This window comes from Clostridium sp., assembly GCF_018372875.1.
Lineage (GTDB): Bacteria > Bacillota > Clostridia > Clostridiales > Clostridiaceae > Clostridium.
On record NZ_JAHAIF010000026.1, the window covers coordinates 1 to 57,671 of the forward strand.

A 57,671-nucleotide genomic window follows, 5' to 3' on the forward strand; every position below is an offset into this window, starting at 1 on the left:
AGTGTACCATTTTTTAAGAAAAATTTAAATAACTCAAATAAAAATAATTAGATATAAGTATATTTTTACCTGTCTTAATTTACTAAGTTGACGACATTGACCGAACGGTACGTACTGGTGGTGTGAGAGGTCGGTAGATAAAATAATTATCTACCTCCTACTCGATCCTTTGCTCTGCCTATCCCACTAATCATGGGACATATGGATTTCTTTGGACAATCTTTAAAAAATAGATTGTAGTAGTTAGGATAGTTCAATTTTAAAATAATCACATATCTTTTTTATAGATTTAGCACTAGGTATAACTAAATCATGCTCCCAATTATATAAATCATTAAGCTCCATTTTTAATTCTCTACAAAATATATTTCTATCCATATTATGTAGCTTTCTAACTTTAGTACTCTTTTCCTCTATGGTATTTTCAGGAAGAAATTTTAAAGTTTCAATATCAATATTTTTAGATGTATTGGAGAATACTTCCTTAAAAGTCGCATGTGACTTTATATTGCTTGTCCGGTTGAAAGATCTATTTCTAGTCCTTCCTCTTCAAAGAAACCTTCGCTTATAGCAACATACATTGGAGCATAGAATACAGAACGAACTACTTCGTTAAGACGAACTTTTTGTAGCTCTGATTTTTCTTCTTTCTTGCCACAACCAATCAAAGAACAACTAATAGTAAAAACAAGTGCCAAGAAAAGTGCTAGTTTTGATTTTTTTCTCATGTTCGTATGTCCTCTCCTTAATGATTACTAAAGATGCTTTATGATGTATATTATGACGGATAATGTCAGAGTGTTAAAGAAAGATGGAAAATAAAAATAGTAATAGAAAATTTATAATAGATAAATGCGATATAATTTTAATATAACAATTGTAATTTAAATTATTTATGAGAGGAGTTATTATGAAAATACGAGATATGGTTTTAGAGGATTTTAAGGAAGTAAGTAAATTGATGTATCAGGTACATAATCTCCATTTAGAAAATAGGAAGGATATTTATAAAGAGTCTAATCCTATGTCGAAGAATGAGTTCATAAATATCTTAGAAGATAACCATTGTATATCAATATTATCAGAAGAAAACAATGAGGTTTTAGGTTTATGCATGGCAAGTATAAAGGAAGTTTCAAATCATTCGTTACTAAAAGATAGAAAAGTTGGATACTTAGATGTGTTATGTGTAGAGGAAAGTTGTAGGAAAAGAGGTATAGGAAAAAAGCTGTGTGATGAAATTATGTTTAGATTAAGAGAAAAGGGAGCTGTAAGTTTAGAACTTATGGTATGGTCCTTTAATAAAGAAGCAATAAATTTTTATGAAAGCATAGGGATGGCTGAAAAAAATAAAGTTATGGAATATAAGTTATAAATATATATTTTTATATGTGCCTAATTAACATTTATTTCATATAAATATTAATATGAGAGTTTATAGAAGTATATTAATTAGGAGGATATAAAATAATGAGATATATAAATACAAGAGAATTTGATTCAGAAGTTTTAAACCAAAGTGGAGTGGTAATTGTTGATTTTTATGCAACTTGGTGCGGTCCTTGTAAGATGCTTTCGCCAGTACTTGAAAGAATAGATAATGAAATGGGGAATATAAAAGTAGTTAAAGTAGATATAGATGAAAGTAGGAGATTGGCTATGAATTATGGGGTTCAAAGTGTTCCTACAATAAAGATATTCAAGGATGGAAGAGAGGTAGCTACAAAAGTAGGCTTCCAACCTAAAGAAACATTAGAAAATATTATTCAAATGATTATGTAGAGGAAGTGTAAAAATTGCAGGAACGTTATGATATAGCTATAATTGGAACAGGCCCTGCAGGATTGTCAGCTGCATTAAATGCTAAAATAAGAAATAAATCATTTGTGTTATTTGGAAGTAATAATTTAAGTTCTAAAATAGCAAAAGCTCCTAAGATAAATAATTTTTTAGGATTTCCTAATATGAGTGGTAAAGAAATGGGAATGGCTTTTAAAGAGCATATAAAATCAATGGGAATAGAGATTACAGAAGAGAGAATAAATAATATTTATTCAATGGGTGATTATTTTGCATTAATGGTAAATGATAAGATGTATGAAGCAAGAACCATAATACTTGCTACAGGAGTGGAATTCTCAAAGCCTATAAAAGGAGAGTTAGAGTTTTTAGGTAGGGGGGTAGGATACTGCGCAACCTGTGATGCTCCTCTTTATAGTGGCAAGGATGTAGTAATAGTATCTTCTAACGAAGAAGGAGAAAGAGATGCAAATTATGTATCTGAATTAGCTAAGAGAGTGTATTATATTCCATTATATAATGGAGAATATAGAATTAATAGTAATATAGAAGTGGTAAAGGATAAACCTATGGAAATTGTAGGTGATGATAAAGTTAAAAAAATATTATTAAAAAATAATAAAATAGATACTGATGGAGTATTTTTTTTGAGGGATGCAATTTCTCCATCTCAACTTGTACCTGGACTTCTAGAAATAGATGGACATATAATGGTTGATAATCATATGAGAACAAATTTAAAAGGATGCTTTGCAGCAGGAGATTGCGTTGGAAAACCATATCAATATATAAAAGCTGCTGGTGAAGGGAATATAGCATCACTATCAGCAGTTGCATATTTAGATGGAAGATAATAATTTGAGAAAATTGAAAAAATATCATAATTAGAATTTATATATATAAAGGACTAAATTAAAATTATAAGTATTTTAATTTAGTCCTTTTATATTAACCTTGAGACATTTCTTGTTTTACAGTTGCTATTTCTTCAGGAGTAGCAGGTTGTGCAGGAATATAATATCCTTTTTCTTTAGCTATTTTAAATAAATTATATTGGCGAGTTTCATCTAGATTTCTCATAGTTATTATTTGTTGACGAAGTTGTTCGTTCTCAGTTTGAGAAATTATTCCACCATATCCTGCTAAACTAGCATTTAATCCAGCAAGGTAATCGCTAATCATTTCTTTTTCTTGCATTTTTACATTCCTCCTATCCTAAGAAAGTCATTAATTTATCTTTGTTTGTTTTTGCATCTTGTGCATCTTTTGTAAGGATTTGTTTTAATTGAGGGTCAGTACATTGTTGAGCATAGAAGTTTAACTTCTTCTCAATAGTGCAGTGAGCTCCAATTAAATGACGTAAGTTTTGTAGCTCTAATTGATTTAAGTTAGCCATAGTTATATCTCCCTTCAAAAAAACTTCAATATTAACTTTTACAATTCACTATCGATTTATACATAAAAAACTTGGAGCATTATCCTTAAACTTTTTTTTATATCTCTTAAGTTTTTCTTTAGTTTTTTCACAAGATATATATAAGAAATAAGTTTTAGAATAAAGACATAACAAAAGAGAAGGAGATAAGATCATGAATATTGAAATGTTAACAAATTATTTTTCACAATATGGGATAATAGTTTTCTTTATAATAATTTTTCTTGAATATCTAAATGTACCAGGTTTAGCAGCTGGTATAGTAATGCCTCTGGCAGGTGTGTGGGCAGCTAATGAAAGAGTAGGTTTTTTTACAGCTATTTTTATATCAGTAATAGCTGGACTTTTGGGCAGTTTAGTTCTTTATTTCATAGGAAGAATAGGGGGAGAAATATTTTTAAATAAGTTAATACAGACGTTTCCTAATCAAGAAAAGATGATAAATAGCAAACTAGACTATTTAAGACAAAAGGGAAGTATAGGAGTTTTTATAAGTAAGCTAATACCTATGGCAAGGACATTAATAGAGATTCCAGCTGGAGTACTAAAAATTGATTTTATGAAGTATTTTTGGAGTGCTAGCTTAGGAATATTGGTGTGGAATTCAATATTTATAGGTTCGGGATATATATTTGGTGAAGCTGTATTTCAAAAACTAACCTTTTTATAGGGAGGAGATAAAATGAGAATTGCAATGTTGACAAATAACTATAAACCTTTTGTTGGAGGAGTTCCAATATCAATAGAAAGATTGTCTAAGTCTTTAAGAAGTCTTGGACATGAAGTTTATATATTTGCTCCAACTTATGATAATCAGTGTGATGAGGAATTTGTAATAAGATATAAATCCTTAAAAGGAAAAATATCAGGAGGAGTTGTACTTCCAAATATATTTGATATAGAAATAGAGAAAAAGTTTAAAGCTTTAAAGTTCGATATTATACATGTGCATCATCCAATGTTATTAGGCAATATAGCTCGGTATTTAGGGAAAAAATATAATATTCCAGTTGTATATACTTATCATACAAGGTATGAAGAATATTTACATTTTTTAAAACCTTTCAAATTATTAGAAAGTAGTGGAGATAAAGTAGGGGATAAAATTTTAAATTATAGTAAAGAAAAATTTGTGCCTAATAGAATAAGAAACTTTGTTAATAGGTGTGACTTGGTATTTGCACCTACTGAAACAATGAAGGAATATTTGTTACAAAGGGGTGCAGAAAGTAAGGTGAAAGTATTACCAACTGGACTAGAAGATGAATACTTTAATGAAAATAAAGAGGGAAGCAGGGAAGTAAGAAATAAGTATATTAGAGATAATAAGTATTTGTTTTGTACTGTTTCAAGGCTTAGTAAAGAGAAAAACTTACACTTTTTTATAGATGGATTACTAGAACTAAAAAATAAAATAGGTGATTGCTTTAATACTATGGTTATTGGTGATGGTCCATTAAAGAAAGAGCTAGAAGAAAGAGTTCAGAGATTAGGTCTTCATAATAATATTACCTTTATAGGAAAAGTTGATAATAAAAAGATAAAAGAGTATTACGGTGCATGTGATTTGTTTCTTTTTTCGTCAAAGTCAGAAACTCAGGGAATAGTTATTCTTGAAGCTATGGCATCAAAGATCCCTGTAGTAGCAGTTAAAGCTTCAGGTGTAATGGATGTAGTAGAGAATGGTGTTAATGGATACATGACAACTGGGAACGAAGAGGATTGGGCTAATAGGATATGGGATATTATAATGAACAATAATCTAAGGGTGAAACTTAAAGATGGAGCTTTTAGAACATCAAAAGAATACTCTGACTCTAAAGTTGCTAAATTGGCCCTACATTATTACGAAGAGGTAATATTAGAATGTTATAGAAGGGGACAAGAGTATGCACTTAAAATGGGATAGGGATAGGTTACTTAGTAATGTTTATATAAGCTATTTAAGATTAATATGGAAAACAAGTGATATTGAATATGAAGGAGAGATAAAAGATTTTACAAACAGTATAATTGGATTTTGGCATGGTGACAGTTATGTTATGAATTTAGCAATTAATAAATTAATATCAAAGGATATAGATTTAAAGGTTGTAGTTACTGCTGATAAAAGAGGAGATTATATTGAGAATATCCTGAATTATTATGGAGGGAAAGCACTAAGAATGCCAGATGGTATAAAGATGAAGGGGTTTTTAAAAGAACTTAAGACAGAAAGTAAGAAGGAAAATGGAACTTTAGCCATTGCTCTTGATGGACCATTAGGACCCTTCCATGAACCAAAGAAAATAGCACCTTTGTTATCAAATGAATCTGGTAAAGAATTAATAGGATTTAAAATAGATTATTCTAATAAGATATCCTTAAATAAAAGATGGGATAAATATTCAATACCACTACCATTTACAAGGATAAGAATAAATACTGTAAATTTTGGAGTGGTAACAAAGGATGATTTAAGAGGATATAGAGAATATTCTAAAGAGTTAAAGAAGTTTCTTTAGAAATTCTTTAGATTTGTCTAGAGATTATCTTTAGTAATATTACTTACACTTTAATTAATAGGTGATAAATGATATCTTTATTATGTATTTAATAAGAAAAGAGGTATTGCTATGAATACATATAATGTTTTAGTTGTAGAGGATGAAAAGGAAATTGCAGATGCAATAGAGATATATCTAAAGAATCAAGGATATAGGGTATTTAAAGGATCAAATGGAATAGAAGGTTTAGAGATAATAGATAGAGAAGAGATACATTTAGCTATTGTAGATATAATGATGCCTAAGATGGATGGTATCCAAATGACAATGAAGCTTAGAGAAAATCATGATTTTCCTGTAATTATGTTATCAGCTAAATCTGAGGATTTTGATAAAATAACAGGTCTTAATATTGGTGCAGATGATTACGTAACAAAGCCATTTACGCCATTAGAGTTACTTGCAAGGGTAAATTCTCAGCTTAGAAGATACTCTAAATATTTGAAGTTGGTTGGCAATAAAGAAATTGAGGAAAATGTGTTTTCAATAGGAGGTCTTGAACTTAGTGTTGATAGAGTAGAAGTTACTGTAGATGGAAATCAAGTAAAAATGACCCCTATAGAATTTAAGATATTGCATCTACTTATGAAAAATGCAGGAAGAGTATTTTCGTCAGAAGAGATATATGAAAGAGTGTGGAATGAACAAGCAATAAATACTGATACCATAATGGTTCATATAAGAAACATACGAGAGAAGATAGAAATTAATCCTAAGAATCCAAAGTATTTAAAGGTGGTGTGGGGAGTTGGATACAAAATTGAAAAACAATAAGAAAAGTTTATTATTAAGTGTAATAGTAGGAATTATTATTTTAGCAATATCAATAGGTATGGTAAGTCTTTACCCTAAAATGGTTAGTGTGGCTAAAGAGAAATCTTTATCTGTAAATTCATATATAGATTATTCTCTTCAAAAATATATGTACGATAGTAGTATGGTTTTATATAAAAATTTACTTGAAAAAGAAAATGATAAAAACATAGTACCTTCTGATATTTTTATTAAAGATAGAGAAAATGAAAACTATGATAGAAATGAGTATAAAGAATATATAGATCAAAAAGTATATAATGCTGAAGATCGACTTAAAAAAGGAATAAAAAATCTTGATTATATAATTATAAATAATAAAAGTGGTTTTGAAATTTCTAAAGGTGAAGATAATATTAAAAAGATAGCAAAAGGTGAAGTAATAAGTGAAGATGAGTATTATGGATATTACATAGTTGTTAAATATGATGAAGATGGTAACTATAAGATAGTAGATATTAAAGGTGCAGATAAAGGTTTTATTACAAATTTATTTTATGATCTAGAATGGAACTATTATAGTGATAGTGGAAGTTTAATTGTAAGTGGTCCTAAGGATGTCACTATTGCTTATGGAATACCTAAGGTCTTAGAATATGATGATCCTATTAGTTACCGTATAGAAAATAGTGACATAAGTACATATGGTGATATTTCTTTATTATATGGTGGAGCATTAGCTGTAATAATAATTATTTTAGCATTATTTACTCCTTCAAAAATATGGAGTAGATGTATTGGCATAAAAAAAATATTAAGAATACCATTTGAAATTTTAGTGGTTTTATTGACTTGTATGATTTCACTAATAGCTTTATTACCAATGTTAGTATATGAATATGGAAATAATATTAGAAACTTTATAGAGATAATGAATAGTATAGGGGCATCCCAAAGAACATCAGAAATAATATTTATGTTGGGTAATATACTATGTTTGTCAATTGTTATATATGGAATTTACTTAGCTATAATATCTGTAAAAAATATTTTTTATGTTGGAGTTAAAGAGTATTTTAAAACTAAATCATTAATAGGAATACTATTATTAAAATCTAAAGGCTGGATTAAGGAAGGTTATAACAGACTTATAGAAATAGATTTAAACGATAAATCAAATAAGACTCTTATAAAAATATTAGGTGTAAATTTTATTGTATTAAGTATAATGTGCAGTATTTGGTTTTTTGGTATAGGAATATCAATAGCTTATACAATAGTGTTGTTCTTTGTCCTAAAGAAGTATTTTGATGAAGTAAAACAAAAGTATAGTATTTTGCTTGAAGCAACTAATAAAATTGCGGAAGGAAATCTAGATGTAGAAATAAAGGAAGATTTAGGGTTATTTAATCCACTAAAAGGGGAACTAGAAAAGATTCAATCAGGATTTAAAAAGGCTGTAGAGGAAGAAGTAAAAAGTCAAAGATTAAAAACTGAACTTATATCAAACGTTTCTCATGATTTAAAGACACCATTGACTTCAATAATAACTTATGTTGATTTATTAAAGAATGAAAAAATTACAGAAGAAGAGAGAAAATCATATATAGAAACAATAGAGAGAAAATCTCAAAGGCTTAAGAACTTAATTGAAGACCTATTTGAGATGAGCAAAGCTACTAGTAAAAATATTCAGCTTAATATAGTAGATGTGGATATAGTAGAGTTAATGAAGCAAACACAGTTTGAATTAAGTGATAAAATTGAAGAATCATCACTGAAATTCAAATGGAATTTACCTAATGAAAAGGTAATTATAAAATTAGATAGTCAAAAGACATTTAGAGTATTTGAAAATCTATTGATTAATATAGTTAAATATGCAATGCCAAATTCTAGAGTCTTTATTGATATTATAAACGAAGAGGATAATGTATCTATTATATTAAAGAATATGTCTGCTAATGAGATGGATTTTACGGCAGAAGAGATAGTTGAAAGATTTGCAAGAGGAGATAGATCTAGAAATACTGAGGGGTCAGGTCTTGGACTTGCAATATCAAAGAGTTTTGTTGAACTACAAGGTGGAAGTTTTAACATTGAAATAGATGGAGATTTATTTAAAGTGAAAATTGATTTTAATAAATAGTAAAAAGGAAGTTGTAACCCAACTTCCTTTTTACTATTTATTAATTATAGTTTGTGAATATTTACTGCCATAGGACCTTTTTCGCCTTCCTGTATATCAAAGGATACACTTTCACCTTCATGTAAATCTTTTTCTGAACCCTTTTCTTTTATTTGAGAATGATGAACAAAAACATCTTTTCCATCATTACAAGAAATAAATCCATATCCTTTTTCTTGATTATACCATTTTACTATTCCTGTTATACTTGCCATTTTTAATTATCTCTCCTTATTTTATGGTGTCTTAGTTAGTATTCCTTTAGAAGAAAATAATTATGTTACAAAATCAATAATGTTGAGAATAAAATTAAGGGATATACATGACTAATAGTAATGTATATCCCTTAAAGTTATATTTTTTTAACTGTATCTCTTTCTACTAAGGTATTGTTCAAAATAATTCTTTTGCTATATTCATTGTTACAATCAATTTTATCTTTAATTAAGCTTGCAGCGTTAGTTCCAAGTAGGTGCATGTTTTGATCCATAGTAGTAAGTTTTGGTTCCATAAGGCTACTTAATTGAATATTATCATATCCAATAATAGATAAATCCTTAGGTATCTCTATATTTAACTTTTTACAAGCATTTATTGCTCCAACCCCCATAAGGTCGTTACAAGCAAATATAGATGTTACATTTAACTTAGGTAAAAGTTCTACCAGCATAGATGTTGTACTATCTACGGTTGTTAAGCTGTTACCTTCACCTATATTTATAATATTTTCAGGATGGAAGTTATCAATATCCATCATGACTGTTTTATAAACCTCTTCCTTAACATCATAAGAATAACTATCTTTACCACGAATAAATAAAATGTTTCTGTGATTGTTATCAAGTAGATATCTTAAGGCTAATTTGCATCCCATAGATTCATCATTTGAAACTGATGATATATTGGGAACAGTTGTATAACCATTTATAAAAACAAATGGTATCTTTTTAGATAATTCGTTATAAAACTTATTTTTAATATTTGATGTAGTAGGGTCAACCACTATAATACCTGCAACGTTTCGAGCAAGCAGATTATTAATACATTTTTTTTCTTCATCTTTATCATTAGATGTGGTCATTAATATAATGGATAAAGAATGTTTTTTTAATTCTGATTCTATCCCGTATACAACGCTTGGGAAGAATAAGTTAGTTAAACTAGGAACTATTACACCTATTGTAGTTGATTTTCTTCGAGTAAGTTCCCTTGCTTGTATGTTGGGTATATAGTTTAGTTCTTCAATTGCCTTAAGAACTCTTTTCTTAGTTTCTTCTTTAACAGGATAATTTCCATTCATTACCCTTGATACAGTAGCCACAGAGGTATTTGCCTTTTTTGCTACTTCAGTGATAGTTATGTTCATAGAGTTATTCCACCTTACAATGTTTTTATAAATTTATCAAAGGCTTCTAATCCTTTTTCATCCCTTTTAAATACACCTGCATGAGTTAATACTTCTTGGAATTTTAGTCCAACTTCTTCTTTTAAAATTTCCATTATAGTATCTTCTGTGAATGATGAGTATTTATTAATGATGTAATTATACCACTTAGCGTGTTTAGAAACAATTTCATTAGTAGAGATATCTTTTTCACCATCTAAAAGAGCATTCTTAATTATATTAAGCTCATTTTTTAATCTAGCAGGTAAAACGGCAAGTCCCATAACTTCAATTAAACCAATGTTTTCTTTCTTAATATGATGAACTTCTTCATGAGGGTGGAAAAGACCAAGTGGATATTTTTCACTAGTTCTATTGTTTCTTAAAACTAAGTCTAGCTCATACTTATTATTTTTATATCTAGCTATTGGAGTTATAGTATTATGTGGTTCGTTATTAGTGTTACTTAGAATATCTACAGTAGCATCTGAGTATTTTCTCCAAGTAGATAGAATATGGTCAGCTAAGTTTAATAAATCATCCTTATTGTCACTTACTAATCTAACTACAGACATTGGCCATTTTAAACGTCCAACAGTTACTTTTTCATAACCTGGAATGACATAAGATTTTTCTAATAATGCATTCTCCATTGCAAAAGTATATCTTCCACCTTGGTAGTGGTCATGTGATAAAATTGACCCTCCAACTATTGGTAAATCTGCATTTGATCCTACAAAGTAATGTGGAAATTGTTCTACAAATCCTAAAAGATTTTCAAAAGTAGTTCTATTTATTTTCATAGGAATATGCTCACTGTTTAGTACGATACAATGCTCATTATAATAAGTATAAGGTGAGTATTGTAAGAACCATTTAGTATCATTAAGATTTAATGGAATTATCCTATGAGTTTGTCTTGCTGGATGATTTAGGTTTCCATAGAAACCTTCATTTTCCTTACATAGTAAACATTTTGGATAAGATGAAGCTTTTTGAAGTTTAGCTTTGGCTATCTCCTTTGGATCTTTTTCCGGCTTCGAAAGATTAATTGTTATATCTAAATCACCATAAGGGGTAGAGGTTTTCCATACTATATTTTTATCGGTTCTTTCTTTTCTAATATAATTAGAAGCAATACTTAAATCAAAATAGTAATCAGTTGCATGCTTTGGATCTTCTTTATATAGCCTTAAGAAGGTATTAATTACTTCAGAAGGTCTAGGCATAACACAGTTCATTACTTTTGTATCAAATAAATCTCTTTCTGTAGTTGAGTTTTCAATCATATTTTTTGAAACTGCGTAGTCTAAAATATTTTCTAAAATTTCTGTAGGATTATCTAAAGTTTCATCAATATTTTCCTCTTCGAATTCATTTAGATTTAAAGTTCCAAGTAGCATGTTTATTGAATATATTCTATCTTCTTCTGAGATTAAACCTTTTTGAAGAGCAAAATTTATAAGTCGATTTATCTCACGGTTTATCATAATAAAACCTCCTTAATCATTAAATCCCTTTGGATTTTGAGAATGCCATGTCCATGCTGTTTTTATAATGTCTTTAACGTTAGTATATTTAGGTTGCCAGTTAAGAAGATTATGAGCCTTTTCACTTGAAGCTATAAGTACAGCAGGGTCACCAGCTCTTCTTTCTCCTAAGACAACCTTTATTTCTTCACCGGTAGCTTCTTTTGTTGCATCTATCATTTCTTTTACAGAGAAGCCTTTACCGTTTCCAAGGTTAAAGATATTGCTCTCATTTCCAGCTCTTAAATAGTTAAGGGCTTTTATATGTGCATCTGCAAGATCTAAAACATGGATATAGTCACGGATACATGTACCATCTTCTGTTGGATAATCATCTCCAAATACTGTAATGTGTTCACGTTTCTTTAAAGGTACTTGAAGTATTAATGGTATAAGATGAGTTTCTGGTGAGTGGTCTTCTCCAATACTACCATCTTCTAAAGCACCTGCAACATTGAAATATCTTAGGGAAACAAATTTAATTCCATTAGCTTTATTTACCCATTTCATCATTTTTTCCATTGTAAGCTTTGTTTCTCCATAAGTATTGGTTGGGTTTGTTTCATCATCTTCTAGAATAGGAACTTTTTTAGGTTCTCCATATACAGCAGCTGTGGATGAAAATACAATTTTATCAATGTTGTGTTTAACCATACTTTCAAGTAATACTTGCATTCCATATACATTGTTATTAAAGTAAAGTAATGGGTTAGTCATGCTTTCACCAACTAATGAGTTTGCGGCGAAATGTATTACAGCCTCAATTTTATTTTCTGAAAATACTTTGTCTAAGAAATCATGATCTCTTATATCACCTTTGTAAAATTTAGCTTTTGGATTAACTGCTTTTAAGTGTCCTGTTTGAAGATTGTCCACAATTACAACATCTTCATTGTTTTTTATAAGCTGATGAACTGTGTGAGAACCAATGTAACCAGCACCACCACATACTAATATTGACATACTAAAACCTCCTAAAATAGCTTTCTAGTTCCATCAGAAATATCTACTACATAGAAACTAGGTTTATATCCAATAATTTTTTCGTATTTTTCAGTAGAGTAGTTTATGAATTCATCAATAGCATCTTCTTTTACTATGCTTATTGTGCATCCACCAAAGCCAGCTCCTGTCATACGCGAACCTATAACATTATCTTTTTGATCCCAAGCGGCTTCAACTAAAGTGTCAAGTTCAATTCCTGTAACTTCGTAGTCATCCCTTAAAGAAATATGAGATTGGTTCATAAGTTCACCAAAAGTTTTTATATCATTGTTTTCTAAAGTTTTTACAGCTTTTAGAGTTCTTATATTTTCTAATACAGCATGTTTAGCTCTTTTTCTAATGATAGGGTTTTCTATTTTATCCTTTAAAGATTCAAAATCTTCTTCTGTAAGTTCACCAAGAGAAGATATGGTTTTATATTCCTTTAATATTCTTAATGCTTCTTCACATTCAGCTCTTCTTTCGTTGTATTTTGAATCAACAAGACCACGCTTTTTATTAGTATTTCCTATTACTAGCTTGTACCCATCCATATTGATTTTGCTGTATCTATATTCTAAAGTGTTACAGTCAAGTAAGATTGCACAGTCCTTAGTTCCCATACCAATAGCAAACTGATCCATTATTCCACAGTTTACTCCGATAAATTTATTTTCAGCTTCCTGGCTCATTTTAACCATAGAAACCATATCAACTTCTAAATTGAAATTATCTTTAAGAATTATTGAAGTTAATAATTCAAGGGAAGCTGATGATGAAAGCCCTGAACCGTTAGGGATATTTCCGTATACTAATACGTTAAATCCATTTGAAATATCAAAACCATGGTCTTTAAAGGTTTTAATAACACCTTTTGGATAATTAGCCCAATCATGTTCTTTTTCAAATTTAAGTTGGTCTAAATCAAATTCTATAACTCCAATATCTTTAAAGTTATTTGAATATAATCTAATCTTTTTATCATCTCTTTTTGTAGTTAGTCCATAAGTTCCTATAGAAAGTGCACATGGAAATACATTTCCTCCGTTGTAATCTGTATGCTCTCCAATTAAATTTACTCTTCCAGGTGAAAAATAAATGTTAGTTGGATTTTCGTTAAAGATTTCAGTAAAGTCATTTTTTAAGTTTTCAATAAGTTCCATATTAATACCCTCCTTTATTTACTTTTATAGTAAGCGATTACTATAAAAAAGTAAATACTTTTTTGCTAAATAAAAGAAATTAATTAATTGTTTACATAATTGTATTTACAATGATAGTTTTGAAAGAGTATTATATAAACAAGAAGATTAATATATATTATTTATAGAAAAAAAGTAGAAAGCGATTTCTTAGGAGGTATTTATGAGAATTAATGAAGAGTTTGTATTTGAAGATAAGAATGGACAAGTATATGAGTATACATTAGGAAATGATAAAAATATTGAAGTTAAAATATTGAATTTAGGAGGGATTATAACAGGGATATATGTTCCAGATAGGAATGGAGTTTTAGAAAATATAGTTGTAGGGTGGAAAAATTATAAAGACTATACATGGGATAGTGCTTATACTGGAGCTTTGGTGGGGAGAACAGCAGGAAGAATTGCAGATGGTAAGGTTACTATAAATAAAGAAACCTTTGAGTTATCAAGAAATTCGGGAAATAACACATTACATGGTGGTAGTATAGGATTTAATAAAAAGCTATGGAATGTTACTAAATATAATGATGAGGATGAAGTTGGATTAATATTAGAATGTGCAAGTAAAGATGGAGAAGAAGGGTATCCAGGAAATGTTATTCTAAAGGTAAAGTATTCTTTAAATAATAATAATGAATTATCAATAGAGTATTATGGGACAAGTGATAAAGATACTCTGCTTAATATGACCAACCATTCTTATTTTAATTTATCTGGAGACTTAAAGAGAAGTGTTTTAGATGAGGTCCTAACTATAAAATCTAATAAATTTGCTGCTATAACAGAAGATGGAGCTTTATCAGGAAAATTGATAGATGTTGATGGAACTGAATTTGACTTTAATAATCCTAAAGAAATAGGAAAAGATATAAATGGGGAACATAATCAATTGAAATTGGGAAATGGATATGATCATCCTTGGATTTTAGATAAAAATGTTAATGTTAAGGTAAGATTAGAAGATAAGGAATCTGGTAGAACTATGGAAGTATATACTGATAGAGAAGCTGTTGTTGTATATACCACAAATTATCCAGAAGATAATAAGGAGTTATATAGTGGTGGTTTTCTAAAGAAAAATTATGGAATATGTTTTGAGACACAGGGTGTGCCTATAGGAAAAAATGAAGCCTTTTTAGATGGATCAATACTTAGAAAGGGAGAAGAATATAAAGCAAAAACTATTTTTAAGTTTATAAATTAATATAATATAAATATATTGTTTTTAATAAAAGGCTGACTTCTATTGAATATAGGAGTCAGCTTTTAGTTCTTTAACTATCTATATTATTCTATCTAAGAAGATTAAGTAAATGTATTAGTATCTATGATTTTTCTAAATTTATATATAGATTTAGCTTTTACATAACCTAATGTAATAATAAATAGAACTAATAATATTGTTATTTCAGATAATACAACCCTAAAAGGTGTTGAATAATTTACAAGTGGTGTTATATATAAAAGTTTTATTACTGCTCCATGGAATATATACATAATTAATGAATTTTGTCCTATAGTATGAAGCTTAGTTGCTTTTGATGGAATATAACTTAGTATTAATCCACCTAATATAAATGAGCCCATGTAATGAAATATCCTAATAAAGAATGGGAAAAGACGGTTATCATAGTAGAATTCATATTTAGTATATTCAAATAGAAGTTCCAGCATAGTTTCGTCCTTTAATAAGTAAAGGACAAATAAAACTACTATTGAAGAAAGTAATAAGTGAATTCTATATTTTTTTAACTTTTCTAAGTATTCTTTTTTGAACATCATTCCAGCTACAAAATAAGGTAAAAAGAAAAAAGTTCTTGAGACACTAGCATAGCTACCAACACTATTATCAAAACCTATAGCTAAGGAAGCAATTAATGATAGTATAAGCCACTTTTTCTTATCTTTTATATAATCTGATAAAATATACCAGAATATTAAAGATAATAAATACCACATGGTCCATTGAGGTGTAAAAAACTCTAGGGTTAATGAAGCTTTAAATATAAATTTATTTAAAAGATAGTAGAATATTTGTACACCTAAATATATCTTGAATATTTTTATTACTTTTTCTTGAGTTGTTCTTTTGCTTTTTGTGCAAAAATATCCTGAAACAAATGTAAATAGGGGCATATGGAACATGTATAGTACCAGTAAGAAGTAATGTGTGTTTAAACAAGACGGTTGTGCATGCTCTAAAGAGTTCCCTATAATTACAAAAATAATTAAAAAGGCTTTAAGATTGTCAAAATAATAATCCCTAGTTTTTATAATAATCCCCTCCTCTTGTATATAAAATATTACATAAACGTTACAAAACAATGTCAATTATATTACTTGAATTATATTAGTCAATATAAATAGAAGCAGTAATATTACATAAGTTAGTAAAATAATATTAATAGAGGGTGGTGGATATGTGGTTTAAGAACTTATTTAAGAGAAAAAAAAGTGATACTATTAAACAAGAAAATAAAAATATAACTACTGTTGCATTTGTTGCCTTAGAAAATAGAGAGCTTCCTAACAAAAATAATCTTAGACAGTACTTAGAGGATAAATTTAACTTAAGAGTATTTTTTAATAAGTGGAAAGAGGATGTAGGAACTATAGATATAGAAGATAAACAAGTAATAATAACGTTAATGCCATATCCAATTAATTGGGATGAGATTAATCAATCTTGTGAAAGAGCATGGTACTTTAAACAAGCAAGAAGTAAACTAAGTAAGCATACTGCACATTTAGTTATATCTATTAATGGAAGGTTAGATGAACAAATTAGGAATTCTATCTTATTAAGCAAGATGATAGTAGCTATAATTAATTCTACTAATGTATTAGGAGTATATTGGTATAATATACAAACAATAAGGTCCCCTGAGGAATTTGAAAATAAAATTGTAAGTTTAGATGAAGAAAATCTTCCCATTGAATTATGGGTAGATATAAGAATGCGGATGAATGGAAACTTTAAACAAGATATTTATACTGTAGGAATGGATAAGCTAGGATTAAAGAATATTGAAATACTTAATTCTAAATTAGATTATTATATTTTATATATTTTTGTATATGAAGTATGTTTAAATATGGTGTCAAGTTGTTACGAGTATAGAGAAAAGGATATAATTGAAGAAGGAAAATATAAGTTCCAAGTTGAATATAATAAAGGATCAATAATTGATAATAAAGAAGTAATAAGTTTTGTTTCGTTATAAAGGAGGAATATTGATGGATTCAGCTTTATTTATAGTTGATATGAACAATGGTTTTGCAAGAGAAGGGGCATTATCAAGTGAACGAGTAGAGAAAATAATACCCAATATAGTAAAGGTGATAGAAAAATTTAAAGATAATGGGGATAGAATTGTGGCATTTACAGATAGTCACAAAAAGGATGCAGCTGAATTTAAGAGTTTTCCACCTCATTGTGTAGAAGGTACAGCAGAATGTGAATTGGTAGATGAGATTAAAGCATATGAAGAATGTATGAAGGTTATAAAGAAAAATTCAACAAATGGATTTTTGGAAGAAGAGACACAAATAGAAGTAAATGACTTGATTAGTAAAGGAGTTAAGAAGTGGTATGTTACTGGATGTGTAACTGATATTTGTGTAAAACAATTTACTTTAACATTAAAAACATACTTTAATAAAGAAAATTTAGATATGGATGTTATAGTAATTAAAAATTGTGTAGATACTTTTGATGCACCTGGTCATAGTGCAGAAGAAATGAACAAATACTCTTTTATGGATATGTCACAAGCTGGGGTTAAATTAATAGAGGAATTTTAAGAGGAGATTTTTATGAATCTCTTCTTTTTACTGTCTAGGAAAATATAAAATTTCAATTAGCTATAAATCAAAGGTATTATTACATTTTCATATTAAAAAATATAAAATAAAGGATAGTAATTTTATAATTTCCTTACCTTTAACAAGCAAAATAAATATCCGCTACACCTTTTTTATTCTTTAATTGGTAAATAAGTTGTGTGAATTGAATTAAGAGTAAAAAAATATTATAATTTATAAAAGAAAAATAAATAGTAGTAAAGAGTTAGAGGAGTAGCAATGATTAAAGCAGTATTATTTGATTTAGATGGAACACTATTAGATACTAATGAATTAATTTATAAGTCATTTTGCCATATGTTTAAAGAGGTATTAGATATAGAATTGCCTAAGACTGAAGTAACTAGATTGTATGGAAAGCCTTTAGAGAGATCTTTGGAAAAATATTCAAGTAACAGAGAAGAGTTGGAAAGAATGATTAATGAATATAGATCTTATAATGCAGAGTATCATGATGAAATGTGTGCACCATTTGAAGGAGTTATGGAATTACTTCAAACTCTTAAGAGTAAAGAAATTAAGTTAGGAATAGTAACTTCTAAAAGAAAGGAAGTAGCTGAAAGAGGAATGATGCTTGGAGGCATACTTGAATATATGGATGTTATAATATCACCAGAATCTACTATAAAGCATAAGCCAGAAGGAGAGCCAGCTATGAAAGCTTGTGAAATATTAGGGATAGAGCCTAAAGAAGCAATAATGGTTGGGGATAGTAGCTATGATTTGTTATGTGGTAAAAATGCAGGATGTTTAACTTGTGGAGTTGAGTATACTGCTTTAGATATTAAAGATTTATTAGATGTAAAGCCAACATATATGGTTAAAAAACCTACTGATATTTTGGAACTTGTATAGGAGGGTATATGAACGTACAGATATTTGGAACCAAGAAGTGTTTTGATACTAAGAAGGCGGAAAGATTCTTTAAAGAAAGAAGAATAAAGTATCAATTAATAGATATGAAAGAAAAAGGTATGAGTAAAGGTGAGCTTTCTTCTGTAAAAGCATCTGTAGGTATTAATGAATTAATTAATACAAAATCTAAGAATTATTCTAAATCAAACTTAGGTAATATAAGAAGTGCAGAGGTTAAAGAAGAAATATTATTAAAGGATGGAAGTCTTATAGTTACACCAGTAGTTAGAAATGGGAAAAAAGCTACAGTTGGTTACAAACCTGAAATATGGCAAGAATGGATAGATAGTGAATAGGTTAAAAGTAGGGGATAACCTCTAGCAATAAAGTTGCTAGAGGTTACTTTTGGTTAAATAATTAATTTTTTTATGAAATTTATCATAAAGTTTTATCATTTTATCTTCAGTACAAGCGTTATGAATTTCTGAAATAGGAATCCATTTAACACCCTTAGTTTCTTCTTCATTTAGAATAAGTTTAGTATTTTCATCTCCCTCAAATAGATAGGCTACTGAAAGATGAAGGTGAGGTGAAACAAATCTCCCTTTTTTATAATGACCATCTACAGTAAGAATATCTAGGGAAAAGATATTGGGAACAATTAGGTTTAGGTTTTGAATTCCGGTTTCTTCTTTTGTCTCTTTTATAGCAACATGTAGCAAGTTATCATCACCATCAGCATGTCCGCCAGTCCAAGACCAAGAGTTATATATTCTATGATAAATCATAAGAACTTTATCCCTAGTTTTGTTTAAAATATAGCCAGAACTTGTTATATGCATTATTTCATTTTCTCTAGTTAGAATATTACTATGATTTCTTATTGCATCTAAAATTATTTTTTTATCTGATTCTTCTTGTGCGTTAAAGGGAAGATAGTTTTCGATTTCTTTAATCCAGTCCATTGTAACCTCCATAATAGTAGAAACTCAAAGTTTTAACCTTGAGTTTCTATATAATTATTTCTTCTTTTTTTTCTTTCTAACAGAATAACCAAAGCTACCTAAGCTCTTTTTTGTCATTGGATAGTATTCTCCATGGCAATAATTAATTAAGTTTGCTTCTTCAAAATGAATTTTCCCTTTTTCGTCCATTAAGCTTTCGTCAATATGTGAACATAAAACATCTGCAATAATTAAATCATGAGTTCCTAAGGGAATAATTTGTTTAACCTTGCATTCTATTGCAACGGGACATTCATCTATATATGAGGCGTTAATTTGACTACATTCCTTCATTGTAAAGCCCATTTCTTTAATTTTATCATTTGTTCTACCACTTTTAACACCACAATAATCTACAGCTTTAGTCATATTTGAGTGAGGCATATTAACCACAAATTCCATAGACTCTTTTATATATTCATAGGATAATCTATGAGGTCTTACAGATATAGAAAGCATTGGTGGTTTAGTACATACTGTACCAGCCCAAGCTACTGTAAATACATTTTCTTTTCCTTCTTTATTTTTAGAAGTGATTAAAACCACTGGAACTGGATTTAAAACTACACTTCCTTTGAAATCCATCTTGCTCATATAAAAACTCCTCTGTATTAATACTCTTTTGTTATCCCGTAAATTATAGCATTAAAAATTATTTTTAGCTATTACAAGTTGTCCTATTGATATTCCACCATCATTTGTGGGTATATTTTTATGGGTAAGAACTTTAAAGTTTTTCTTTTTAAGTTCATTATAGGTATTATTAAGTATAAAGTTATTTTGAAATACCCCGCCACTTAGAGCAACTACATTAATATTAAAATCTAATCTGAGGAATTCACACATCTTTACAATATAGTTTACTATGGTTGAATGAAATCTTAAGGATATTCTTTCAATAGGAATTTTATTTTCTATATCTATAAGGATAGAGTTTACAATTTGGAGTGGGGAGACAATATATATTCCATTGTTATCTTTAATATTAAAATCATATCCAATATCTAAGGTTTCTGTTTCTAAAATTGATTCTAGCATTATTGCAGCTTCTCCCTCAAAAGATGAAGTGTGACAAAGGTTAAGAAGTGATGCAACTCCATCAAATAATCTTCCCATACTAGAAGATGGATAAGATTTTTTAGTGTCAGAAAGTAATTTATATATAATATCATAAGTTTTTTTATAATTAGTATCTAAAATTCCTTTAATCCTATCTAAATCTATGTTATATAGATATGATAGGGCGATTTTATAGCCTTCCCTAAGACTTGCATCTCCACCTAAGAATCTAATATAGTCTAAATGTCCAACCCTTTTATATTCTTTTAAATTACAAATGAAAAATTCACTTCCCCAAATAGAGTTGTCCTCCCCATATCCTGTTCCGTCAAAAGCCACACCAATTACTTTTTCGCTATATTTGTTGTCTACCATGCAGCTTACTATATGAGCATGATGATGTTGTACTCCTAAAGTAGGTATGTTTAAAGAACCTGCATATTTACTACTTTCATAATCAGGATGCAAATCGTGAACAATTAATTTGGGATCTATTTCAAATAATTTCTTATAATGTTCTATATTGCTTTTAAATCTTTCTAGGGATTCATAGTTAATTAGCTCTCCATTATGAGGTCCTTGGTATATATAATTTCCCTTAGAGATAGAAAAGGTGTTTTTCATGTCACCTCCTACAGCAAGAATCTCTTTTGAATCATTATAAAGAAGAGGGAGAGGGGCATATCCACGACTCCTTCTAATAATCATATTATCATAAGTGGTATATTTAATTATGGAGTCATCTAAAGGTAAAAATATATCTCTATCATTCATTAGAAAAAAGTCACAAAATTGTTTAAGGTTATCTATAGCTTTTTTGTTTTCAAATTCTAAAGGAAGTCCAGATAGATTTCCTGATGTCATAATAAGAGAGTCTATATCAGTGGTCTGAAATATTAAAATTTGAAGGGGAGTAGATGGTAGCATCACTCCTAAATAGTTATTATTTGGAGCAACTATATTAGGTAAGTAGTTATTCTGTTTTTTCTTTAAAAGAACAATAGGACGTTCTTTACTTAATAAAAGTTGCTTTTCAGGTTCGTTTACATAACAAAAATTTTCTATTGTTTGTATATCTCTCATCATAAGTGCAAAGGGCTTTGACTTTCTTATTTTTCTTTTTCTAAGCTCTAGTACTGTATTTTCAGAATAAGGATTACAACAAAGATGAAAGCCAGATAAACTTTTTATTGCGAAAATAGAGCCTTCTTTTATTTTTTTACCAAAGAAATTTATAAGTTTTTTATTGTATTCCCATGAATTTATTTTTTCTTCCAATAATATTTCTTGGGTAATATCATTTCCTGAATTATCAGTTATAAATATTTTAGGGCCACAACTTGGACAACAATTAGGTTGTGCATGAAAGCGTCTATTACTCATAGTTGTATATTCTTTAAAACAATCTTTACATTGAGTGAAATTAGACATGGTGGTTACTTTTCTATCATAAGGAACTTTTTTTATGATTGAAAACCTAGGACCACAATTAGTGCAATTAGTAAATGGATATAAATATCTTTTATTATGTGGATCTAAAATATCAGTTGTACAATTTTCGCAAGTACATATATCAGGTGATATAAAAATTTGAGTTTCACAAGCCTGGAGGCTTTCTTTAATTTCAAATGAAGTTAAGTTATAGTTTTTATCATTTTTAATAGAAAAGGATTCAATTCTAGATAATTCTGGAGGGGATGTTTTTAGTTCATTTATGAAAGATGAGATACTTTTTTGGGTCCCTTCAATATGTACTTCTACACCATTACTATCATTTAAAACCCATCCGCGTAAACTAAACTTTTTTGCAAGATTATATATATATGGCCTAAAGCCTACTCCTTGAACTATTCCTGTAATTTTTATTAAATGTGAACAAACCATTGTAGAACACCACCTTAAGACGAATTGTTAATATAAATTTTATCATAAATGTATGAATTTATGTAAATAAATTGATTTTGGGGGGGAAGCTAAAAATGAAGTGAAGGTATTTAAGCTAAAAAAAGGAAGGGATTAACCCTTCCTTTTAATATCTTCTTCTACGTCTTGAACGACTATATCTCTTTCTATTATTGATAATCTTAATTATAAGAACTATTAAAATTACTATTATAACAATCGCAAGGATAATAGCAAGATATACAAACATATTAGCCTTTATAAGCTTAAATACTGTTAAATCACTGCTGCCTTTTACTTCGAAAGCTGAATCTAAAACTGTTGCGCTTAAAGGAATATCATTTTTAGAAGCAAGTTTCCAAGCATTGTTACTTTCTGGTTTTAGTGTTATTTCTAAGTTGTTTACATTAAGGGAATTGTTATATAATTTCAAGTCTTCACTTAAAGTTACATTAGCTGTTATTGTTTTTGTTGGTCCAAAGAATCCAAATAATTTGTATTCAAGTTCAAGAGAACCAACATCATCTCCAGCCTTCTTAACAACTTGTTTTTCAGCAGAATAACTATAATCCATCATAGAATTTAAGTCTCTAAATCTAGCATCATTATCGTTTCTATCAGACTTTAATACTACACCAATAAGTTTACGTCCATTTCTTTCATATAGACCAGCAAAGCATGTTCCAGCATCATTAGTAACACCTGTTTTACCACCTATATTCCCATTTTTACCTAGTTCCGTATTTCTATTTTCTAAGTGTATTATATTGTCTCCAGGTAAGGTAACTGTAGCATTTGAAAGTGCCATAGTTTCTCTTATCCATTCATTTTCATAAACTTTCTTAGTTAAAATAGATAACTCATAGGCTGTAGAATAGTTTACATCTTTTCCTGTTACGGAATCTGGTAAACCATTAGGGTTTTTGAAGTGAGTATTTACTAATCCAAGCTCTTTTGCTTTGTCATTCATCATTTGAATAAATTTTTCTGAGGTTCCACCAACATGATCTGCAATCATATATGCAGCATCATTACCAGAGAATAATAAAAGTTCCTTCATAACTGTATCAGCATCAATGGTATCTCCTACTTTAAATGATTTACCATAAGGAAGCATTTGTTCACTTTGCATAGTATATGGTGGTTGTGCTAAAGCAGTTTCTGTATATACTATTTGGTCTGTTTTTTTTGCGTTTTCTGCAAAAAGTAATGCTGTCATTAGCTTAGTTGTACTAGCTAAATACATTTTTTCATTACCACTTTTTTCGTAAATTACTTCTCCGGTATCATAATCAACAACGATTCCAGCTTTTGAAATAATTTCTGGCGTATTAACTTTTTCTGTGGCATGGACCTTACTAGCAAAAGGTGCTAATAAAGATATGGAAAGAGCTAATGCCAATGTTTTTAACGTCTTTCTTTTCGTCACGGTTCATCTCCCCATCTCTTAAAAAATAATGTGTCTGAAAACAGTTTTAGTATATCATTTATGTATTTTAATAACAATATGTAAAATGACAATATTCTTAATTTCCTATTAATTACTTAAATATAAAATCTTAAAAATGCAAACACTAAGGATAAATGAAGTAGGAGGTGAAAAAATGAGGAAACTAAAAGGATTTATATTAATTATATTAAGTTTTTTGTGTGTACCATTTTTCAATTATAAGGTGGATGCAGTGGAGGGAGAGAAGTTAGTTTATTTAACTTTTGATGACGGACCTTCACCTAATAATACAAATAGAATATTAAATGTTTTAAAGAAAAATGATGTGAAAGCATCTTTCTTTGTTGTTGGAAAGAATGTTGAAATGTTTCCGGAGGTTGTAAAAAATATGGACAAGAATAATATGGATATATATCCACATTGCAACAATCATACTTATAAAGAACTATATAGTTCCAGAGATTTTTATTTTAATGACTTAAGCAAATGTCAGGAATCTATCAACAAAGTGACTGGCAAAAATGTTGGGTGCACATTTGTACGGATGCCAGGAGGATCAGATAACTTAGTTGGAGATAGGGAGGTTCTAGCTAGTATAAGAGAGAATCTTATAAAAAAGGGAGTTGATTATGTAGATTGGAACGTTGATTCTGGTGATGCTACAGCTATAAGAGTAGCAAAAAATATAATAGAGGATAATGTTAATTCTGGTGGCTGCAAATATCAAGTTGAAGTTCTTTTAATGCACGACTTAGATAATAAGGATACTACAACTGAAGCTTTAGAAACTATAATTAATGAGTACAAAGTAATGGGATATAAATTTAAAACTTTAAGTGAGATGGAGCCATGGGAAAAACAATACTTAGAGAATATAAGAGTTATTAATAGAAGGTAGGGAAATAACAATATATATTTATAAAAATATATAAATACATAAATATATAAATAGGTGAAAAAGTTCAACTATAAAATAGAGAGTAAAAGAGTTAATAGATTTATAAAGAATAGATAGAATAAAAAGAACTCTGCCAAGTTAGCAGAGTCCTTTCTATTCTTTAAATCTATTTATTATATGTTCCTTAGCTTTTAATTCAAATGTATCATCAAGTTTATTTAGTTCAACAGAACCATATTTCTTTTCTAAAGCAATCTTTAAAAATCTATCTGCAAGTTCAGGATTTTTTGAAAGTAATGATCCATGGAAATAAGTGCAGAAAGTATTTTTATAGATACATCCTTCATAACCATCTTCACCATTGTTGCCGTATCCGTGAATACACTTCCCAAGTGGTTTTAATCCATTTATAAATGTTCTTCCTGAGTGGTTTTCAAAACCAACATAGGTTTCATCAAAATCTTCATTGTATATTACAGTGTTTCCAATAAGTCTTTTTTCTCCACCTTCAGTATAGATATCCAATATACCTAATCCCTGAAGTTTTTCCCCATTAGGAGAGATATAGTGCTTTCCTAGAAGTTGATATCCGCCACATATAGCAAGAAGAACTTTTTCCTCTTCTATATATTGCCTTAGAACTTCTTCTTTATTGGTTTTAAGGTCTTCAGAAACAATTGATTGTTCATAGTCTTGACCTCCTCCAAAGAAAACTATATCTATTTCATCTTTATTAAATTTATCATTTAAAGAAACATTAACTATATTAACCTTTATACCTCTTTCTTCAGCTCTATGTTTCAACACAAGAATGTTACCAACATCCCCATAAACATTTAAAAGATCAGGATAAAGGTGACAAATATTTAATTCCATAATTCCACTCCTTTTTACTACCAAAGCTTTTTAATATAGCCTTTTGAGTGTAGATATTTTCTGTAATTAATCATGGCTGTATAAGTAGCTAATATATAAATTCTATTAGTGCTACTATTTTTAATTTTTTCTGTTAATGCTTCATAATTTTCTTCTAGAATAAATTTTTCTGAGTTAAGTCCAGCTGTTTTTAATCTGACAGCCATATCATATAATCTTATTCCTGAAACAAATATATCTTTTATAGGAAGTTCTTTTAATCTTTCAAAATCAACATCCCAAATCCAAGAAACATCAGTACCATCAGCATAATTATCATTAAGCATAAATAAAGTAGAGAAGTCTTCTTTATTTAAACAAAGTGTATCTATAGCTTGGGTATATCCAGCAGGATTTTTAACAAGTATTATTTTTACTTGTTTATTATCTATATGTATTTCTTCTTGTCTACCAAAGCTAGAATCTTGTTTTCCAAGGGAAGATTTTATTGATTTTTCATCAATCCCCATTTCTTTGGCTATTGAATATGCACAAAGACCATTATAAATATTGTAAATTCCTGATTGACTAATATTAATTTCATCATTATTAATAAGTACTTTGGATGAATTAGGATTTAATTCTAAAATTTCATTTACGGAATATTTAAGATCAGCTCTTTTATAGCCACATTCCGGGCAGTAGAAATCTCCTAGATGATTATATGTTATAAAGTTATATTGATATGGAGCCTTACAAACCTTACAGAATTTTGCATCAGCATTAACATCAATAATATTATCTTTTTTTATTCCTATGTTAAAACCATAATATGTAGTTTCGTTTGGTACAGGTAATTTACCAAATAAAGAATCGTCACCATTTAAAACTAATTTAGATAATGGAACTTTTTCAACACCCTCTAAAATTTTTGAAAGAGTAGTATAAACTTCACCATATCTATCTAATTGGTCTCTAAATAAATTAGTAATAGTTATAATTTCAGGGGTTATATATTCTGTTACAAATTTTAGATTAGCCTCATCTACTTCAATAATGGCATAGCTATCATGATTTTTCTTGAAAAAACTATAATTATCTATAAAGCAAGCAACTATTCCTCTAAATAGATTAGCTCCTGTATTATTTGTAATTACTGTATGTCCATTTGCCTTGAATATATTAGTAATCATACTTGTAGTAGTAGTTTTACCATTAGTTCCGGTTACAAGTATAACCTTATATCCTTTAGCAACCTTTTTTAATATTTCTTTATCAAATTTTAATGCCACAGTACCTGGAAAGGTGCTTCCACCTTTTAGAAGGTTTTTAGATATAAATAATGTGATCTTACCAGCTAAAATACTTAAAATAGACTTAATATTAATATTGCTCACCACCTTAAATGCTTACTATTTAGTATGTCCTTAAAAGCTTAATTGTAAACTTTGAGAATAAGTATAGCATAAACTTATAATATTTTGTAGAAGATTATAAGATAAAAGAGATATTTTGTGTGGTATTTACAGTTATTTGTAGTAGATTTTTTATATTGTAAATGTTAGAATAATACATATGTAAACCTTGTGTATAAGTGAAAAGGTGGGTGCAGTATGGAAAAAGTTTTAAAAACAATAAAAAATAGTTTTGGAAAAATAGGGACAGCCTATAAGAAGTTTTCAGAAAAAGATGAGAGAATAGATACTATAATAACTATATCAGGGGTAATGTTATTTGCCTTTTTAGTTATGTTTACTTGTCAAAAAATAATGGGTGCTAATGCAGTTAGCATAGCTACTAATAAAGCTGAAGCTAGCTTTTTTGAAGGGGATTATGATGCAGCAATTGCAGAATATGAAAAACTACAAGAAGATGATGAGTGGCCTATTTATACAACTAAGATTGCAGAGATTTATTCAGTAAAGGGAGATTATGAAAAATCAAACTCTTTATTAGAACAATCATATCAAAAAAGAAATGAACTTATCAATGAGAATGGTAAGAGTAAATATAATGATGTAGATGGTGAACTTGGAAATCTTATAGCAGTTACTTTTCTTATGAATGGAGAAAAGGAAAAAGCCTTAGAATATGGTGAAATATTCATGGCAGAAAATGTATTAGATAAGACTATTCAAAGAACAATGTTTACAATATATATGGTAAATGGACAAAGAGAAAAGGCTAACAATATAATTAAAGAGTATGATGTTGATGAAGAATCTTCTTATGACTTAGCATTATATGCAAGAATGAATATGTTAGTAGATGATTGGGATAAAGGCTATGAGATATTAAAGGATGCTTGGTATAAAAATAAAGATGAAATAAAAGTATATGATGTTATAGCTCAGATTTCATCTTACGATAGAGATTCTGTAATTATGAAGTTATCTGAGTTGTCAGAAGCAAATCCAGATGAAGTGTGTTACAAAGTTTGGCTTGCAAAGTGTTATTCAATGCTTGAAGAAACTACTAATGAAGCAAACACTTTAGTACAAGAGATACAAGGGGAAGATGTTGGTAATGTAGTTTTTAAGACTATTATCGCAAAGATTGATCAACACTTAGGAAATAATGAAGAGGCTGAAAAAATATTAAATGCAGTAATAGAAAATGATGAGAATTCATATTTTGGTTATCACACAGCAGCTTGGTATTACTTTGATTTAGGGGATTATGATAAGGCTTTTGAATTATGTAAACAAAGTATTTTAGCCAATAAAGATTACCCTGATAACTACGGATTCTTAATACCAGAAATTATGATAAAGAAAGAACAAAGCGAAATAGCAGAACCTTATTTAAGAATGGCTATTGAAAAGGAACCTTTTAACTATAATATATTATTAAAAATAGCGGATTATTATTCATATACTACTAATAATAAGGCTAAAGCTTATGAGTACTACAATTTAGCTTCATTAGTTAAGCCAAATGATGCTGAAATTTTATATAACATGGCCAACATAAAAATAGAAGATGGAAAGAATAGTGAAGCTATAGAGTTATTAAAGCAATGTACTAAATTAGATGAACAATCTACAAAATATTTTAGAACCTTAGGAACTGTATATTTAAATGAAGGAAAAACAGATGAAGCTATAACTGCAATTAGAGCTGCTTATTCAGTAGATAAGAGTGATGTTAAGACATTAAATAATGCAGGAGTCTTTTATATTGCAGTGGAAGGTGAAGTTGAAAGAGGAATGGTTAATATAAAAGCAGCATATGATGGGTTAACTAATTCAGTAGATACTGAAACAAGAAATGTTATATCTGAGAATTACCAAAAGGCAAAGACCCTATATGATGCTTATAATAAGGAAGATGGATCAAAATTAACAGTACCAGACTTTACATTATTCTATTAAGAAAAGGTAGGGAGAATAGAAATAATTATAGATGAGTAAGAGAAGTTGCTTTGCAATTTCTCTTTTTTTGTAGTGGCAAATTCCTATGATGAAAGTTTTTTCTTTTTTACTCTTAATTAGTTAATTAGAATCTTTGCCTAATTATAGAAAAAATAATATAATAATAGTGGATTAACTAAAGAAAATTATAGGAGGGGTAGTATGTATCCGATTAAGTTTGAAAATTTGTATTATGAGAGAATATGGGGAGGTAGAGACCTGGAAAAATTTAGGGATAATGTACCAGAAGGATGTATAGGAGAAAGCTGGGATATAGCTTGCCATAGAAATGGAACAGGAATTGTAGAAAATGGAACACTTAAGGGGTTATCATTTAAAGAACTTATAGATAAATACGGAGAAGAAGTTGTAGGAAGAAAAATTAGCAAGGATAATTTCCCATTATTAATTAAGCTTATTAACTCAAAGGATAAACTATCTGTTCAAGTACATCCAGATGATAAGTATGCTAAAGAAGTAGAGAATGACTTAGGGAAAACTGAAGCATGGTATGTTGTAGACGCAGAAGAAGGAGCATCACTTATTGTAGGAACTAAGGATTGTGATAAAGAAATATTTAAGAAGGCTATAGAAGATGGGTATTTAGAACCATATTTAAATAAGATACCAGTTAAAAAAGGTGATATGTTTTATGTTCAAAGTGGTTTAGTACATGCCATATGTGAAGGAGTAACCATAGCAGAAATCCAACAAAGTAGTGATACAACATACAGAGTATATGACTATAATAGAGGAAGAGAAATACATGTTGAAAAAGCTCTAGATGTAATTAATTTTGATTTAAAGTGTGAAAATAGTAAAGGTATTACAATTCATGGAGAAGGCTTTGATAAAACTATTTTATGCTTAAGTGAATTCTTTGCAATTGAAAAGTATGAAGTTAAAAGTAAGGTTATAGAAAATAGTGACTTAGATAGATTTTTCTTGTTCACTTGCGTGGAAGGTAATGGTAAGATAGTGTCCTCAGGAAATGAATTAGAAATAAAGCTTGGAGATAGTATTTTAATACCTGCAAGCCTTGGGGAGTATACTTTAGAGGGAAACTTTACTTTATTGAAGAGTTATGTTCCTGATTTAGAAGCAGAAAAATCAAAAATATTAAGTAATGTAATTAAGTAAAATGGACGATAAGAAACTAGGAGTGTAATTGCTCTTAGTTTCTTTTTTAAAAGGTGGGAATATAATGGCAAATAAAAATAAGTTTAAATTAACACAGGTTATACTTGTTGCCTTAATAATTATTGTTTGTGCTACTCTTTATTTCGAAAACTTTAGTAATAACAAGGGATTAAGAGTTATAGAATGGGATAATGTTTATAATGATAATAACATTACTTTATTTTATCAAGATATTGAGGAGAAGCCTAATTCTATAAAAAAATTGGATAATGTTTATAGTGTAAGTAAAATAGTTAAGAACAATAAAAGTGAATTAGAAAAGGCCTTACAAACTGTAGATATATTAAAGAGCATAATTGAATATGATGATGTAGATAGTTCTGTTGCTAAAGATGGATATGGTATCTTAGAGGAAAAAGGTGGGAACAAAAAGGTATCAGATAGAGATATGGCAATAATAGAACGAGATATTTTATTAGCAGCTGGATTTGTGGCTAGAGTTGGTGAGTTTAGAAAAGAAACACCTCAGTTTGAAAAGAATCCTTCATATTATGTTGTTGAGTACTGGAGCAAAGAGAATAATAAGTGGATAATGTTGGATTTTAAGGATAAAGGGTATTTAGAAAAAGATGGGGTAAAACTATCTTCTATTGAGGTTTTAGGAGAAAAGCTTAAGGACTTAACTTATATAGGAAACAGTGCTCAAAATGATTACAGAAAGAAGATGTCTAAATACTTATCTTCATATACAGTTGCAATAGATAATACTATTTCAATGAAGAAAAGTAATAGCTATTTAACATACTGTAGTTCAGAAAAAGATATTGATATGAAGGTTGGAAAAGATTATTTACCATCAACAATTTTTACAACAGAAAAGATACTATTTACATTGTCACCTAATACCAAGGCAAATGGTAAAGATAGTAGTACATATATAATAATAATGAGAAAGCCTATGGAATCTTCAAATAGTTATGTTTATGTTATTGGTGCATTTGAGAATGGAAGTACAATAAAAGATTACTATTTAAGAATTAATGATGGTGAAATGAAAAAGATAGATAGATATGAAGAAGTTGAATTAGTAAAAGGAACAAATAAAATAGAATTATCTAAGGATGGAGTAAATATAATTAAAAAGATAGTAGTAGAGAGGGATAAATAATCTTAATAATTTATTAAGTAATAGACAAGGACTTTTTGGTTAAGTATAATAAAAATCGGAATTAAAAAGAAAGTGAGTGTGATATGAGTGGGGTTAGACTTAATATTTATTTTAAAATCAATAATTATTGCAATTGTTGAGGGGCTAACAGAATTTATTCCAGTATCATCTACAGGACATATGATTTTAGTAGGAAGTGCTATAAATTTCCGTAGTGTGTCTCCACAATTTGCAGAGATGTTCGAAGTAGTTATTCAACTTGGAGCTATTTTAGCTGTAGTTGTGCTTTACTGGATAAAAATTAAGGATAGTGTAATAGAATTTTTCCAATATATTTTTACAGGTGGTAGAAAAGGAAAAGTAGGATTTAGATTTGGAATTAATGTTATAGTAGCATCAATACCAGCAGGTATAATAGGAATGTTATTTTATGATAACATTAAGGCATTATTTAGACCAGAAGCTGTAATTGTAGGATTTATAGTTGGTGGTATATTGTTACTAGTAATTGAAGGTCTATTTAGAAATAAAAAGCATGCTATAAAAGATATAGATGAAATTACTCCTGGAAAGTCATTAATAGTAGGTTGTTTCCAAGTACTTTCAATGTGGCCAGGTATGTCAAGAAGTGCATCAACTATTATGGGTGGATGGATTGCAGGATTATCTACTCCTATAGCAGCAGAATTTTCATTTTTCTTAGCAGTGCCAGCAATGATTGGTTCATCAGCAAAGGATTTATTTGAGTTTGATTATTCAATTATGAATACTACATTATGGATTGCTCTAGTATTAGGATTTATAGTGGCATTTGTTGTTTCTATAATAGTAATGAAGAAATTTATTGATTATTTAAAGAAAAAACCAATGAGAGTATTTGCTATATACAGAGTAGCAGCAGGAATATTATTAGCAGTATTAGTATTTACAAAGATAATAACACTATCGTAAATATAAATCATAGGAGAGAAACTTCAATTAGAGGTTTCTCCTTTTTACGTCTAGAAAATTATAATTTTAATTTGATATAAATTAAAGATAGTATTACATTTTCCTTACCTTTAGTATGATTGGAGGGATTTGTTTTGGTGTAACTTGGAGCTTGCGATAGAACGAGAAAAATAAATATTAACTCTATCTTTTTTATGTCCTTATTATTTTTTGTAAAATTTATAAAAATTATAAAATTTACATTCAATTTTACTTTTCACCCATTTAAATTTATGTTATCATAAAATAAGTAAATGACATTTTCTTGTAATGCATCGTATGTAAACAATATCAAAAAGTGTCGTAAAGTAATAGTTTTTATATTTTTTTATTCAAAATTGTTTGAAAATAATGAATATAAAAACAATTACGGTATAACGTGTGTGGTAGAGGGGGATATGAGAATGGAACAACAAATTAAAAAAATTGCCTTACTAACAGGTGGTGGAGATTGTCCTGGATTAAATGCAGTAATTAGAGCTGTAACAAGAACTGCAATATTAAATTATGGTATGGAGGTTATAGGCTATAAATTTGGATATAGAGGCCTATATAACAATGACTTCATTCCTCTAACATTAGAATCAGTATCAGGAATACTACATAGAGGAGGTACTATTCTATACAGTTCAAACAAGGACAACCTATTTGATTATCAAGTAGAAGAAAATGGCGAAATGGTAAAAAAAGATGTTTCAGATGTAGCTGTAGAAAATATGAAAAAAGAGGGTGTAGATGTTCTAGTTGTAATAGGTGGAGATGGAACCTTAACATCAGCTAGAGATTTTGCTAGAAAAGGAGTTAAAGTAATAGGTGTTCCCAAAACAATTGATAATGATTTGGCATCTACCGATGTTACATTTGGATTTAATACAGCTATAGATGTTGCTACTGGAGCTTTAGATAGGCTTCATACAACTGCTGAATCACATCATAGAATTATGATTTGTGAGGTTATGGGAAGGGGTGCTGGTTGGATAGCATTAGAGTCTGGAATAGCAGGTTCTGCAGATGTTATTTTACTACCAGAAATACCTTACGATATAAATAAAATTAAAGAAAAAGTTGAAGAGAGAAGAAAAGAGGGCAAGCTATTTACTATTATAGTAGTAGCAGAAGGGGCTAAGCCTAAAGATGGTGAAGTGGTAGTTTCTAAGATTGTAGCAGATAGTCCAGATCCAATTAGACTTGGTGGAATTGGTAATAAGTTAGCTGATGATTTAGAGAGGATAATTCCAGACCATGAAGTAAGATGTACAGTGCTTGGTCATATCCAAAGAGGAGGAACTACTTCAACTTATGATAGAATTCTTTCAACTAGGTATGGAGTAGCTGCTGTTGAGTTGATAAATGAAGGTAAGTTTGGTGATATGGTATGTTTAAAGGGAGATACAATATCTTCTGATAGTTTAGAAAATGTTATTGGACAAAAAACTAAGCAAGTATCACCAGATGGAGAATTAGTTCAAGTTGCAAAAAAAATAGGAATTTCTTTTGGAGATTAGTTTAATATAAAAGTGATATGAAAGATTTTTATGAAACTCCTCTAATGGGGAGTTTCTGCAATATCTAATATTAATGATATTATATTTAATTTATATCTTCAAAATTTTCTGAAAATATGATATACTTTTCCTAGGGACAGTTAATTTTTAGAAGCTGGAGGGTATTATGAAAGAGATAAAGAGATATTTAGAATCAAGAATAGGAACTTACGGATTTTTCTTTGAAGATCTATCGAGCGGATTCATTTATGGGTACAATGAAAACGTTCAAATGGTTGCGGCAGGTTGTATGAAACTTCCGATAGCAGTTTCTCTTATAAAAGCTGTTGAAGATAAAAAGGTAGATTTTATGGATAAGATCAGTATAGAAAAAGAGGATAAAGTTTATGGAACTGGTATAATCCATGAGTTTAATGAGAGAGAGTATACAATATTTGAATTATTAGTAGCGATGCTTATACAAAGTGATAATACTGCAGCAAATAAGATAATTGATATAATTGGAATGGATAATATTAATTCTGACATAAAAGAAATGGGATTAAAAAATACTATTCTTAATAGAAAGACTAGTGATGAAAGACAACCTAAAGATGGTATAGAAAATATAACAAGCGCATATGACCTTTCCAAGATATGGAAGCATCTACATAATGCAACTTATCTAAATAGAGATAATAGCACTATGTTAATAGATATATTAAGAAGGCAACAAATTAAGAATAAACTTGCTTTATATATACCAGATGATTTGAAGTATGAAATTTCAAGTAAAACTGGTGATAAGAAAGGTGTTGAAAATGATACAGCATTAATACAATTACCTAAAGGAAATTTTGTGTTTACTGTATTATCAACTTCCGTTCCTAATAGTGTATATGGAACAGTAACTTTAGCTAAGTGTGGCAAAATGATGTGGGACAATGTCATGAATAATTGGCATTAATATAAATATAAACTCTATTAATGGGTAAAGTAGAGTATCAACTATGGTAAATGAGAAGATTAGGGTAAAAGAGAATGTATCAAAGTAAATTTGGTACATTCTCTTTTTATAATTATATTTAGTTTTTTAAGGATATTAATGATGTAGAAAAGCAGATAAGAATAATAGGTATTAACCAAAACTATAGTAATAATATTATTAGTTACATGAAAAGCTTAAGTTTGTCTAGGGAAGAATTATTAGTCATTGAAAAAGACTGCACAGAAGTTATAAATTTAATCGATGGGAAAAGTTTTATAAGTGACTTATCTTTATCATTTTGATGAAAGGAAGTATAAAAGAAGTTAGGGGATATATAGAGAATGTAAAAAGAAATAATTCTATTACGGACATAGTTAATATTTTAGATAGAATTGAATTTAAAATCTTAGGAGAAAATAGTGGGTTTTCCAAAAAAGTTCTTAATTCTAATATTCCGGACTTTGCTATTAATGTGATAAATGAATTTGAATGGGTACTAAATTTTTAGTGCCTTTTTGTTTTGTTTTTTATTTGCTGATATAATAGGAATGACATTTTAATAATATGGGGGCGTAGTATGATAAATGAAGTTATAAATGGAATTAAACCATTATATAAAGATAAAATTGAAGAGGCGAAAATAAGAGTTGATTCATTAGCAAAACCTTTAGGAAGTTTAGGAAGACTTGAGGATTTAGCAATACAGATTTCAGGCATAACAGGAAATATAAAGAATTCTATAAATAATAAAGGAATTATCATTATGAGTTCTGATAATGGAGTGGTTGAAGAAGGGGTAGCCTCATCTCCACAATATGTAACTTTGGCCCAAACAAAGAATTTTATTCGATGTAAAACTGGAGTTTGTGCAATAGGTAAAACAAATGATACAAAGTTAATTGTTGTAGATATAGGAATAAATTCTGATGAAAAAATAAATGGGGTTGTGGATAAAAAAATATCTAAAGGTACTAGAAATATATATAAAGAAAATGCTATGAGCTATGAAGAAGCTAAAAGGGGAATTGAAGTAGGAATTGAGATGGCTAAAAAAGCTAAAGATGAAGGCTTTGATATAATTGGTGTTGGTGAAATGGGAATAGGCAACACTACAACATCTGCAGCAGTTTTGATGTGTTTGATTGACTGTGAAGTTGATAAAGTAGTTGGTAAAGGTGCTGGAGTTACTGAGGAGGCCTTTAATAAGAAAAAGCTAGTGGTTAAAACGGCTGTTGAAAGTAAAGATATAAATAGAATGGATCCTATAGATATAATCTCAAAGGTTGGAGGGTACGATATAGCTGGAATGACAGGAGTATTTTTAGGAGCTGCATTTTATAGAATACCTGTTGTTATTGATGGCTTTATTTCAGTGGTATCAGCCCTTTTAGCATCAAGGTTTAATCCTGTTGTAAAGGAATATCTTATCCCTTCTCATAAGTCTAAGGAAATAGGATATAATTTAGCTATAGAGGAGTTAGGCATTGAGCCAATGCTTAATTTAGGAATGAGACTTGGAGAGGGGAGCGGCTGTCCAATAGCATTTTCTGTAGTGGAGTTTGCATTGTCTATGATGAATAACATGGCAACCTTTGAAGAAGGAGAAATTGATAATTCTTATCTTGAAAAAATTAAAGGAGAAGAAAATTATATAGTATGATAATATTTGTTGTTGGCGGGTCTAAAAGCCAAAAATCAAATTATGGAGAGCTTATTGCAGAAAAGCTATTTAATAAGGGAAATTTATATTATCTAGCTACTATGAAGCCTTATGATGAGGAGGATTTAAAAAGAATAGAGGAACATATAAAAAATAGAAGTGGACATGGCTATATAACACTAGAGGTTCCAAGGGATATTATTAGTGTTTTACCAATGTTAAGCAAGGATGATACGGTATTACTTGATAGTATTACATCTCTTGTTACTAATGAGATGTTTAATAATAAACAGGTTGTGAAAAATGTTAAAGATAAAATTATAACAGAAGTGAATGCAATTTCTAAGAAGGTTTCTAAATTAGTTATTGTATCAGATTATGTATTTAGCGATGGAATTAAGTATGATGATTTTACAGAGAGTTTTAGAAAAGAACTTGGTATTATAAATTGTGAAATAGCTAAAATGTCACAGGTTGTAATAGAGAGCTCCTTTGGAAATATTATAGTACATAAAGGTAAGGAAAGGATTAATAATGAAGAACTTATTGAATGCATTTAATATGGCAATTAGTATGTTTACAGTAATACCATTGCCTAAATATATATGGGAAGAGATATCTGCAAAATATATGATGAGAATATATCCCTTTGTAGGATTTATAGTAGGGCTTATATGGTATGGGGGAGGAGTACTTCTTAAGTATTTTGATATAAGTTTAATGATGTCCACAGGTATTTTGTTAACTCTTCCTTTTATAGCTACAGGTTTTATACATCTAGATGGATTTATGGATGTTTGTGATGCACTCCTTTCTAGAAAATCTAAAGAGGATAAGCTGAAAATTTTAAAGGATTCTAGGGTTGGGGCCTTTGCTGTTATATCTTTAGGTCTTTTGTTTATTATGGATTTTGCAGGAATTCACACTGCATTAGAAAAGGATTTTAATTTAATTGCTCTTATATTAATACCTATAATATCTAGGACTATAGCAGCATACTTTATTATATCTAATGAGCCTTTAGGTGAAAGCTATTATGGAAATCTCTTTAAAAATGGGACAGGTAAAATAGACAAGATAACTCTAGGGATAACTTTTATAATTACATTAATTTTGAGTTATTTCTTAGGAAATAAATATATAATAATGCCGCTAGTTATGGGAGTTGTAGGGGTAATTCTTTTGAAAAATTGTAAAAAAGAACTTGGTGGAATTAATGGAGATGTAGCTGGATACATTCTTGTATTAACTGAGTTATTTGGAATTTTAGCTTTAGCTGTTATATAAGGAGAAGGATATGGAACTATATTTTGGTGGAGCTTATAACGGTAAGCTTAGGCTTATAAAGGAAAAGTTTAATATAGATGAGGATAATATATTCTTTTGTGATGAATGTGAAATAGACTTCTCAAAGAAGGTTATATGTGGAATTCATGTGTTTATTTATAATGAAGTAATTAATGATAGAGATGCAGTGGAGTTTTTTAAGAGAAATATAGAAAGATTTAAGGATAAAATAATTATTTCAGATGATTTATCATCTGGTATAGTACCTTTAAAAAAAGAGGATAGAAAGTGGAGAGAGGAAACAGGAAAAGTGTTACAATTTTTAACTAGTAAAAGTAATAAGGTTACAAGAGTATTTTGTGGCCTTCCTATGGTTTTGAAGGATGAATAGAGTAGTTTTGTATTTAATAAGACATGGAAAAACCCTATGTAATGAAAGAAGATTGTATTGTGGCAAATCAGATGTTTCATTGAGTGAATTAGGATATAAGGAGATTCTTGAATTAAAATCTAATGTAGATTATCCCAAGTGCAGGTTAAATTATACAAGTGGTGCTAAAAGGGCAAATGAAACTTTTGAAATTCTTTTTCCAGATTCAAAATACGCAAAGAAAAATGATTTTTTTGAATATGATTTTGGAGATTTTGAGATGAAGTCCTATGAGATGCTAAAGGATAATAGTGATTATATAGCTTGGATTATGGATGAAAGTAAGAATGTAAAATGTCCAAATGGTGAGTGTAAAGAAGAGTTCTATAGAAGAATTAGTAAGGCTTTAAGGAGCCTTTTAAGGGAAGTTATAGAAAAAGGTGAAGAGGAAGCTTTGCTTATTTGCCATGGTGGTGTAATAGGTACCTTACTTGAATTATTCTGTAAATCCTCAAAGGATTTTTATACAATGCAACCTAGTTGTGGTAGGGGATATAAGTTAGAGGTTAAGGTTGATAAAGATATAGAAATAAAAATACTAGGAGAGATTTGAGAAATGTTATCATATACCATAGGTTTAGTATTAGATTTTATAATAGGAGATCCTAATAATCCTTTTCATCCAGTAAGAATAATAGGAGCTTTAGGTAGTAAGTTTGAAAATATAACAAGAAGAGTATTTAAAAACCTAAAAATATCTGGATTTATAACATGGTTAGGAGTTATATTAATAACTTTTTTAGTTAATTCATTAATAGTTAGGATTGCTTTTAGTATAAGCAATATATTTGGAATTATTATTGAAGGGATATTATTATATTTTTGTATATCTTCTAAGGGATTAAAGGTAGAAGGATTAAAGGTAATTAAAGTTTTAGAATCAGGTAATATTGAAGGGGCAAGGAAGCAACTATCCTACATAGTAGGAAGAGATACTAAAGTTCTAGATGAAGAAGGAATTATTAGAGCTGTAATTGAAACAGTAGCAGAAAATACATCAGATGGAATAATAGCGCCACTATTATTTGGAGCTTTAGGTGGTGCACCTCTTGCTATGACATATAAAGCAGTTAATACTTGTGATTCAATGTTTGGATATAAGAATGATAAATACATAGATTTTGGGTTTGTACCTGCAAAGATGGATGATTTATTTAATTATATTCCAGCAAGAATTACAGGATATTTAGTGATTTTTGCTGCATTTATATTAGGACTAGATTATAAAAATAGCTATAGAATTTATAAGAGAGATAGATATAATCATACTAGTCCTAATAGTGCTCATCCAGAATCAGCTGTTGCAGGAGCTTTAGGAATAAGACTTGGAGGAGCAAATTATTACTTTGGTAAGATTGTAGAAAAGCCAACAATAGGTGATAAGAATAAGGTAATAGAAATTTCTGATTTATATAAGACAAATAAGATTTTATTAGTAGTTACTTTATTAGGGTTTAGTATTGGACTTATTATAATAGTTCTTGGAGGGTTACTATAATGAACTTAGGACACGGTGGAAATGTAGAAGAGATATGTAGAAAATATAATCTTTGTGAAAAAGATATTATAGATTTTTCTGCTAATATAAATCCTTTAGGAATTTCTAAAAAAGTTAAGGAAGAAATGATTAAAGCTTTAGACAAAATAGAAAGATATCCAGATATAACTTATCATGATTTGAAAATGGGTATTTCTGAATATGAAGGTATTGATTATAATAATATATTTTTAGGGAATGGAGCAGCTGAGGTTATATTTAATGTAATTAGAGGGCTAAAGCCTAAAAAGGTTCTTCTTCCAGCTCCAACCTTTTCTGAATATGAAGATGGTATAAGGGCTATTAATGGAGAAATAGTTTATTATAAATTAAATAGGGAAAATTTTAAGTTAGATGATGGATTTTTAGAAGCTATAGATAAAAGTATCCATATGCTTTTCATCTGTAATCCTAATAATCCAACAGGGCAGTTAGTATCTAGGGAGTTTTTAATTAAAGTGTTAGATAAATCTTCTAATACTAAGGTTGTTATAGATGAGTCATTCTTAGATTTTATAGAAGATAAAAGTAGATACTCTTTAATAGACATGTGCAAAGAGTATGAAAATCTTATTGTAGTTAAGTCTCTTACAAAGTTTTTTAGTTTTCCTGGCATAAGAGTAGGTTATGGAATTACAGGAAATGCTGAATTTATTAGAAAGATTAACAAGGTTTCTGTGCCATGGTCTATAAATACAGTTGCTTCAACTGGAGCAATAGTTGCGCTTAAAGAAAGAGAATACCAGAAAAACTCAATAGATTTTATAAAAAATGAAAAGGTATTTTTATATAATGAGTTGTGTAGATTTAATGAATTAGAGGTTTTTGAAGGATCAGTTAACTTTATATTTTTTAAAACTAGAATAGATATTAATTTAAAAGAAGAACTTGTTAAGTATGGAATAATTATAAGAAGCTGTAGCAATTATATAGGGTTAGGGACTGATTATTATAGGGTTGCTGTAAGAACTAGAGAGCAGAATGAGAAACTTATATATGCTCTAAGAAAGGTATTTAATAAATGAAAGAGATTTTGATTATACTAGATGGATTTATGGAGGAGTGTCTTGAGGGACATTCCTTTAAAAAACTTCTTTTTGGAGATATGAAGTTAAATTATACTGAGATGAAAGAAGACTTTTCAGTGGAAGGAAAGGATTTAGATAGTTTAAATTGTATTTTTAATATGCTAGGTTACGATAGTTCTAAGGTAGATATAGGAGAAAGGGCCTTTTACGAAGCTCTAAATAGGGGGATAGAAATAAAAGATGAAGAGGGGATTTATAGGTGCAATATAATTAAGGTTAATAATGGAATACTAGAAGACTTTACTGGTGGAGCTTTAGATAAAAATATAGGAGAAGTTTTAAAAGAATTTAAAATAGAAAATGGATATTTTTATCCAGGTTACCAATATAAGAATTTACTTTTTTTAGATGAGATTGTACAGGAAAAGCTTAGCCCACCGCATTTTAATGTAGGGAAAAAAATAGAAGAAATTATGCCTAAAAATAAAAGATTAAGGAATATAATTAATTATTCTTATGAATTTTTTAAAGATAGAGGTTTAGAAGGATTAATGCTTTGGCCTTGGGGGGCTTCAGGTGAGGTTAAATTGAAGAAGTATAATAAGGATTCAGTGTTAATTGGAGGAATAGATTTAATTTGTGGTATGGGAAAGGCTTTAGGAATGAGAGTTGTTCAGCCTAAAGGAGCTACAGGTGAATGGGACAGTGCATTACATAATAAACTAGGAGGTGTATTAGAGTGGATTTCAAAAGTTAATAATATTATTTTACATGTAAATGGATTTGATGAGCTTTCTCACAGGAAAGATTTTAAAGGGAAAATGCAGTTTTTAGAAAAAGTTAAAAATGAACTTCTGTTTCCTTTATTAAATCTTAAGGGGGTAAATATAAGAATAACTTGTGACCATAGGACAGATTCATTTACAGGTAGTCATGAAAAAGGTTGTGTGCCATATTTAAGTATATTTAATTGACAAAATATAAGCGTTTAAATATAATGGTTAGGAATTGACTTGTTTTAGGTGTTTTACTTAATAGGGAATGGAGTGTAAATCTTCAACTACCCCAGTAACCGTGAAATGGACAAAATCTAGTTAAGCCACTGCATAAATATTTATGTGGGAAGGTTAGATTGCGGATGAAGTTAAGTCGGGAGACCTGCCTAATAGCGATGGTACTATTATTCTCTGAGGGTGGAATTATAGGGTACGTAGGTCATTTTACTTATTGTACAAAAAAGTAGAATGTATATGCATACCTTAGGGTATGCATTTTTTTATGATACGTCTTCAATTCAAAACCCCATAATGTAAATGGAGGGATTAAAAAATGAAACTAACAAAAAAACTAACAGGTCTTATTTTATCTATTATGATGTTACTAGCAGTATTAGTAGGTTGCTCAGATAAGACTGTAACAATGCAAGATAGAGAAGGCAATGATTTTACTAAGCCTAACAAGGTGGAAAGAATAATATCAACAGCTCCATCTAATACAGAAGTTTTAGTTGCTTTGGGAATGGCTGACAAATTAGTTGCTGTAGATAAGTATTCAGAAGATGTAGAAGGAATAAGTAAAGATATTCCAAAGATAAATTTTAGAAATCCAGATGCTGAAACTATTATAGGATTAGAACCAGATATAATAATTGCATCAGGACATAATAAAGCTGGAGATGAGGATCCATTCCAAGCTGTTAAAGATGCAGGCATACCTGTAGTATATATTCCAAGTAGTGTAAGTTTTGATGGAATATATGGAGATATTGAATTTATAGGTGACTTAGTTGATAAAAAGAAGGAAGCTTCTAAGTTAGTTGAAGATATGAAAAAGGAAGTTGCTGATATAAAAGCAATTGGGGATACAATAACTGATAAGAAAACAGTTTACTTTGAAATAGGTTCAGGTTCAAAGCTTAGTTCATTTGGTTCAGATACATTCTTAAATGAAGCTATTTCAATAATTGGAGCTAAGAATATATTTGAATCTGAAAAGAGTTGGATTTCACCAAGTGAAGAGTCAGTTATAGCTGCTAATCCAGATGTAATCTTAACAAACCAAGCATTTTTAGATGATCCAATAGGTTCAATTGCTACAAGAAAAGGATGGGAAGGTGTTACTGCTATTAAGAATAATCAAATATTCCTTTTAGATAAGAACACTACATCACGTCCAAGTCAAAATGTTATAGCTGCATTAAAAGAAATGGCAAAGGCTGTATATCCAGACAAGTATGAATAAAAAGAGAAAGATGTTAGTGTGGTTATCACTACCACTAGCATTTTTGGTGATATGTATTGGAACTTCCATTGGGAGTTCCAATATTAATATATTCAACATTATTTCAGTTATTGGGAACAAGTTATTTTCTCTTCCTTTAATTGAAGGTGTTGGAAGTAATGATGTGGCGATTATCTGGGTTGTAAGATTTCCTAGAGTTTTGCTTGCTTTTATGGTAGGAGCAGCACTATCAGTAAGTGGAGCAGTTATGCAGTCAGTACTTAAGAATCCTTTAGCTTCACCATATACGTTAGGGGTGTCTTCAGGAGCATCTTTAGGTGTAGGAATATATATAGTTTTAGGGGTATCAATTCCTTTTATAGGGAATTTGGCATTACCTTTTATAGGATTTTTATCAGGGCTTTTAACAGTTATTATGGTTATTTTGTTTGCTAATAGAGTAGATAAAGGTATGTCTAATAATACTATTATTTTATCAGGTATGGTTTTTTCACTTTTTGCCAGTGCTATGCTTACTACCATTTCAGCATTAAATACTCATAAGATTGAGGCTATAACTATGTGGCAAATGGGTTCATTTAATATGAGAGGATGGTCTTACTTGCTAGTAGGAGTTCCATTCTTTATTGTAGGAGTATCTATTGTATTAAGATATTCTAGGGAAATGGATATTTTAACATTTGGAGAAGAGGGAGCAAAAGCAATAGGAGTTGAAACTGAAAAAGTTAAAAAACATTTGTTATTTTCAACAGCAGTGCTTACAGGAAGTGCTGTAGCTTTAAGTGGAACTATAGGATTTATAGATTTAATTGTACCCCATTTGGTGAGAAAGATATTTGGATCAAATCATAAAGTAGTTATACCTATGTGTATTTTATTAGGAGGATCTTTTATGGTGCTTACAGATTTAGTGGCTAGAACTATAATAAGTCCATCTGAATTACCAGTTGGTGCAATAACTGCAATTATAGGAGCACCATTCTTTGGCTACTTATATTTTAGTAAAAGAAGTAGGTGATATTATGCTAAAGGTTAGAAATTTATATTGTGGATATGATGGTAAAGATGTTATAAAAGATTTTAATATAGATATAGCTAGGGGACAAAATATTTCTATAGTTGGTCCAAATGGGTGTGGAAAAAGTACCTTACTTAAGGCAATAGTTAGTTTAATAGATTATAAAGGAAACATATTTTTAGATGGAAAAGAAGTTAAAAGTATAAAGAGAAAAGAGCTTGCAAAAAGGGTGGCTCTTATGAGTCAAAGTTCTCAAATATATTTTCCATATACTGTTTATGATACAGTTGCTTTAGGGAGATATGCTCATATAGATGGAGTATTTGCAAGACTTTCCAAGAGGGATGAGGAGATAATATTAAACTGTCTTAATAATGTAGGGATTTTAGATTTAAAAGATAAACTTATAAATGAACTATCTGGAGGACAACTTCAAAGAGTTTATCTTGCAAGGGTTTTTGCACAGGAACCTGATATTATTTTACTTGATGAACCTACAAATCATTTGGATTTAAAGTGTCAGATAGAAATACTAGAACATATAAACAAATGGACAAAGGAAAATCAAAAAACTGTTATTGGAGTATTACATGATTTAAACCTTGTTCAAATGTTTAGTGATGATGTGATTATGTTAAGTGAAGGACATATAGTTTCTAAAGGCAAGACAAAGGATGTATTATCAGAAGATAAGCTTAAAGAAGTTTATGGATTGAATATAAGGAAGTTTATGATAAATGCCTTAGAAAAGTGGAGGTAGATTATAATGAAAAAGTTTGTTATGTCATATAGTTGTGGTAAAGATAGTACACTTTCTCTTTATAGAATGATAAAGAGAGGAAATACACCATTAGCGTTATTAGTAACTGTTGATAAAAAAGTATGTAGAAGTTGGTTTCATGGAATACCAGAGCATTTATTAAATGAAGTTTCAGCTTCATTAGAAATAGAATTAGATATGATAAAGTGTCAGGGAGAAGAATACAAGGCTGCATTTGAAAAAACTTTAAGGAAGTGGAAGGAAAAAGGTGCAGATGCTTGTGTATTTGGAGATATAGATTTAGAAGCGCATAGAACTTGGTGTACTGAAAGATGTGAAGCTGTAGGGATGGAAGCTATATTTCCATTATGGCTTGAAGATAGAGAAGCCTTAACTTATGAGTTTATAGATAGTGGATTTAAAACTGTTATTAAGAATGTAAGGCTAAAGGATATGGGACCAGAGTTTTTAGGTGAAGTTTTAACAAAAGAAGTTGTTGAAAGAATAAAGGCAACTGGTTCAGATGCTTGTGGAGAAAATGGAGAATATCATACTTTCGTATTTGATGGACCATTATTTAAGAATAAAATTCAATTTGAAACAGGGGAGAATATTCTTACAGAAACTCATGGATTTTTAGATATTAGATAGGGTGATAGTATGGAAGCTAAAAGATTAATGTTTTTAGGAACAGCATCTTCTGTAGGTAAGAGTACATTAGCAGCAGCTTTTTGTAGATATTATAAAAGAAAAGGATATAATGTTGCTCCTTTTAAGGCTTTAAATATTTCTTTAAATTCTTTTGTTACTAAAGAGGGAGATGAAATAGGAAGGGCGCAGGTTGTTCAGGCAGAAGCTTGTGAAATAGAGCCTAAGGAATATATGAATCCAATTTTAATGAAGCCAAGTGCAAACAATAAAACACAAGTTATTGTTAGAGGCAAAGTTTACTGTACAATGGATGCCTATAAGTATAAGGACTTAAATAAGTATTTAAAAGGTGTTGCAAAGGAAGCCTTTGATGATATATCTAAGGATTATGATTTTATAGTTTTAGAGGGGTCTGGAAGCTGCGCAGAAATAAATTTAAGAGAAACTGATATAGCAAATATAGAAATGGCTAAAGTTTCTAATTCGCCTGTAATATTGGTTGCGGATATTGATAGAGGCGGGGTATTTGCTTCAATAGTTGGAACCATAATGCTTTTACCTCCAGAAGAGAGAGCTTTAATTAAAGGTGTAATAATTAATAAGTTTAGAGGAAAAAAAGAATTCTTTAAACCTGCAATGAAACAAATTGAAGAACTTATAAATATTCCTGTATTAGGAGTAATGCCTTATTTTGAATTGAATATTGAGGATGAAGATGGTGTTACAGAGAAAATATCTAATAAAAAAGGAAAAGGTATTGATGTGGTGGTTATAAGATTACCTCATATGTCTAACTTTACTGATTTTAATGTTTTAAGGGCAATGAATGGTATTAACATAAGATATATAAATTCTCCAAAAGAGATTGAAAATGCTAAAATGATTATAATTCCCGGAAGTAAAAATACAATTGAAGATTTAAATTTTATAAAAGAAACTGGATTCCATGAAATTATCCTAGAAAAAGCTAAAAGTGATACTATAATATTTGGAATATGTGGTGGATATCAGATATTAGGAAAAGAGATTAAAGATCCTCTAGGGGTAGAGGGAAATCCTAAAGAGGTAAAAGGATTAGGATTATTAGATTTAGTTACTACTTTTAATGAGAAGAAGAAGACTAGACAGGTTAAAGCAAAGAATAATGAAGGATTAGTTGTTAGTGGTTATGAAATCCATAATGGAGTAAGTGAGTGTTTAGACAATAAGTCTATATGGATAGAGGGAGACGATGGGGAAGTTTTAGGTATGAAGAGTGGAAATGTATATGGAACATATCTTCATGGAATATTTGAAGAAGAGGACTTTGCCTATACCTTTATAAATAAATATGTTAGCCAACTTGAATGCAATGAAAAAGTTAGTTATAAAGAATACAAGATGAATGAGTATGATAAATTGTGTGATATTTTGGAAGAGAATATAGATATGGACCTTGTTAATTCTATAATTAATGATGAATAGTTTATTTGGGAGCTGCTTAGGCAGTTTCTTTTTTCTTTATTAAGTCATTTAGAATATTTCTGCATATTATATTTTGAGGAATTTCTATAAAAAAGGATGAAAGAGATGAGTACAAAGAAAAAGTTTGAAGAAGTATCTATAGAATGTATTTTAAATATTAGTTATGACATTTGGGATAGAAGTATGGAAGAATATAAGAAAACTATGAATGAGTGCAATAATGTAACCTATAAAGATGCAATGAAGTATAGATACTATCATTCTAAGCTAACTGGAGATATTGCTTTAAAGTTATATAGGAAGTATATTATTAATAAAGACCATAGGGATGAAAGAATATTATACTTATCAGCTCTTACTCATGATATAAAGAAAATAGATAAAAAACATAGTCAAGCAGGTGCTGATTGGATAAGAAATAATATAGGTGACTTTTTTGAAATATCAGATGATGACATAGAAAAAGTAGCCTTATTAGTAAGGTATCATAAATCATCAGTAAAAAAGATAGAACACATACAAGATAAAAACATATTAGATTTAATCTTAATTCTTCAAGTTGCAGATTCTCTTAGTAAATTTAGAGAAAAATCTGTTTATAAAGAGATAGACCATGATAAATTAAAGAAGAAACTAATAGAAGTTATTGAAAACTTCAACAAATAGGAAGAGAGGTAGGTATTATGGAAAAAGGATTGCTAATTAAAGTATTGGGTAAAGCTGACTCAATTAGGCTTGAGGATCAAATTTATAACCTTAGTGATATTACCAATAAAGTTAGATATGGCTTAATGGGAAATATGAGTATATTCGATGATAACTTTATAGCTAAGACAGTGAAGGAGTTAGAAGGAATAAATGAGGAGATTAAAGAGATAAAAATAAATGTTGAAGATCCTAATAAGATTGGATATACAAATAGCAGAGAATACTTAAAAAAGTATTTGGAGAGTATATCCTATAATATTATAGAGCTTACAAAAAATCTAAATCCTTTTAATGAAAAATTAGTAATTATGCATAATAATCTACTTTGTGATTGTGTACTAAAATATTAATAAAGAGGGTATTAGCGTTTTAAATTCGTTAATACTCTTTTTTGAATGTCTGGAGTAACAGATACTAGCATATCATATATGATTTCTGATATCCTAAAATAAATGAGCAATTATGGGGGGATTGAGAGTGGAGAATGAGAATTTAAATAATAGAGAAGAGATGAGAGAGGTTTATCTAAAGGGAAGAAGAGAAGTATTAAAAAATAAGTCCTTTACTTTAATATCAAATAATTGCAACGGATGTTTTATACTTCATGATTTAGGAGTTAAATTTAATACTCCAACTGTAAATCTTTATTTTGGTATGGAGGATTTTATTAAGTTTTTAGAAAGGTTAGATTATTATCTTGCATTAGAGTTAGAGGAAGCAGAATGGACCAAGTATCCAATAGGAAAATTAGGAGATATAAAGATAAATTTTATGCACTATGAGAATTTCAAGTTAGCAAAAGAAAAGTGGGATGAAAGAAAAAAGAGAATTGATAAAAATAATTTATACATATTAGCGACAGAAAAAGATGGGTGTACATATGAACTTATAAAAAGATTTGATAAATTACCCTATAAGAATAAGGTGATGTTAACACATAAGTTATATGATGAAATTAAATCTACATATTATATAAAAGGTTTTGAAAGTAGACATTCTCTTGGATTCATTTTTGAATATAAGGGAGAAAATGCATATTTAAAGTATTACGATGATTTTGATTATGTGGAGTGGTTTAATAATGGAGTATATTGATTTATCCTATGAAATAGAAAACAATATGGCGGTATATCCGGGAGATGAAGAGGTATCTATTGAATTTACTAAAAAATATGATAATGATGGGTATACATATTCTGTTTTAAAATCTGGTATGCATGTAGGAACCCATATAGATTCTCCAATGCATCTAACAGATAGTAGTAAATATATAAGTGAATATCCCTTAGAGAATTTTATAGGAGAAGGGGTTATTATAGATGTTAGAGGAAAAGAATTAATAACATTAGAAAAAGAGTATGAAGATTTATTAAATGAAAAGGAAATTGTAATCCTATTTACTGGATATGAGAAATATTATGGAACTAATGATTATTATGAGAATCATCCTATTATAAGTGAAGAATTAGTGGATTTATTTATAGAAAAGAAAATAAGGATGGTGGGATTTGATATGCCATCTCCAGATAAATATCCATTTAATATCCATAAAAAATTACTTAATAATAGAATCTTTATTCTTGAAAACTTATGTAATTTAGAAAGGTTAGTTGGGGGAGAGGATTTTAAAGTAATTGCATTCCCATTGAAGATAAAGGGGGAGGGAAGTATGGTAAGGGCGGTAGCTATAAAATAACAATAATAAGTAAAATATATACTATTATTTACATTGACATTTATTACTTTTGGTGTTATTCTTAACGAAAAGAAAAACCTTTAATTTGGTCCAGCGAGATCAATAAGGAAGTATTATAATTGCCAAGATTAATTAGGATTATTATGCCTTCCTTATCATTAAGGAAGGCTTTTTATTATACAAATAAACCTTTAATTTTAACTCAGAGAAGTTAAGAAGGAGTGATAGACATGATAAACAAACACTTAATTGACCCTATGGATTTATCCCTAGAGGAATTAGACGAAATTTTTGAATTAGCACATCAAATTATCCAAGATCCTAAGAAATTCTCAAAGGTTTGCGATGGGAAAATCTTAGCAACTCTATTTTATGAGCCTAGTACAAGAACAAGATTTAGTTTTGAAGCAGCTATGATGAGGCTAGGTGGTAAAATCTTAGGTTTTTCAGAACCAAATTCTACTTCAGCATCTAAAGGAGAAACTCTTGCAGATACAATAAAGATGGTATCAATATATACAGACATAATTGCTATGAGACATCCAAAGGAAGGAGCAGCAAGAGTTGCAAGCAAATTCTCAAGTGTTCCAGTTATAAATGCAGGTGATGGAGGGCATCAACATCCAACTCAAACTCTTACAGACCTTTTAACAATTGAATTCTTAAAACATGGCTTAAAAGGGCATACAGTAGGTATATGTGGAGATTTAAAGTATGGAAGAACAGTTCATTCATTAATAAAGGCTATGTCTAGATATGAAGGAACAAAGTTCATATTAATCTCACCAAAGGAACTTAAGATTCCTGATTACATAAGAGATGAATTTATAAAGAAGAAAAATATTGAGTTTAAAGAAGTAGAGAGATTAGATGATGTAATAGGTGAACTTGATATACTTTATATGACAAGAATTCAAAGAGAAAGGTTTTTCAATGAAGAAGAGTATTTAAGGCTTAAGGATAGTTATATTCTAGATGTTGAAAAAATGAAGTCTGCAAAAAAAGATATGATAGTAATGCATCCATTACCAAGAGTTAATGAAATAGCTATGGAAGTAGACGAAGATGAAAGAGCTGCATACTTTAAACAAGCTGAGTATGGAATGTATGTAAGAATGGCACTTATGTGCAAGCTTTTGGGGGTGGCGTAGATGTTGGAAATAACAAGCATTAAAAATGGATTGGTTATAGATCATATTGAAGCTGGAATGGGAGTTAAAATATTTAACTACCTACATTTAGATAAGACAGATTACAGAGTAGCTTTAATCATAAATGCAGAAAGCAAAAACTTAGGAGAAAAAGATATAATAAAAATAGAAAAGGATAATTGTGAAGATATAGATTATACAGTACTAGGACTTTTATCACCAAGTATTACAATAAATGAAGTTAAGAATGAAAGAATTGTAAGAAAGGTAAGGCCTGAACTTCCAGAGAAGGTTGAAAATATTTTAATCTGTAATAATCCAAGATGCATAACTGTTGATGAAAAATATGTGACACATTCTTTCATATTAATGGATAGAGAAAAAGGTACATATAGATGTGAATATTGTGATCATATAACTAAGTTATCAGAAGTTTAATGTATAGGAAGAGAGGTGTTATAGATGAATATTTTAATAAAGAATGCTAAGATTATTGATTGTGTACAAAATTTTATTGGAGATGTTTTAGTTGAAGGTGGCAGAATAAAAGAAGTAGCAAAATCAATCAATAAAGAAGGTGTAGAAGTAGTTGATGCAAAAGGATTAACTTTAATGCCTACTTTTATTGATACTCATGCACATTTTAGGGAGCCAGGTTTAACTTGGAAAGAAGATATAGAAACAGGTTCAAAAGCAGCAGTTAAGGGTGGTTTTACAGGAGTCTGCTTGATGGCAAATACAAAACCTATATGCTCTTCAAAGGAGGTTCTTGAAGAGGTAAGAAGAAGGGGAAAAGAAGTTGGACTTGCTGATTTACATCAATGTTTATCTATAACAAAGAATTTTGATGGAAAAACTCTAGAACACTTAGATGAGTTAAAGAATGATAAGGAAATAAAAGCAATCTCTGATGATGGAGTAGGAGTAGGAAACGGGAAAGTAATGCATGATGCTTTATTAAAAGCTAAGGAATATGGTTGGGTCGTTATGTCTCATGCAGAAACATCTGAATTTTCTAGTATGGATATGAGAGTTGCTGAAAATATGATGACTTGGAGAGATGTAGAGTTATGTAAGCTGACAGGTGGAAGACTTCATATGTGTCATGTTTCTACTAAGGAAGCTATGGAATATATAATAAATGCAAAACTTTTAGGTGCTAATGTAACTTGTGAAGTTACACCCCATCATATAGCTTTAACTAGAGATGTTAATGATTATAGAGTAAATCCTCCTATAAGAGAAAAAGAGGATGTAGCTTATTTAATAAATGCAATAAAGACTGGTATGGTTGACTGCATAGGAACAGATCATGCACCTCATACAGAAGAAGAGAAGAAGAAGGGTTCACCAGGAATGGTAGGATTAGAAACAGCATTTTCTATATGCTACACTACTTTAGTAAAAGAAAATGGGTTATCACTAAATAAACTTAGTGAAATAATGTCTAAGAATCCGTCGGAAATATTAGGAATGAATAAAGGGACACTAGGAATTGGAAGAGATGGAGATTTAGTACTTGTAGATTTAGATAAGAAAGTTAAAATAGATAGTGGGTCATTTGTATCAAAGGGGCATAATACTCCATTTAATGGGATGGAATATTATGGAGAAGTTCAGATGACAATTAAGGGCGGAAAAATAGTTTATAAAAAATAGGAGGATACTATTATGAATATTATGGACAAAATTTATAAAAGAGTTGAAGAAAGAGGAGTTGTCTGTTTAGGATTAGATACAGCATTAGATTATATTCCAGAGTTCTTAAAAGAAGGTATGAATAATGAGGATGCTATAGTTGAATTTAATAAGAGAATTATAGATGAAACTTTAGATGTTGTTGCTTGTTATAAAGTTCAAATAGCTTATTATGAAGCTTTAGGATTATCAGGAATGAGAGCATATAGAAGAACTTTAGAGTACTTAAGAGAAAAGGATGCAATAATAATTTCTGACATTAAGAGAGGGGATATAGCTGCAACTGCAAAGATGTATGCTAAAGGACACTTTGAAGGAGATTTCGAAGCTGATTTTGTTACGTTAAGTCCATACATGGGATTAGATAGTATTGAACCATATATGCCATATATTGAAACAGGAAAGAAAGGGATATTCTGTTTAGTAAGGACTTCAAACCCAGGAGCTGCAGATATTGAATTCTTAGATACTGCATCAGGAGACAAGGTTTATCATGTAGTTGGAGATAAGTTAATGAAAATGGGAAAAGAACTTGAAGCTGAATGTGGATATCACCCACTAGGAGGAGTAATAGGTTGTACTCATGTAGAAGAAGGAAAAGAGTTAAGAAAGAGATTTAACTCAATGTTCTTCTTAATACCAGGATATGGTGCTCAAGGTGGTAAAGCAGAAGATGTTGCTATGTATTTAAACAATGGAAATGGTGGAGTTGTAAATTCATCAAGGGGAATACTTTTAGCTTATAAGAAGGATAACAGACCAGAAACTGATTTTGCATTAAGTGCTAGAGAAGAAGCTATAAGAATGAGAGATGAAATAAGAGCAGCAGTTAATAATTTATAAAATATAAATTAGGGGGAGAAGAAATGAGCATGACTTATAAGAAAGCCAAGGTTCTTTCAAATGAAAAGATAGTTGATGGAATTTATAAGATGGTTTGTGAAGATAAGAATGAGATAAAGCCAGGACAATTTTATATGTTAAAATTAGATGGACAAACACTTTTACCAAGACCTATTAGTATTTGTGAGAAAAATGGAGATGAAATTACATTTCTTTATGCAATAGTAGGTAAGGGGACAGAAGAGTTTTCTAAATTAAGATCTGGTGAAGAGATAAGTCTTACAGGACCTTTAGGAAATGGCTTTAACTTAGATGAAGGGTTAGGAAAAGTGGCAATAGTAGCAGGTGGAATAGGAACTGCTCCTATGGTTGAAGTTTCAAAGAAGTTAAGAGAAAAGAATCCTAAGGGAATTATAGATATATATGCAGGGTTTAGAGACGAAGTTTATTTAATAGAGAATCTTTCAAAGTATGGTAATAAGGTTGAGGTTTCTACTAATACAGGGAAACATGGACATAAGGGATTTGTAACTGAGATTTTAAAGGTTGAAGATTATGATACAGTGTTATGCTGCGGTCCAGAAGTTATGATGAAGGCTGTAGTTAATATGTGTAAAGAAAAAGGGGTTAAAGTATATGTTTCTATGGAAAAGCATATGGCTTGTGGTGTAGGGGCATGTTTAGTTTGTACATGTAAGACAAAAGATGGGCACAAGAGAACTTGTAAAGATGGTCCAGTATTTGATGGATATTATGTAGAGCTATAAGGGGGATGAAGTATGTTAAAGGTTAATATAAATGGAGTAGAATTTAAAAATCCTGTTATAGCAGCTTCAGGAACCTTTGGTTTTGGTGCAGAATATAACAACTTTTACAATGTAGGGATTTTAGGAGGAGTATCATCTAAAGGTCTTACAATAAATCCTAAGGAGGGTAACACTGGAATAAGAGTTTATGAAACTCCATCAGGAATGATGAATTCAGTAGGGTTACAAAATCCTGGAATAGAAGGGTTTATAAATAAGGAACTTCCAGAGATGGAGAAGCTAGGTACTAATATTATTGCTAATGTTGGTGGAGGATGCTTTGAAGACTATGCAGAGGCTATAGAGAAGTTAAACAACACATCAGTTCAAATGATAGAACTTAACATTTCATGTCCAAATGTTAAATGTGGAGGAATGGCTTATGGAATTAAAGCTGATGTAGCTCATGATTTTGTAAAAGAAATAAAGAAGCTATGTAAAAAGCCTCTTATGGTTAAATTATCACCAAATGCAGAAAATATAGTTGAAATGGCATTAAAATGTGAAGAAGCAGGGGCAGATTCTTTAAGTTTAATAAATACATTAAAGGGACTTGCCGTTGATATATATAAAAGAAAGCCAGTCTTTGATAATGTTTATGCAGGGGTTTCAGGACCAGCTGTTAAGCCAGTAGCATTAAGAATGGTACATGAAGTATCAAAGGCAGTAAGCATACCAGTAATAGGCTTAGGTGGAATTGCAACAGGTAAGGATGCTATTGAGTTTATGATGGCTGGTGCTAGTGCAGTACAAATAGGTACAGTTAACTTTATGAATCCAATGGCAGGTAAAGAAATAATTGAAGAGATAGAAGGATTCTGTAGAGAACAAGGAATAAAAGATATTAATGAGATTGTGGGAATATTGTAGGGAAATAAAAGTAGTATGGTTTAAATTACTACAAGATTTTTACTTAGATAATTCACTTAAAATATTAATTTGAAATTTGGAGGATCAATATGCAAGCTTATAAAAAAGAGTTTATTGAATTTATGATAGAATGTGGAGTTTTAACTTTTGGTGATTTTGTAACTAAGAGTGGAAGAAAGACACCTTTCTTTGTTAATACAGGAAACTATAAGACAGGAAGCCAACTTAAGAGACTTGGTGAATATTATGCAAAGGCTATAAAAGAAAACTTTGGAGATGATTATAACATAGTATTTGGACCTGCGTATAAGGGAATTCCACTAAGTGTAACAGTTACTATGGCATTAAGTGATTTATATGGAATAGATGTAAGTTATTGTTCAAACAGAAAAGAAGTTAAGGATCATGGAGATACTGGAATTCTTTTAGGAAGTAAGTTAAATGACGGAGATAAAGTTTTAATAGTTGAAGATGTTACTACATCAGGTAAATCAATTTATGAGACAATGCCAATACTAAAAGAACAAGCTGATGTAAATGCAGTTGGACTTATGATTTCTGTAAATAGAATGGAAAAAGGACAAGGAGAAAAATCTGCATTAGTTGAATTACAAGAAAAGTATGGATTTAAGGCTTGTGCTATAGTTACTATGGAAGAAGTTATTGAATACCTATATAATAGAGAAGTAAACGGAAAAGTAATTATTAATGATGAGATAAAAGCTAGAATAGATGCTTATTATGAGCAATATGGAGCTAAATAAGAAGTAAAACTCAAAAGGATTATATTGACATTTTATGCTGAATAAGTATATCATATATATAAAGTCATATGACTGACGGAAGTGGAGTATACCACATGAAGTATGACTAAGATAATATGCCGACCGTCTGGGCAATAAGCTCAGATTGTCGGCTTTTTTTATTCTTTAGGAAATTATAGCTTCAATTAAATTGTGGATAACTTCAACAATTTAACAATACATTAGTTCATTTCTTCCTAAAGAATAAAAAATAAAATATATGCCCCTGCAAGATTTTCCTCAGGCAAGCTTCGGAAATGCAGATGGGCGAAAAAATAAATACTTTACTAAGGCAAAATGAGCTTATATATGTTTTAGGAGGTTTAATATGTTTAAAGAATGGGATGGATTTAAAACAGGTACATGGCAACAAGGAATAGACGTAAGAAATTTTATTCAAAAGAATTATAAGTTTTATGAAGGTGATGAGAGTTTTTTAGTGGGAGTAACTGAAAAGACTAAGAAAGTATGGAATGAATGTGAAGAGCTTATAATTAAAGAAATGAAAGAGGGAATAATTGATGTTGCAACTGATAGAGTATCAGGAATAGACAATTATGAACCAGGATACATAGACAAGACTAATGAAGTTATAGTAGGACTTCAGACAGATGCTCCTTTAAGGAGAATTGTAAATCCTTTTGGTGGAATAAGAATGGTGCATCAAAGTCTTAAGGAATATGGATATGAACTTAATCCAGAAATAGATAAACATTTTTCACTATATAGAAAAACACATAATGAGGGAGTATTTGATTGTTATACAGATGAAATAAGAGCTGCAAGACATGCAGGACTTTTAACAGGATTACCAGATGCTTATGGACGAGGAAGAATAATAGGCGATTATAGAAGAATTGCGCTTTATGGTATTGATTATTTAATTGAAGAAAAGAAAAAAGATTTAAAAGAGCTTCAGGGAGATATGCTTGATGAACTTGTAAGAAAGAGAGAAGAAGTTTCAGAACAAATAAGAGCTTTAAATAAAATTAAAAGTATGGCATCAAAATACGGATGTGATATATCTAAGCCTGCATCTAATGCTAAAGAAGCAGTACAAGCCGTATATTTTGGATATTTAGCAGGAATTAAAGAAAATAATGGAGCTGCTACATCTCTTGGTAGAACATCAACATTTTTAGATATATTTATAGAAAGAGATTTAGAGAGAGGGCTATTAACAGAAAAAGAAGCTCAAGAGTTAATTGATCAATTTATTATAAAACTAAGGTTGGTTAGACACTTAAGAACTCCTGAGTATAACGAATTATTTGCTGGAGACCCTACATGGGTTACAGAATCAATTGGAGGTATTAGTGTTAATGGTAAAGCATTAGTTACTAAAAATTCTTTTAGATATCTTAATACCTTAATTAATTTAGGACCAGCACCAGAACCAAATTTAACTGTTTTATGGTCTCAAAACCTACCAGAAAATTTTAAAAAGTATTGTGCTAAAATTTCAATTGCCACAGATGCTATTCAATATGAGAATGATGATGTAATGAGACCAGTATATGGAGATGATTATGCCATAGCTTGTTGTGTTTCAGCAATGAAGGTTGGTAAACAAATGCAGTTTTTTGGAGCTAGGTGTAATGTGGCAAAATCATTATTATATGCTATAAATGGTGGTATAGATGAGATAAAAGGAACGAAAGTAGTTCCAGGCATAGAAAAAATAGAAGATGAAATATTAGATTTTGATAAGGTTAAGAAAAACTACTATAAAGTATTAGAGTATGTAGCAAAGCTTTATGTAGATACAATGAATATAATTCATAATATGCATGATAAATATGCCTATGAATCAGGACAAATGGCTCTTCATGATACAGATGTAGAGAGATTAATGGCTTTTGGTATTGCAGGCCTTTCTGTTGCCATAGACTCTCTTTCTGCAATAAAGTATGCAAAGGTTAGACCAATAAGAAATGAAGAGGGAATAGCAATTGATTTCGTAACTGTTGGAGACTTTCCTATGTATGGGAATGACGATGATAGAGCAGATGATTTAGGTGTTGAACTAGTAAATAAGTTTATATCAGAGCTTAAGAAACATCCTTTATATAGAGGGGCAATTCATACATTATCTGCCTTAACTATAACATCAAATGTAATGTATG

The 57,671-nt window shown here is 29.6% G+C and carries 60 protein-coding genes and 2 riboswitches (1 of these 62 running past the window's edge); of the genes, 45 read left to right on the plus strand and 15 right to left on the minus strand.

Going from position 1 to position 57,671, the window contains the following annotated elements:
- Nucleotides 1-503: 503 nt before the first annotated feature.
- Nucleotides 504-728: an ABC transporter substrate-binding protein gene (locus tag KIB46_RS09790; protein ID WP_291671572.1), complete on the minus strand. Its 225-nt coding sequence runs from the start codon at nt 726-728 to the stop codon at nt 504-506.
- A 182-nt stretch (nt 729-910) separates the two neighbouring features.
- Here KIB46_RS09790 and KIB46_RS09795 point away from each other — a divergent pair, with 182 nt between their 5' ends.
- From KIB46_RS09795 to KIB46_RS09805, 3 genes are all read left to right on the plus strand, one after another.
- A complete protein-coding gene (locus KIB46_RS09795; protein ID WP_291671574.1) occupies nt 911-1,375 on the plus strand; it encodes a GNAT family N-acetyltransferase in 465 nt (154 codons plus the stop codon).
- Nucleotides 1,376-1,467: 92 nt separating this feature from the next.
- A complete protein-coding gene (trxA, locus tag KIB46_RS09800) occupies nt 1,468-1,782 on the plus strand; it encodes a thioredoxin (RefSeq protein ID WP_291671648.1) in 315 nt (104 codons plus the stop codon).
- Nucleotides 1,783-1,796: 14 nt separating this feature from the next.
- Nucleotides 1,797-2,654: an NAD(P)/FAD-dependent oxidoreductase gene (locus tag KIB46_RS09805; protein WP_291671576.1), complete on the plus strand. Its 858-nt coding sequence runs from the start codon at nt 1,797-1,799 to the stop codon at nt 2,652-2,654.
- Between the two features lie 94 nt (nt 2,655-2,748).
- Here KIB46_RS09805 and KIB46_RS09810 read toward each other — a convergent pair whose 3' ends face one another.
- On the minus strand, nt 2,749-2,997 hold the full coding sequence (locus KIB46_RS09810; protein WP_156560898.1) for a spore coat protein: 249 nt from the start codon (nt 2,995-2,997) through the stop codon (nt 2,749-2,751).
- A 13-nt stretch (nt 2,998-3,010) separates the two neighbouring features.
- Nucleotides 3,011-3,196 (minus strand): hypothetical protein, encoded by a 186-nt coding sequence (locus KIB46_RS09815; RefSeq protein WP_027098217.1) that lies wholly within the window; start codon nt 3,194-3,196, stop codon nt 3,011-3,013.
- Between the two features lie 193 nt (nt 3,197-3,389).
- On the opposite strand from KIB46_RS09815, the gene KIB46_RS09820 reads away from it, so the two are divergent.
- The 5 genes from KIB46_RS09820 (at nt 3,390) to KIB46_RS09840 (ending at nt 8,683) form a co-directional block, all read left to right on the plus strand.
- Nucleotides 3,390-3,905 (plus strand): DedA family protein, encoded by a 516-nt coding sequence (locus KIB46_RS09820; protein WP_291671582.1) that lies wholly within the window; start codon nt 3,390-3,392, stop codon nt 3,903-3,905.
- A 12-nt stretch (nt 3,906-3,917) separates the two neighbouring features.
- On the plus strand, nt 3,918-5,144 hold the full coding sequence (locus KIB46_RS09825) for a glycosyltransferase (RefSeq protein WP_291671584.1): 1,227 nt from the start codon (nt 3,918-3,920) through the stop codon (nt 5,142-5,144).
- A complete protein-coding gene (locus KIB46_RS09830; protein WP_291671586.1) occupies nt 5,125-5,739 on the plus strand; it encodes a hypothetical protein in 615 nt (204 codons plus the stop codon). Before KIB46_RS09825 ends, KIB46_RS09830 begins: the two co-directional genes overlap by 20 nt.
- 111 nt (nt 5,740-5,850) lie before the next feature.
- Nucleotides 5,851-6,555 (plus strand): response regulator transcription factor, encoded by a 705-nt coding sequence (locus KIB46_RS09835; RefSeq protein WP_049179445.1) that lies wholly within the window; start codon nt 5,851-5,853, stop codon nt 6,553-6,555.
- Entirely contained in the window at nt 6,530-8,683 is a 2,154-nt protein-coding gene (locus KIB46_RS09840; RefSeq protein WP_291671587.1) for a sensor histidine kinase, read from the plus strand. Before KIB46_RS09835 ends, KIB46_RS09840 begins: the two co-directional genes overlap by 26 nt.
- 44 nt (nt 8,684-8,727) lie before the next feature.
- On the opposite strand, the gene KIB46_RS09845 is transcribed toward KIB46_RS09840, so the two are convergent.
- The 5 genes from KIB46_RS09845 to KIB46_RS09865 form a co-directional block, all read right to left on the minus strand.
- Complete coding sequence (locus tag KIB46_RS09845) at nt 8,728-8,937, minus strand: cold-shock protein (RefSeq protein ID WP_156560902.1); 210 nt, start codon at nt 8,935-8,937, stop codon at nt 8,728-8,730.
- 137 nt (nt 8,938-9,074) lie between these two features.
- Nucleotides 9,075-10,088 (minus strand): LacI family DNA-binding transcriptional regulator, encoded by a 1,014-nt coding sequence (locus tag KIB46_RS09850; RefSeq protein ID WP_156560903.1) that lies wholly within the window; start codon nt 10,086-10,088, stop codon nt 9,075-9,077.
- A gap of 14 nt (nt 10,089-10,102) precedes the next feature.
- Nucleotides 10,103-11,596, minus strand: a complete 1,494-nt coding sequence (gene galT / locus KIB46_RS09855) for a UDP-glucose--hexose-1-phosphate uridylyltransferase (protein ID WP_291671591.1) — start codon at nt 11,594-11,596, stop codon at nt 10,103-10,105.
- A 12-nt stretch (nt 11,597-11,608) separates the two neighbouring features.
- Complete coding sequence (gene galE / locus KIB46_RS09860) at nt 11,609-12,598, minus strand: UDP-glucose 4-epimerase GalE (protein ID WP_156560905.1); 990 nt, start codon at nt 12,596-12,598, stop codon at nt 11,609-11,611.
- Nucleotides 12,599-12,609: 11 nt separating this feature from the next.
- Nucleotides 12,610-13,782 (minus strand): galactokinase, encoded by a 1,173-nt coding sequence (locus KIB46_RS09865; RefSeq protein WP_156560906.1) that lies wholly within the window; start codon nt 13,780-13,782, stop codon nt 12,610-12,612.
- A gap of 202 nt (nt 13,783-13,984) precedes the next feature.
- Here KIB46_RS09865 and KIB46_RS09870 point away from each other — a divergent pair, with 202 nt between their 5' ends.
- Nucleotides 13,985-15,028 carry an aldose epimerase family protein gene (locus KIB46_RS09870; protein ID WP_291671593.1) on the plus strand — a complete coding sequence of 348 codons (1,044 nt, stop codon included), beginning with the start codon at nt 13,985-13,987 and terminating at the stop codon, nt 15,026-15,028.
- Between the two features lie 101 nt (nt 15,029-15,129).
- On the opposite strand, the gene KIB46_RS09875 is transcribed toward KIB46_RS09870, so the two are convergent.
- Nucleotides 15,130-16,155, minus strand: coding sequence for an acyltransferase family protein (locus tag KIB46_RS09875; protein ID WP_363290412.1), 1,026 nt, complete (start codon nt 16,153-16,155; stop codon nt 15,130-15,132).
- An 89-nt stretch (nt 16,156-16,244) separates the two neighbouring features.
- On the opposite strand from KIB46_RS09875, the gene KIB46_RS09880 reads away from it, so the two are divergent.
- The 4 genes from KIB46_RS09880 (at nt 16,245) to KIB46_RS09895 (ending at nt 18,899) form a co-directional block, all read left to right on the plus strand.
- Entirely contained in the window at nt 16,245-17,048 is an 804-nt protein-coding gene (locus KIB46_RS09880) for a hypothetical protein (protein WP_291671595.1), read from the plus strand.
- A gap of 13 nt (nt 17,049-17,061) precedes the next feature.
- A complete protein-coding gene (locus KIB46_RS09885; RefSeq protein ID WP_291671597.1) occupies nt 17,062-17,628 on the plus strand; it encodes an isochorismatase family cysteine hydrolase in 567 nt (188 codons plus the stop codon).
- A gap of 279 nt (nt 17,629-17,907) precedes the next feature.
- The gene (gene ppaX, locus KIB46_RS09890) at nt 17,908-18,543 is read left to right on the plus strand and encodes a pyrophosphatase PpaX (protein ID WP_291671599.1); all 636 of its coding nucleotides are present in this window, start codon (nt 17,908-17,910) and stop codon (nt 18,541-18,543) included.
- 8 nt (nt 18,544-18,551) lie between these two features.
- Nucleotides 18,552-18,899, plus strand: coding sequence for an arsenate reductase family protein (locus tag KIB46_RS09895; RefSeq protein WP_156560911.1), 348 nt, complete (start codon nt 18,552-18,554; stop codon nt 18,897-18,899).
- A gap of 36 nt (nt 18,900-18,935) precedes the next feature.
- On the opposite strand, the gene KIB46_RS09900 is transcribed toward KIB46_RS09895, so the two are convergent.
- The 4 genes from KIB46_RS09900 to KIB46_RS09915 form a co-directional block, all read right to left on the minus strand.
- Nucleotides 18,936-19,508: an NUDIX hydrolase gene (locus KIB46_RS09900; protein ID WP_291671601.1), complete on the minus strand. Its 573-nt coding sequence runs from the start codon at nt 19,506-19,508 to the stop codon at nt 18,936-18,938.
- A 54-nt stretch (nt 19,509-19,562) separates the two neighbouring features.
- Nucleotides 19,563-20,141 (minus strand): flavin reductase family protein, encoded by a 579-nt coding sequence (locus tag KIB46_RS09905; RefSeq protein ID WP_291671603.1) that lies wholly within the window; start codon nt 20,139-20,141, stop codon nt 19,563-19,565.
- A gap of 51 nt (nt 20,142-20,192) precedes the next feature.
- Entirely contained in the window at nt 20,193-22,490 is a 2,298-nt protein-coding gene (gene hypF, locus KIB46_RS09910) for a carbamoyltransferase HypF (RefSeq protein ID WP_291671605.1), read from the minus strand.
- A gap of 145 nt (nt 22,491-22,635) precedes the next feature.
- Nucleotides 22,636-23,937 (minus strand): serine hydrolase, encoded by a 1,302-nt coding sequence (locus KIB46_RS09915; RefSeq protein ID WP_291671607.1) that lies wholly within the window; start codon nt 23,935-23,937, stop codon nt 22,636-22,638.
- Nucleotides 23,938-24,112: 175 nt separating this feature from the next.
- Between KIB46_RS09915 and KIB46_RS09920 the strand changes: the two genes are divergently transcribed.
- Entirely contained in the window at nt 24,113-24,856 is a 744-nt protein-coding gene (locus KIB46_RS09920; RefSeq protein WP_291671608.1) for a polysaccharide deacetylase family protein, read from the plus strand.
- Between the two features lie 153 nt (nt 24,857-25,009).
- Here KIB46_RS09920 and KIB46_RS09925 read toward each other — a convergent pair whose 3' ends face one another.
- Both KIB46_RS09925 and KIB46_RS09930 read right to left on the minus strand, forming a co-directional pair.
- Complete coding sequence (locus tag KIB46_RS09925; RefSeq protein WP_156560916.1) at nt 25,010-25,732, minus strand: type 1 glutamine amidotransferase; 723 nt, start codon at nt 25,730-25,732, stop codon at nt 25,010-25,012.
- 17 nt (nt 25,733-25,749) lie between these two features.
- A complete protein-coding gene (locus KIB46_RS09930; protein WP_291671611.1) occupies nt 25,750-27,108 on the minus strand; it encodes a MurT ligase domain-containing protein in 1,359 nt (452 codons plus the stop codon).
- Between the two features lie 216 nt (nt 27,109-27,324).
- Here KIB46_RS09930 and KIB46_RS09935 point away from each other — a divergent pair, with 216 nt between their 5' ends.
- From KIB46_RS09935 to pflB, 31 genes are all read left to right on the plus strand, one after another.
- The gene (locus KIB46_RS09935) at nt 27,325-29,085 is read left to right on the plus strand and encodes a tetratricopeptide repeat protein (protein ID WP_156560918.1); all 1,761 of its coding nucleotides are present in this window, start codon (nt 27,325-27,327) and stop codon (nt 29,083-29,085) included.
- Between the two features lie 201 nt (nt 29,086-29,286).
- Complete coding sequence (locus KIB46_RS09940; RefSeq protein WP_291671612.1) at nt 29,287-30,264, plus strand: type I phosphomannose isomerase catalytic subunit; 978 nt, start codon at nt 29,287-29,289, stop codon at nt 30,262-30,264.
- Nucleotides 30,265-30,328: 64 nt separating this feature from the next.
- Nucleotides 30,329-31,432 carry a hypothetical protein gene (locus KIB46_RS09945; RefSeq protein WP_291671613.1) on the plus strand — a complete coding sequence of 368 codons (1,104 nt, stop codon included), beginning with the start codon at nt 30,329-30,331 and terminating at the stop codon, nt 31,430-31,432.
- Between the two features lie 87 nt (nt 31,433-31,519).
- Nucleotides 31,520-32,383 (plus strand): undecaprenyl-diphosphate phosphatase, encoded by an 864-nt coding sequence (locus KIB46_RS09950; RefSeq protein WP_156560921.1) that lies wholly within the window; start codon nt 31,520-31,522, stop codon nt 32,381-32,383.
- A 443-nt stretch (nt 32,384-32,826) separates the two neighbouring features.
- The gene (locus KIB46_RS09955; RefSeq protein ID WP_156560922.1) at nt 32,827-33,927 is read left to right on the plus strand and encodes a 6-phosphofructokinase; all 1,101 of its coding nucleotides are present in this window, start codon (nt 32,827-32,829) and stop codon (nt 33,925-33,927) included.
- A 166-nt stretch (nt 33,928-34,093) separates the two neighbouring features.
- Entirely contained in the window at nt 34,094-34,873 is a 780-nt protein-coding gene (locus tag KIB46_RS09960; protein WP_156560923.1) for a serine hydrolase, read from the plus strand.
- Between the two features lie 598 nt (nt 34,874-35,471).
- On the plus strand, nt 35,472-36,554 hold the full coding sequence (cobT, locus tag KIB46_RS09965) for a nicotinate-nucleotide--dimethylbenzimidazole phosphoribosyltransferase (RefSeq protein ID WP_156560925.1): 1,083 nt from the start codon (nt 35,472-35,474) through the stop codon (nt 36,552-36,554).
- Nucleotides 36,551-37,114 (plus strand): bifunctional adenosylcobinamide kinase/adenosylcobinamide-phosphate guanylyltransferase, encoded by a 564-nt coding sequence (locus KIB46_RS09970; protein ID WP_291671617.1) that lies wholly within the window; start codon nt 36,551-36,553, stop codon nt 37,112-37,114. Before cobT ends, KIB46_RS09970 begins: the two co-directional genes overlap by 4 nt.
- On the plus strand, nt 37,089-37,841 hold the full coding sequence (locus KIB46_RS09975; RefSeq protein ID WP_291671619.1) for an adenosylcobinamide-GDP ribazoletransferase: 753 nt from the start codon (nt 37,089-37,091) through the stop codon (nt 37,839-37,841). Before KIB46_RS09970 ends, KIB46_RS09975 begins: the two co-directional genes overlap by 26 nt.
- A gap of 10 nt (nt 37,842-37,851) precedes the next feature.
- Nucleotides 37,852-38,232 (plus strand): bifunctional adenosylcobinamide kinase/adenosylcobinamide-phosphate guanylyltransferase, encoded by a 381-nt coding sequence (locus KIB46_RS09980; protein WP_156560928.1) that lies wholly within the window; start codon nt 37,852-37,854, stop codon nt 38,230-38,232.
- Nucleotides 38,225-38,824, plus strand: a complete 600-nt coding sequence (locus KIB46_RS09985) for a histidine phosphatase family protein (protein ID WP_291671621.1) — start codon at nt 38,225-38,227, stop codon at nt 38,822-38,824. Before KIB46_RS09980 ends, KIB46_RS09985 begins: the two co-directional genes overlap by 8 nt.
- 3 nt (nt 38,825-38,827) lie before the next feature.
- Nucleotides 38,828-39,769 (plus strand): adenosylcobinamide-phosphate synthase CbiB, encoded by a 942-nt coding sequence (gene cbiB / locus KIB46_RS09990; RefSeq protein ID WP_156560930.1) that lies wholly within the window; start codon nt 38,828-38,830, stop codon nt 39,767-39,769.
- Entirely contained in the window at nt 39,769-40,833 is a 1,065-nt protein-coding gene (gene cobD / locus KIB46_RS09995) for a threonine-phosphate decarboxylase CobD (protein WP_291671624.1), read from the plus strand. The genes cbiB and cobD overlap by 1 nt, the downstream gene beginning before the upstream one ends.
- Nucleotides 40,830-41,810 (plus strand): hypothetical protein, encoded by a 981-nt coding sequence (locus KIB46_RS10000; protein ID WP_291671626.1) that lies wholly within the window; start codon nt 40,830-40,832, stop codon nt 41,808-41,810. The genes cobD and KIB46_RS10000 overlap by 4 nt, the downstream gene beginning before the upstream one ends.
- 29 nt (nt 41,811-41,839) lie before the next feature.
- Nucleotides 41,840-42,017, plus strand: a riboswitch (cobalamin riboswitch).
- Nucleotides 42,018-42,165: 148 nt separating this feature from the next.
- Nucleotides 42,166-43,077, plus strand: a complete 912-nt coding sequence (locus KIB46_RS10005; RefSeq protein ID WP_156560933.1) for an ABC transporter substrate-binding protein — start codon at nt 42,166-42,168, stop codon at nt 43,075-43,077.
- On the plus strand, nt 43,070-44,095 hold the full coding sequence (locus KIB46_RS10010) for an iron ABC transporter permease (RefSeq protein WP_156560934.1): 1,026 nt from the start codon (nt 43,070-43,072) through the stop codon (nt 44,093-44,095). Before KIB46_RS10005 ends, KIB46_RS10010 begins: the two co-directional genes overlap by 8 nt.
- A 4-nt stretch (nt 44,096-44,099) precedes the next feature.
- Nucleotides 44,100-44,855 (plus strand): ABC transporter ATP-binding protein, encoded by a 756-nt coding sequence (locus tag KIB46_RS10015; RefSeq protein ID WP_291671651.1) that lies wholly within the window; start codon nt 44,100-44,102, stop codon nt 44,853-44,855.
- A gap of 3 nt (nt 44,856-44,858) precedes the next feature.
- Entirely contained in the window at nt 44,859-45,506 is a 648-nt protein-coding gene (locus KIB46_RS10020) for a diphthine--ammonia ligase (protein WP_156560935.1), read from the plus strand.
- Between the two features lie 9 nt (nt 45,507-45,515).
- Nucleotides 45,516-46,970: a cobyric acid synthase gene (locus tag KIB46_RS10025; protein ID WP_291671630.1), complete on the plus strand. Its 1,455-nt coding sequence runs from the start codon at nt 45,516-45,518 to the stop codon at nt 46,968-46,970.
- Nucleotides 46,971-47,075: 105 nt separating this feature from the next.
- Complete coding sequence (locus tag KIB46_RS10030) at nt 47,076-47,636, plus strand: HD domain-containing protein (RefSeq protein WP_291671632.1); 561 nt, start codon at nt 47,076-47,078, stop codon at nt 47,634-47,636.
- 17 nt (nt 47,637-47,653) lie between these two features.
- Nucleotides 47,654-48,028, plus strand: coding sequence for a hypothetical protein (locus KIB46_RS10035; protein WP_291671634.1), 375 nt, complete (start codon nt 47,654-47,656; stop codon nt 48,026-48,028).
- Nucleotides 48,029-48,155: 127 nt separating this feature from the next.
- Nucleotides 48,156-48,773, plus strand: a complete 618-nt coding sequence (locus KIB46_RS10040) for a DUF1919 domain-containing protein (protein WP_291671636.1) — start codon at nt 48,156-48,158, stop codon at nt 48,771-48,773.
- Nucleotides 48,760-49,374, plus strand: coding sequence for a cyclase family protein (locus tag KIB46_RS10045; RefSeq protein WP_291671638.1), 615 nt, complete (start codon nt 48,760-48,762; stop codon nt 49,372-49,374). The genes KIB46_RS10040 and KIB46_RS10045 overlap by 14 nt, the downstream gene beginning before the upstream one ends.
- Nucleotides 49,375-49,604: 230 nt before the next feature.
- Nucleotides 49,605-50,525 (plus strand): aspartate carbamoyltransferase, encoded by a 921-nt coding sequence (pyrB, locus tag KIB46_RS10050; protein ID WP_156560939.1) that lies wholly within the window; start codon nt 49,605-49,607, stop codon nt 50,523-50,525.
- Entirely contained in the window at nt 50,526-50,963 is a 438-nt protein-coding gene (locus KIB46_RS10055) for an aspartate carbamoyltransferase regulatory subunit (protein WP_156560940.1), read from the plus strand.
- A 24-nt stretch (nt 50,964-50,987) separates the two neighbouring features.
- The gene (locus tag KIB46_RS10060; protein WP_156560941.1) at nt 50,988-52,184 is read left to right on the plus strand and encodes a dihydroorotase; all 1,197 of its coding nucleotides are present in this window, start codon (nt 50,988-50,990) and stop codon (nt 52,182-52,184) included.
- 12 nt (nt 52,185-52,196) lie between these two features.
- Complete coding sequence (pyrF, locus tag KIB46_RS10065; protein ID WP_156560942.1) at nt 52,197-53,066, plus strand: orotidine-5'-phosphate decarboxylase; 870 nt, start codon at nt 52,197-52,199, stop codon at nt 53,064-53,066.
- A 23-nt stretch (nt 53,067-53,089) separates the two neighbouring features.
- Nucleotides 53,090-53,833, plus strand: coding sequence for a dihydroorotate dehydrogenase electron transfer subunit (locus tag KIB46_RS10070; protein ID WP_156560943.1), 744 nt, complete (start codon nt 53,090-53,092; stop codon nt 53,831-53,833).
- Between the two features lie 12 nt (nt 53,834-53,845).
- Nucleotides 53,846-54,742 carry a dihydroorotate dehydrogenase gene (locus tag KIB46_RS10075; protein ID WP_156560944.1) on the plus strand — a complete coding sequence of 299 codons (897 nt, stop codon included), beginning with the start codon at nt 53,846-53,848 and terminating at the stop codon, nt 54,740-54,742.
- Between the two features lie 89 nt (nt 54,743-54,831).
- Nucleotides 54,832-55,506 (plus strand): orotate phosphoribosyltransferase, encoded by a 675-nt coding sequence (gene pyrE, locus KIB46_RS10080; RefSeq protein WP_049179396.1) that lies wholly within the window; start codon nt 54,832-54,834, stop codon nt 55,504-55,506.
- A 58-nt stretch (nt 55,507-55,564) separates the two neighbouring features.
- Nucleotides 55,565-55,646, plus strand: a riboswitch (ZMP/ZTP riboswitch).
- Between the two features lie 227 nt (nt 55,647-55,873).
- Nucleotides 55,874-57,671, plus strand: partial view of a formate C-acetyltransferase gene (pflB, locus tag KIB46_RS10085; protein WP_291671644.1) — the 5' portion only. Its footprint extends 431 nt past the window's final position; the window shows 1,798 of its 2,229 coding nt (coding positions 1-1,798); its start codon is at nt 55,874-55,876; the stop codon falls past the right edge of the window.

Coding starts and splice junctions, on each gene's coding strand:
- KIB46_RS09815 (WP_027098217.1), bottom strand. CDS start 3,196: ATGGCTAACTTAAATCAATTAGAGCTACAAAACTTACGTCATTTAATT.
- KIB46_RS09980 (WP_156560928.1), top strand. CDS start 37,852: ATGGAACTATATTTTGGTGGAGCTTATAACGGTAAGCTTAGGCTTATA.
- KIB46_RS10070 (WP_156560943.1), top strand. CDS start 53,090: ATGAGCATGACTTATAAGAAAGCCAAGGTTCTTTCAAATGAAAAGATA.
- KIB46_RS09865 (WP_156560906.1), bottom strand. CDS start 13,782: ATGGAACTTATTGAAAACTTAAAAAATGACTTTACTGAAATCTTTAAC.
- KIB46_RS09905 (WP_291671603.1), bottom strand. CDS start 20,141: ATGAGCAAGATGGATTTCAAAGGAAGTGTAGTTTTAAATCCAGTTCCA.
- KIB46_RS10010 (WP_156560934.1), top strand. CDS start 43,070: ATGAATAAAAAGAGAAAGATGTTAGTGTGGTTATCACTACCACTAGCA.
- KIB46_RS09795 (WP_291671574.1), top strand. CDS start 911: ATGAAAATACGAGATATGGTTTTAGAGGATTTTAAGGAAGTAAGTAAA.
- KIB46_RS10000 (WP_291671626.1), top strand. CDS start 40,830: ATGAAAGAGATTTTGATTATACTAGATGGATTTATGGAGGAGTGTCTT.
- KIB46_RS09830 (WP_291671586.1), top strand. CDS start 5,125: ATGCACTTAAAATGGGATAGGGATAGGTTACTTAGTAATGTTTATATA.
- KIB46_RS09835 (WP_049179445.1), top strand. CDS start 5,851: ATGAATACATATAATGTTTTAGTTGTAGAGGATGAAAAGGAAATTGCA.
- KIB46_RS09810 (WP_156560898.1), bottom strand. CDS start 2,997: ATGCAAGAAAAAGAAATGATTAGCGATTACCTTGCTGGATTAAATGCT.
- KIB46_RS09970 (WP_291671617.1), top strand. CDS start 36,551: ATGATAATATTTGTTGTTGGCGGGTCTAAAAGCCAAAAATCAAATTAT.
- KIB46_RS09820 (WP_291671582.1), top strand. CDS start 3,390: ATGAATATTGAAATGTTAACAAATTATTTTTCACAATATGGGATAATA.
- KIB46_RS09880 (WP_291671595.1), top strand. CDS start 16,245: ATGTGGTTTAAGAACTTATTTAAGAGAAAAAAAAGTGATACTATTAAA.
- KIB46_RS10045 (WP_291671638.1), top strand. CDS start 48,760: ATGGAGTATATTGATTTATCCTATGAAATAGAAAACAATATGGCGGTA.
- cobD (WP_291671624.1), top strand. CDS start 39,769: ATGAACTTAGGACACGGTGGAAATGTAGAAGAGATATGTAGAAAATAT.
- galE (WP_156560905.1), bottom strand. CDS start 12,598: ATGTCAATATTAGTATGTGGTGGTGCTGGTTACATTGGTTCTCACACA.
- KIB46_RS09920 (WP_291671608.1), top strand. CDS start 24,113: ATGAGGAAACTAAAAGGATTTATATTAATTATATTAAGTTTTTTGTGT.
- pyrE (WP_049179396.1), top strand. CDS start 54,832: ATGCAAGCTTATAAAAAAGAGTTTATTGAATTTATGATAGAATGTGGA.
- KIB46_RS09925 (WP_156560916.1), bottom strand. CDS start 25,732: ATGGAATTAAATATTTGTCACCTTTATCCTGATCTTTTAAATGTTTAT.
- pyrF (WP_156560942.1), top strand. CDS start 52,197: ATGAATATTATGGACAAAATTTATAAAAGAGTTGAAGAAAGAGGAGTT.
- KIB46_RS09790 (WP_291671572.1), bottom strand. CDS start 728: ATGAGAAAAAAATCAAAACTAGCACTTTTCTTGGCACTTGTTTTTACT.
- KIB46_RS09940 (WP_291671612.1), top strand. CDS start 29,287: ATGTATCCGATTAAGTTTGAAAATTTGTATTATGAGAGAATATGGGGA.
- pyrB (WP_156560939.1), top strand. CDS start 49,605: ATGATAAACAAACACTTAATTGACCCTATGGATTTATCCCTAGAGGAA.
- KIB46_RS09955 (WP_156560922.1), top strand. CDS start 32,827: ATGGAACAACAAATTAAAAAAATTGCCTTACTAACAGGTGGTGGAGAT.
- KIB46_RS10075 (WP_156560944.1), top strand. CDS start 53,846: ATGTTAAAGGTTAATATAAATGGAGTAGAATTTAAAAATCCTGTTATA.
- KIB46_RS09985 (WP_291671621.1), top strand. CDS start 38,225: ATGAATAGAGTAGTTTTGTATTTAATAAGACATGGAAAAACCCTATGT.
- KIB46_RS10035 (WP_291671634.1), top strand. CDS start 47,654: ATGGAAAAAGGATTGCTAATTAAAGTATTGGGTAAAGCTGACTCAATT.
- cobT (WP_156560925.1), top strand. CDS start 35,472: ATGATAAATGAAGTTATAAATGGAATTAAACCATTATATAAAGATAAA.
- KIB46_RS10005 (WP_156560933.1), top strand. CDS start 42,166: ATGAAACTAACAAAAAAACTAACAGGTCTTATTTTATCTATTATGATG.
- KIB46_RS10025 (WP_291671630.1), top strand. CDS start 45,516: ATGGAAGCTAAAAGATTAATGTTTTTAGGAACAGCATCTTCTGTAGGT.
- KIB46_RS09935 (WP_156560918.1), top strand. CDS start 27,325: ATGGAAAAAGTTTTAAAAACAATAAAAAATAGTTTTGGAAAAATAGGG.
- KIB46_RS09845 (WP_156560902.1), bottom strand. CDS start 8,937: ATGGCAAGTATAACAGGAATAGTAAAATGGTATAATCAAGAAAAAGGA.
- KIB46_RS10015 (WP_291671651.1), top strand. CDS start 44,100: ATGCTAAAGGTTAGAAATTTATATTGTGGATATGATGGTAAAGATGTT.
- KIB46_RS09900 (WP_291671601.1), bottom strand. CDS start 19,508: ATGGACTGGATTAAAGAAATCGAAAACTATCTTCCCTTTAACGCACAA.
- KIB46_RS09825 (WP_291671584.1), top strand. CDS start 3,918: ATGAGAATTGCAATGTTGACAAATAACTATAAACCTTTTGTTGGAGGA.
- galT (WP_291671591.1), bottom strand. CDS start 11,596: ATGATAAACCGTGAGATAAATCGACTTATAAATTTTGCTCTTCAAAAA.
- hypF (WP_291671605.1), bottom strand. CDS start 22,490: ATGGTTTGTTCACATTTAATAAAAATTACAGGAATAGTTCAAGGAGTA.
- KIB46_RS09870 (WP_291671593.1), top strand. CDS start 13,985: ATGAGAATTAATGAAGAGTTTGTATTTGAAGATAAGAATGGACAAGTA.
- KIB46_RS09960 (WP_156560923.1), top strand. CDS start 34,094: ATGAAAGAGATAAAGAGATATTTAGAATCAAGAATAGGAACTTACGGA.
- KIB46_RS09895 (WP_156560911.1), top strand. CDS start 18,552: ATGAACGTACAGATATTTGGAACCAAGAAGTGTTTTGATACTAAGAAG.
- ppaX (WP_291671599.1), top strand. CDS start 17,908: ATGATTAAAGCAGTATTATTTGATTTAGATGGAACACTATTAGATACT.
- KIB46_RS09975 (WP_291671619.1), top strand. CDS start 37,089: ATGAAGAACTTATTGAATGCATTTAATATGGCAATTAGTATGTTTACA.
- KIB46_RS10030 (WP_291671632.1), top strand. CDS start 47,076: ATGAGTACAAAGAAAAAGTTTGAAGAAGTATCTATAGAATGTATTTTA.
- KIB46_RS09850 (WP_156560903.1), bottom strand. CDS start 10,088: ATGAACATAACTATCACTGAAGTAGCAAAAAAGGCAAATACCTCTGTG.
- KIB46_RS09885 (WP_291671597.1), top strand. CDS start 17,062: ATGGATTCAGCTTTATTTATAGTTGATATGAACAATGGTTTTGCAAGA.
- KIB46_RS10055 (WP_156560940.1), top strand. CDS start 50,526: ATGTTGGAAATAACAAGCATTAAAAATGGATTGGTTATAGATCATATT.
- KIB46_RS09945 (WP_291671613.1), top strand. CDS start 30,329: ATGGCAAATAAAAATAAGTTTAAATTAACACAGGTTATACTTGTTGCC.
- KIB46_RS10060 (WP_156560941.1), top strand. CDS start 50,988: ATGAATATTTTAATAAAGAATGCTAAGATTATTGATTGTGTACAAAAT.
- cbiB (WP_156560930.1), top strand. CDS start 38,828: ATGTTATCATATACCATAGGTTTAGTATTAGATTTTATAATAGGAGAT.